The organism is Cupriavidus oxalaticus, from assembly GCF_004768545.1.
GTDB classification, from domain to species: Bacteria; Pseudomonadota; Gammaproteobacteria; order Burkholderiales; family Burkholderiaceae; genus Cupriavidus; species Cupriavidus oxalaticus_A.
Genome location: NZ_CP038634.1, coordinates 2,151,527 through 2,207,536, shown reverse-complemented (window position 1 = coordinate 2,207,536; position 56,010 = coordinate 2,151,527). Strand labels below are relative to the sequence as shown.

At 67.2% G+C, this 56,010-nt stretch carries 55 protein-coding genes (1 of these 55 running past the window's edge); 29 read left to right on the top strand and 26 right to left on the bottom strand.

The features are described 5' to 3' along the window. On the bottom strand, window positions 1-383 hold the start of the coding sequence (locus tag E0W60_RS09925) for an acyl-CoA dehydrogenase family protein (RefSeq protein ID WP_135703813.1). 796 nt of this gene lie to the left of the window's left edge; the window shows 383 of its 1,179 coding nt (coding positions 1-383); it begins with the start codon at window positions 381-383; its stop codon lies off the left edge, out of view. Between the two features lie 147 nt (window positions 384-530). On the opposite strand from E0W60_RS09925, the gene E0W60_RS09920 reads away from it, so the two are divergent. Further along, entirely contained in the window at window positions 531-1,535 is a 1,005-nt protein-coding gene (locus tag E0W60_RS09920) for an AraC family transcriptional regulator (RefSeq protein WP_133095187.1), read from the top strand. A gap of 86 nt (window positions 1,536-1,621) precedes the next feature. Here E0W60_RS09920 and E0W60_RS09915 read toward each other — a convergent pair whose 3' ends face one another. Continuing rightward, entirely contained in the window at window positions 1,622-1,765 is a 144-nt protein-coding gene (locus E0W60_RS09915) for an entericidin A/B family lipoprotein (RefSeq protein WP_010809655.1), read from the bottom strand. Between the two features lie 262 nt (window positions 1,766-2,027). On the opposite strand from E0W60_RS09915, the gene E0W60_RS09910 reads away from it, so the two are divergent. The 4 genes from E0W60_RS09910 to E0W60_RS09895 all read left to right on the top strand — a co-directional run bounded on the left by E0W60_RS09910 (window position 2,028) and on the right by E0W60_RS09895 (window position 5,798). Further along, window positions 2,028-2,318 (top strand): DUF2188 domain-containing protein, encoded by a 291-nt coding sequence (locus E0W60_RS09910; protein WP_135703812.1) that lies wholly within the window; start codon window positions 2,028-2,030, stop codon window positions 2,316-2,318. A 185-nt stretch (window positions 2,319-2,503) separates the two neighbouring features. Next, complete coding sequence (locus E0W60_RS09905; protein ID WP_133095189.1) at window positions 2,504-2,701, top strand: hypothetical protein; 198 nt, start codon at window positions 2,504-2,506, stop codon at window positions 2,699-2,701. A 160-nt stretch (window positions 2,702-2,861) separates the two neighbouring features. Further along, window positions 2,862-3,191, top strand: a complete 330-nt coding sequence (locus E0W60_RS09900; protein ID WP_371704286.1) for a hypothetical protein — start codon at window positions 2,862-2,864, stop codon at window positions 3,189-3,191. Between the two features lie 252 nt (window positions 3,192-3,443). Then, entirely contained in the window at window positions 3,444-5,798 is a 2,355-nt protein-coding gene (locus tag E0W60_RS09895) for a VTT domain-containing protein (protein ID WP_135703811.1), read from the top strand. Window positions 5,799-5,819: 21 nt separating this feature from the next. Here E0W60_RS09895 and E0W60_RS09890 read toward each other — a convergent pair whose 3' ends face one another. Next, window positions 5,820-6,302 carry a DUF1579 domain-containing protein gene (locus E0W60_RS09890; protein ID WP_135703810.1) on the bottom strand — a complete coding sequence of 161 codons (483 nt, stop codon included), beginning with the start codon at window positions 6,300-6,302 and terminating at the stop codon, window positions 5,820-5,822. A 147-nt stretch (window positions 6,303-6,449) separates the two neighbouring features. Then, entirely contained in the window at window positions 6,450-6,824 is a 375-nt protein-coding gene (locus E0W60_RS09885) for a DUF2880 domain-containing protein (RefSeq protein ID WP_135703809.1), read from the bottom strand. Between the two features lie 160 nt (window positions 6,825-6,984). Between E0W60_RS09885 and E0W60_RS09880 the strand changes: the two genes are divergently transcribed. The 3 genes from E0W60_RS09880 to E0W60_RS09870 all read left to right on the top strand — a co-directional run bounded on the left by E0W60_RS09880 (window position 6,985) and on the right by E0W60_RS09870 (window position 8,805). Further along, complete coding sequence (locus E0W60_RS09880; RefSeq protein WP_135703808.1) at window positions 6,985-7,476, top strand: flavodoxin family protein; 492 nt, start codon at window positions 6,985-6,987, stop codon at window positions 7,474-7,476. Between the two features lie 94 nt (window positions 7,477-7,570). Next, the gene (locus E0W60_RS09875; protein ID WP_063240779.1) at window positions 7,571-7,843 is read left to right on the top strand and encodes a hypothetical protein; all 273 of its coding nucleotides are present in this window, start codon (window positions 7,571-7,573) and stop codon (window positions 7,841-7,843) included. A gap of 86 nt (window positions 7,844-7,929) precedes the next feature. Beyond that, window positions 7,930-8,805, top strand: a complete 876-nt coding sequence (locus E0W60_RS09870) for an SDR family NAD(P)-dependent oxidoreductase (protein ID WP_240745771.1) — start codon at window positions 7,930-7,932, stop codon at window positions 8,803-8,805. A 69-nt stretch (window positions 8,806-8,874) separates the two neighbouring features. Here E0W60_RS09870 and E0W60_RS09865 read toward each other — a convergent pair whose 3' ends face one another. Further along, the gene (locus E0W60_RS09865) at window positions 8,875-9,768 is read right to left on the bottom strand and encodes a BON domain-containing protein (protein ID WP_135703807.1); all 894 of its coding nucleotides are present in this window, start codon (window positions 9,766-9,768) and stop codon (window positions 8,875-8,877) included. Window positions 9,769-10,040: 272 nt separating this feature from the next. Then, complete coding sequence (locus E0W60_RS09860; protein ID WP_135703806.1) at window positions 10,041-10,253, bottom strand: hypothetical protein; 213 nt, start codon at window positions 10,251-10,253, stop codon at window positions 10,041-10,043. A gap of 198 nt (window positions 10,254-10,451) precedes the next feature. Between E0W60_RS09860 and flhC the strand changes: the two genes are divergently transcribed. The 3 genes from flhC to E0W60_RS09845 all read left to right on the top strand — a co-directional run bounded on the left by flhC (window position 10,452) and on the right by E0W60_RS09845 (window position 12,790). Next, complete coding sequence (gene flhC, locus E0W60_RS09855) at window positions 10,452-11,018, top strand: flagellar transcriptional regulator FlhC (RefSeq protein WP_133095196.1); 567 nt, start codon at window positions 10,452-10,454, stop codon at window positions 11,016-11,018. Between the two features lie 133 nt (window positions 11,019-11,151). Beyond that, window positions 11,152-11,547: a hypothetical protein gene (locus tag E0W60_RS09850; protein WP_135703805.1), complete on the top strand. Its 396-nt coding sequence runs from the start codon at window positions 11,152-11,154 to the stop codon at window positions 11,545-11,547. A 364-nt stretch (window positions 11,548-11,911) separates the two neighbouring features. Continuing rightward, window positions 11,912-12,790, top strand: coding sequence for a lipid A biosynthesis lauroyl acyltransferase (locus tag E0W60_RS09845; protein ID WP_133095198.1), 879 nt, complete (start codon window positions 11,912-11,914; stop codon window positions 12,788-12,790). Between the two features lie 7 nt (window positions 12,791-12,797). Here E0W60_RS09845 and E0W60_RS09840 read toward each other — a convergent pair whose 3' ends face one another. Then, window positions 12,798-13,646, bottom strand: coding sequence for an IclR family transcriptional regulator (locus tag E0W60_RS09840; protein WP_133095199.1), 849 nt, complete (start codon window positions 13,644-13,646; stop codon window positions 12,798-12,800). 113 nt (window positions 13,647-13,759) lie between these two features. Here E0W60_RS09840 and E0W60_RS09835 point away from each other — a divergent pair, with 113 nt between their 5' ends. The 4 genes from E0W60_RS09835 (at window position 13,760) to E0W60_RS09820 (ending at window position 17,986) form a co-directional block, all read left to right on the top strand. After that, a complete protein-coding gene (locus E0W60_RS09835; RefSeq protein WP_135703804.1) occupies window positions 13,760-14,530 on the top strand; it encodes an enoyl-CoA hydratase/isomerase family protein in 771 nt (256 codons plus the stop codon). A 10-nt stretch (window positions 14,531-14,540) separates the two neighbouring features. After that, entirely contained in the window at window positions 14,541-15,755 is a 1,215-nt protein-coding gene (locus tag E0W60_RS09830; RefSeq protein ID WP_135703803.1) for a CaiB/BaiF CoA transferase family protein, read from the top strand. A gap of 13 nt (window positions 15,756-15,768) precedes the next feature. Next, window positions 15,769-16,935 (top strand): acyl-CoA dehydrogenase family protein, encoded by a 1,167-nt coding sequence (locus E0W60_RS09825; RefSeq protein ID WP_135703802.1) that lies wholly within the window; start codon window positions 15,769-15,771, stop codon window positions 16,933-16,935. 61 nt (window positions 16,936-16,996) lie between these two features. Then, window positions 16,997-17,986, top strand: coding sequence for a Bug family tripartite tricarboxylate transporter substrate binding protein (locus tag E0W60_RS09820; RefSeq protein WP_135703801.1), 990 nt, complete (start codon window positions 16,997-16,999; stop codon window positions 17,984-17,986). 11 nt (window positions 17,987-17,997) lie between these two features. Here the strand turns inward: E0W60_RS09820 and E0W60_RS09815 are convergent, their stop codons facing one another. Then, window positions 17,998-18,882 carry a LysR family transcriptional regulator gene (locus E0W60_RS09815; protein ID WP_135703800.1) on the bottom strand — a complete coding sequence of 295 codons (885 nt, stop codon included), beginning with the start codon at window positions 18,880-18,882 and terminating at the stop codon, window positions 17,998-18,000. 119 nt (window positions 18,883-19,001) lie between these two features. Between E0W60_RS09815 and E0W60_RS09810 the strand changes: the two genes are divergently transcribed. The 9 genes from E0W60_RS09810 (at window position 19,002) to E0W60_RS37480 (ending at window position 27,579) form a co-directional block, all read left to right on the top strand. Further along, on the top strand, window positions 19,002-20,555 hold the full coding sequence (locus tag E0W60_RS09810; protein WP_135703799.1) for an AMP-binding protein: 1,554 nt from the start codon (window positions 19,002-19,004) through the stop codon (window positions 20,553-20,555). A 14-nt stretch (window positions 20,556-20,569) separates the two neighbouring features. Then, a complete protein-coding gene (locus tag E0W60_RS09805; RefSeq protein ID WP_135703798.1) occupies window positions 20,570-21,775 on the top strand; it encodes an acyl-CoA dehydrogenase family protein in 1,206 nt (401 codons plus the stop codon). 63 nt (window positions 21,776-21,838) lie between these two features. Then, window positions 21,839-22,828, top strand: a complete 990-nt coding sequence (locus E0W60_RS09800) for a tripartite tricarboxylate transporter substrate binding protein (protein ID WP_133095207.1) — start codon at window positions 21,839-21,841, stop codon at window positions 22,826-22,828. Between the two features lie 28 nt (window positions 22,829-22,856). Beyond that, window positions 22,857-23,957, top strand: a complete 1,101-nt coding sequence (locus tag E0W60_RS09795) for a CaiB/BaiF CoA transferase family protein (protein WP_135703797.1) — start codon at window positions 22,857-22,859, stop codon at window positions 23,955-23,957. Between the two features lie 122 nt (window positions 23,958-24,079). After that, the gene (locus tag E0W60_RS09790) at window positions 24,080-25,243 is read left to right on the top strand and encodes an AAA family ATPase (protein WP_135703796.1); all 1,164 of its coding nucleotides are present in this window, start codon (window positions 24,080-24,082) and stop codon (window positions 25,241-25,243) included. Between the two features lie 162 nt (window positions 25,244-25,405). Continuing rightward, complete coding sequence (locus E0W60_RS09785; RefSeq protein ID WP_135703795.1) at window positions 25,406-26,098, top strand: aspartate/glutamate racemase family protein; 693 nt, start codon at window positions 25,406-25,408, stop codon at window positions 26,096-26,098. Between the two features lie 457 nt (window positions 26,099-26,555). After that, complete coding sequence (locus E0W60_RS09780) at window positions 26,556-26,741, top strand: hypothetical protein (RefSeq protein ID WP_116319659.1); 186 nt, start codon at window positions 26,556-26,558, stop codon at window positions 26,739-26,741. Window positions 26,742-26,806: 65 nt separating this feature from the next. Continuing rightward, window positions 26,807-27,214, top strand: coding sequence for a DUF1016 N-terminal domain-containing protein (locus tag E0W60_RS37485; protein ID WP_240745770.1), 408 nt, complete (start codon window positions 26,807-26,809; stop codon window positions 27,212-27,214). Window positions 27,215-27,273: 59 nt separating this feature from the next. Continuing rightward, window positions 27,274-27,579, top strand: a complete 306-nt coding sequence (locus E0W60_RS37480; protein WP_240745769.1) for a PDDEXK nuclease domain-containing protein — start codon at window positions 27,274-27,276, stop codon at window positions 27,577-27,579. A 23-nt stretch (window positions 27,580-27,602) separates the two neighbouring features. On the opposite strand, the gene E0W60_RS09770 is transcribed toward E0W60_RS37480, so the two are convergent. The 13 genes from E0W60_RS09770 to E0W60_RS09710 form a co-directional block, all read right to left on the bottom strand. Continuing rightward, a complete protein-coding gene (locus tag E0W60_RS09770) occupies window positions 27,603-29,102 on the bottom strand; it encodes an aldehyde dehydrogenase (RefSeq protein WP_135703794.1) in 1,500 nt (499 codons plus the stop codon). Further along, on the bottom strand, window positions 29,099-30,013 hold the full coding sequence (locus E0W60_RS09765) for a DMT family transporter (protein WP_135703793.1): 915 nt from the start codon (window positions 30,011-30,013) through the stop codon (window positions 29,099-29,101). Before E0W60_RS09765 ends, E0W60_RS09770 begins: the two co-directional genes overlap by 4 nt. Then, window positions 30,010-31,257, bottom strand: a complete 1,248-nt coding sequence (locus E0W60_RS09760) for a Zn-dependent hydrolase (protein ID WP_135703792.1) — start codon at window positions 31,255-31,257, stop codon at window positions 30,010-30,012. Before E0W60_RS09760 ends, E0W60_RS09765 begins: the two co-directional genes overlap by 4 nt. A gap of 38 nt (window positions 31,258-31,295) precedes the next feature. Continuing rightward, window positions 31,296-32,369 carry a histone deacetylase family protein gene (locus tag E0W60_RS09755; RefSeq protein WP_135703791.1) on the bottom strand — a complete coding sequence of 358 codons (1,074 nt, stop codon included), beginning with the start codon at window positions 32,367-32,369 and terminating at the stop codon, window positions 31,296-31,298. Window positions 32,370-32,401: 32 nt separating this feature from the next. Then, window positions 32,402-34,114 (bottom strand): thiamine pyrophosphate-binding protein, encoded by a 1,713-nt coding sequence (locus E0W60_RS09750; RefSeq protein WP_135703790.1) that lies wholly within the window; start codon window positions 34,112-34,114, stop codon window positions 32,402-32,404. Continuing rightward, the gene (locus E0W60_RS09745) at window positions 34,111-34,443 is read right to left on the bottom strand and encodes a cupin domain-containing protein (RefSeq protein WP_135703789.1); all 333 of its coding nucleotides are present in this window, start codon (window positions 34,441-34,443) and stop codon (window positions 34,111-34,113) included. The genes E0W60_RS09750 and E0W60_RS09745 overlap by 4 nt, the downstream gene beginning before the upstream one ends. Continuing rightward, window positions 34,440-35,897, bottom strand: coding sequence for an NADP-dependent succinate-semialdehyde dehydrogenase (gene gabD, locus E0W60_RS09740; RefSeq protein WP_135703788.1), 1,458 nt, complete (start codon window positions 35,895-35,897; stop codon window positions 34,440-34,442). Before gabD ends, E0W60_RS09745 begins: the two co-directional genes overlap by 4 nt. 35 nt (window positions 35,898-35,932) lie before the next feature. Then, entirely contained in the window at window positions 35,933-37,195 is a 1,263-nt protein-coding gene (gene gabT / locus E0W60_RS09735; protein ID WP_135703787.1) for a 4-aminobutyrate--2-oxoglutarate transaminase, read from the bottom strand. A gap of 51 nt (window positions 37,196-37,246) precedes the next feature. After that, window positions 37,247-38,884 carry an ABC transporter ATP-binding protein gene (locus tag E0W60_RS09730; RefSeq protein WP_135703786.1) on the bottom strand — a complete coding sequence of 546 codons (1,638 nt, stop codon included), beginning with the start codon at window positions 38,882-38,884 and terminating at the stop codon, window positions 37,247-37,249. A gap of 32 nt (window positions 38,885-38,916) precedes the next feature. Further along, window positions 38,917-39,756, bottom strand: a complete 840-nt coding sequence (locus E0W60_RS09725) for an ABC transporter permease (RefSeq protein ID WP_116345782.1) — start codon at window positions 39,754-39,756, stop codon at window positions 38,917-38,919. Beyond that, window positions 39,753-40,757 carry an ABC transporter permease gene (locus E0W60_RS09720; protein WP_135703785.1) on the bottom strand — a complete coding sequence of 335 codons (1,005 nt, stop codon included), beginning with the start codon at window positions 40,755-40,757 and terminating at the stop codon, window positions 39,753-39,755. Before E0W60_RS09720 ends, E0W60_RS09725 begins: the two co-directional genes overlap by 4 nt. A gap of 157 nt (window positions 40,758-40,914) precedes the next feature. Continuing rightward, window positions 40,915-42,519 carry an ABC transporter substrate-binding protein gene (locus tag E0W60_RS09715; protein WP_431189859.1) on the bottom strand — a complete coding sequence of 535 codons (1,605 nt, stop codon included), beginning with the start codon at window positions 42,517-42,519 and terminating at the stop codon, window positions 40,915-40,917. A gap of 78 nt (window positions 42,520-42,597) precedes the next feature. Beyond that, complete coding sequence (locus E0W60_RS09710) at window positions 42,598-43,953, bottom strand: ArgE/DapE family deacylase (RefSeq protein WP_135703784.1); 1,356 nt, start codon at window positions 43,951-43,953, stop codon at window positions 42,598-42,600. Window positions 43,954-44,113: 160 nt separating this feature from the next. Here E0W60_RS09710 and E0W60_RS09705 point away from each other — a divergent pair, with 160 nt between their 5' ends. The 4 genes from E0W60_RS09705 to E0W60_RS37330 all read left to right on the top strand — a co-directional run bounded on the left by E0W60_RS09705 (window position 44,114) and on the right by E0W60_RS37330 (window position 49,417). Further along, entirely contained in the window at window positions 44,114-45,709 is a 1,596-nt protein-coding gene (locus E0W60_RS09705; protein ID WP_205751608.1) for a PLP-dependent aminotransferase family protein, read from the top strand. Window positions 45,710-45,869: 160 nt separating this feature from the next. Further along, the gene (locus tag E0W60_RS09700) at window positions 45,870-47,288 is read left to right on the top strand and encodes an FAD-binding oxidoreductase (RefSeq protein WP_135703783.1); all 1,419 of its coding nucleotides are present in this window, start codon (window positions 45,870-45,872) and stop codon (window positions 47,286-47,288) included. A gap of 292 nt (window positions 47,289-47,580) precedes the next feature. Continuing rightward, window positions 47,581-48,816 (top strand): DUF2252 family protein, encoded by a 1,236-nt coding sequence (locus tag E0W60_RS09695; RefSeq protein WP_135704023.1) that lies wholly within the window; start codon window positions 47,581-47,583, stop codon window positions 48,814-48,816. Window positions 48,817-49,039: 223 nt separating this feature from the next. Further along, on the top strand, window positions 49,040-49,417 hold the full coding sequence (locus E0W60_RS37330) for a hypothetical protein (protein WP_205751607.1): 378 nt from the start codon (window positions 49,040-49,042) through the stop codon (window positions 49,415-49,417). A gap of 170 nt (window positions 49,418-49,587) precedes the next feature. Here the strand turns inward: E0W60_RS37330 and E0W60_RS09685 are convergent, their stop codons facing one another. From E0W60_RS09685 to gtdA, 5 genes are all read right to left on the bottom strand, one after another. After that, window positions 49,588-50,931: an MFS transporter gene (locus E0W60_RS09685; protein WP_133095223.1), complete on the bottom strand. Its 1,344-nt coding sequence runs from the start codon at window positions 50,929-50,931 to the stop codon at window positions 49,588-49,590. Window positions 50,932-51,041: 110 nt separating this feature from the next. After that, window positions 51,042-52,268: a 3-hydroxybenzoate 6-monooxygenase gene (locus E0W60_RS09680; RefSeq protein ID WP_135703782.1), complete on the bottom strand. Its 1,227-nt coding sequence runs from the start codon at window positions 52,266-52,268 to the stop codon at window positions 51,042-51,044. A 61-nt stretch (window positions 52,269-52,329) separates the two neighbouring features. Next, the gene (gene maiA, locus E0W60_RS09675; protein WP_135703781.1) at window positions 52,330-52,971 is read right to left on the bottom strand and encodes a maleylacetoacetate isomerase; all 642 of its coding nucleotides are present in this window, start codon (window positions 52,969-52,971) and stop codon (window positions 52,330-52,332) included. Between the two features lie 35 nt (window positions 52,972-53,006). Beyond that, a complete protein-coding gene (locus E0W60_RS09670) occupies window positions 53,007-53,705 on the bottom strand; it encodes a fumarylacetoacetate hydrolase family protein (RefSeq protein WP_133095226.1) in 699 nt (232 codons plus the stop codon). 100 nt (window positions 53,706-53,805) lie between these two features. Further along, on the bottom strand, window positions 53,806-54,852 hold the full coding sequence (gtdA, locus tag E0W60_RS09665) for a gentisate 1,2-dioxygenase (protein WP_135703780.1): 1,047 nt from the start codon (window positions 54,850-54,852) through the stop codon (window positions 53,806-53,808). A gap of 154 nt (window positions 54,853-55,006) precedes the next feature. On the opposite strand from gtdA, the gene E0W60_RS09660 reads away from it, so the two are divergent. Further along, on the top strand, window positions 55,007-55,948 hold the full coding sequence (locus E0W60_RS09660; protein WP_133095228.1) for a LysR family transcriptional regulator: 942 nt from the start codon (window positions 55,007-55,009) through the stop codon (window positions 55,946-55,948). Window positions 55,949-56,010: the final 62 nt, after the last annotated feature.

Genomic DNA, 56,010 nt, shown 5'->3' with positions numbered 1-56,010 from the left:
CCCAGCAGCACCATCTGCTCGCCCGCCACGCGCTTGAGCAGTCCTTCCACCGGCGCCTTCTGGTTGCGCCAGCGCCATGCCGCGGTGGCTACCGGGTGCGTGTGCATGGCAAAAGCCAGCGCGGTCGATCCGCAGTACTTGCCCAGCTCGCGCAGCACGCTGCCCAGCTCCTGGTGCGACAGGCCGGCACCGCCCAGTTCCTGCGGCACGGCGGCGGCAAAGAACCGGTGCGCGCGCAGGTCGTCGTAGTTCGCGCTGACGAACTGCCCGCTCGCGTCGATCTCGGGGGCGCGGGTGTCGAAGGTGCGGCCCAGCGCCGCGGCAAGTGCGAGCCAGTCGGCCTGCGCACCTGCGCTGGCATCGGGGGCGGTAACTGTTTCCATGGTGTTGTCTCCGGCTTGTCTGATCCGTGCCCGGCTGCCGTTGTCCGGCCCGTAGCACGGTGCTAGTATCGGAGCCTGGTCCCCTTGCCCGTATGATCGGGCGTCCGGCTTTCTTGCGCGAAACACCGGATCTGGAGGAAAGTGACCATGGATGCCTTGTCCGACCTGCTGCGCGCCGTGCAACTGAGCGGCGCGGTCTTCCTCAACGGCGAATTCAAGTCGCCGTGGTGCCTGGTGTCTGAAGCGGATGCTGAATTGCGCGCCGCCTTCCTGCCCGGCACCGATCGCGTCGTCTCCTACCACCTGATTACCGAAGGCGTCTGCTGGGCCCGTCTGGTCGGAAGCACGGGGCCGGGCGTGCGCGTCGAGAGCGGCGAACTGCTGGTGGTGCCGCAGGGCGAGCCGCACGTGCTGGGCAGCGACCTGCACCTGCAGCCGGTGCAGTCCGCGCCGCTGGTCGCGGACATGCTGCGCAACAGCCCGGGCGAAGTCATGCGCGTGTCGTACGGCGGCGGTGGCGAGACCACGCGCATGGTGTGCGGCTTCCTCGGATTCGACGACACCATGGGCAACCCGCTGCTGACCTCGCTGCCGCGCCTGTTCAAAGTGGGGCTCGACAACGGCATCGAATCGGCATGGCTTGCCACCGCGCTGGCCTTCGCCACCTCGGAAGCCGCCGAGCCGCGAGCGGGCACCGCCACGGTGCTGGCCAAGCTGTCGGAACTGCTGTTCGTGCAAGCGGTACGGCGCTGCATCGACACGCTACCGGACAACGAAAGCGGCTGGCTCGCCGCGCTGCGCGACCGCTACGTGGGGCGTGCGCTGTCGCGCATGCATGCGCGCCCGGCCTACCCGTGGACAGTGGACGAACTGGCCGGCAACGTCGGCCTGTCTCGCTCGGCGCTGGCGCAGCGCTTTACCGACCTGCTCGGACAGCCGCCGATGCAGTACCTGGCGCACTGGCGCCTGCGCACCGCAGCGGCGGAACTGCGCAGCGGCAACCGCTCGATCGGCGAGATCGCCGGCGCGGTCGGCTATGACTCCGAGGCGGCTTTCAGCCGCGCCTTCAAGCGCGAGTTCGGCCTGCCGCCGGCAAGCTGGCGCCGCAGCCGCACCGACGAAGAACGCGTGGCGGTCACGGCCGCGCACTAGATCCGCGCTCGGAAATTCCCGCGAACGAAAACGGCCCGTGCCTGGAGCACGGGCCGTTGTCCTCTGCGCCTGCGATCGGCAGGCGATTACATTTTCTGCTTGGTGCTTTCCGCCGCGCCTTGCACCTTCTCGCCGCCGCGTTCGATATCCTTGCCTGCACCGGCCATGGTGTTGCAGCCCGTAACCAGCATCACGCCAGCGAGGGCAAACAGTGCGAACAGCTTTCTCATGACGATCTCCTTGCTTCGTGTGGAAGCGGCATGCGCCGCCAGGATGGAATAGCTCGGGATGGCTTGACCGGGCAGCTTCATGCCCAACCGGCAATTGGATCGTAGCAACCGCCAACCGCGCGAAAAGTCGGCTTTCGTCCTACCCCGATGTCAGCCGACGGCGCGACATGTCCACGCGGTGTAGGACAGCGACCGATACCCGCGCGCCGCGGCTTCGCTTAGAAATGTAGGTCCACACCTGTCCACTTCCCGGGAGACCGCCATGACGTCACGCAGCATCCACGTGCTTCCTGCCGCAACCGACAATGACAATGCCGCCCGCGACGGCGAATGGGCCCTGACCATTGAAGGCATGGATGGCATGGATGGCATGGGCGCTGACGAGGAAGCCACGGCGCTGCATTTTCCGACCCAGGAAGCCGCCATCGCCGCGGGCTGGATGCGGGCGCGCCAGGAGGGCGTGTCGCTGTGCATCCATGGGCGCGACGGCCTGGTGCGCGAGCGCAAGATCTACTGCCGCGACCCCAGGGCCATCTCCCGCCTGGGGCATTGAATCCGGTACGGTGGGGCTGGAAACGCCCAGCCCGCTCCCGGCATTCGCTCCCGGCATTTCTCGCCATCGCCGGCAATAGTTCATTGCGCGGTCAACATTGAATTAGATCAACGGCGCAGAAATTGCAGCATGCAATTGACGGGTTCAGTGCCAATACTAAGACCAGGCACTTACAGAGACCCGTCATGTCCCGAATCCTCAGGTTCCGCCCGCTCGACATCTATCCCGACCCGCTCGAGGCCAGGATCGCCGAATTACACGAAATGGCTACCGATGTGCATGCCAGGCAGGCCCGCCGATGGCGCCGCCAGAACGCGGCCGCCGGGGTGGCCGGCGGCGCGGAACACCGGCTTCCATATGGCAATCCGCAAACCCGGCACTGAAGGCCTCCCCATGCTTTGAAAGCCTTCCCTGGACACGCCACAGAATGTGAACAAGTGTCATATCGGGTTGGCAAAGCTATGACCCTTGCGGAAGAATGGATTCCCGCATCCTTATGGCCCCAACGGGTCAGGCGGATGCCCAATCCTCTGACGCAGCGACATGGATCGAACCACCCGGGAATGCGTGCTGGCGCTGATGAACAGCCTGCGTGCCAAGGGGCCCATGCCCCGGCACCGGCTTGCCGCCGCCAGCCGCCTGAGTGCCGCGGAACTGACCCGCGCCCTGAAATCGGCCCGCCAGATGGGCGTCGTCGCTTATGCGGGGGAGCCGGACATGGCCGCGCAGGCCGACAGCTTGCTGGTACTGACCGGCAGGCCGCTGCCGCCGCCGCGCAAGGTCACGCCGGCCGCACGCGACAACTCGCCGCACTTCCAGCCGCTGCTTGACGCCTGGGGCATTGCCCGCCCGGGGCGCCGCCAGGCACCGTAAGAATTGCCTGCGCCCCATGCGCCGGCAGTGCGCTTCTTACAAAAGCAGGTAAAGCGGACACCTGCGGCCAAGCGTTGAACAATCGGCGCACACATGTCGCGGATGCATCGTCCACGCAGCGCGCCCGCCTCACCGTCATTCCCGTAGCGGTGTGCGCCGTTTTCCATCGCGGCAACGCTCCCCGGTCCCCCGGCCCACCCTCCGGTATGGAACTTGCGCGACGCTTGAGGCTTATCCCCCTGAGCGTTCGAAATGTCGCCACCGAATCCGCCTGGCACGGCCACGCAGCCACCGCCGGACACTTCGCATGCATTGCAGGAACCACCCCCGTTCAAGCTGGAACCGGGACGCAACTGCTGGTGCGTCGAACCTTGCCGGCGCTTTGCCATGCTCGTCGACGGGGATGCCTATTTCCGCGCGCTGCGCGAAGCGTTGCCGCGCGCCGAGCACACCATCTTCATCCTCGGCTGGGACATCGACAGCCGCATGGAACTCGTGCCCGAAGGCGCGCAGGACGGCCTGCCCGACGGGCTGCGCGACTTCCTCTGCGCGCTGGCCGACCGCCGTCCCGAACTGCGCATCTACATCCTGAGCTGGGACTACGCCATGGTGATGGCGATGGAGCGCGAATGGCTGCCGTCGGCCAGCGCGCACTGGCAGGCGCACCGGCACCTGTCGTTCCGCCTCGACGGCAACCATCCCCCGGGCGCGTCGCACCACCAGAAGGTAGTGGTGATCGACAGCAAGGTCGCCTTCGTCGGCGGGCTGGACCTGACGCTGCGCCGCTGGGACGACAACAGCCACGCGCCAGGCGCGCCGCTGCGCGTTGCCGAAGGCAAGCCCTATCCGCCCTTCCACGACGTCCATTGCGCGCTCGATGGCCAGGCCGCCGCCGCGCTCGCCATGCTGTGCGCGGCGCGCTGGCTGCGCGCGACGGGCCGCAGGCCGCGCCCGCCGGCGGCAACCTCCTCGGACCCCTGGCCGCCCAGCCTGGCGCCGGAACTGACCGATGTGCGCGTCGGCATCGCCCGCACCATGCCGGTGTGCGAGGACGAGCCAGGCGTGAGCGAGATCCGCATGCTGATGCGCGATGCCATCGCCTCGGCCCGGCACAGCATCTACATGGAGAACCAGTACTTCAGCTCTGGCGAGATCGCCAAGGCGCTGGCCGGACGGCTGGGGCGCGAGGACGGCCCGGATATCGTGCTGGTGTCGCGGCGCAACGAAAGCGGCTGGCTGGAGGCGCACAGCATGGGCGTGCTGCGCGCGCGCCTGTACCGGCGCCTGCGCGCGGCGGACAGCTGGGACCGCTTCCACCTGTACTGCCCGACGATCCCCGGGCTGCTGCCGGAATGCGTCAACATCCACAGCAAGGTCACGGTGATCGACGATGATTTCCTGACCATCGGCTCGTCCAACCTCAGCAACCGTTCGCTGGGACTGGACACCGAGTGCAATGTGGTGGTGACCTCGGGCGGCGACCCGCGCGTGCGCGAGGCCATCGCGGCGATGCGGGCGCGGCTGCTGGGCGAGCACCTGGACGTCACGCCCGAGGCATTCCAGGCCAAGGTGGCCGAAACGCGCAGCCTGCTGGCGGCCATCCGCGCGCTGCAGCAAAAAGATGGCCGCACGCTCGAGGACTATGCGCCGCCGCTGCCGGACGACCTCGATGCCGCGTCGCCGGCCGACCACCTGCTCGACCCGATCGAGCCCATCGACAGCGACCAGGTGCTGGCGGAGTTCGTCAGCCACGAAGCGCGCCCGCGCGTGATGGGCCGGGTCGGCGTGATGGTGGCGCTGGCGCTGGTGCTGGCGGGACTCGCCTTCGCCTGGCGCTATACGCCGCTGCGCGAATGGGCGGATTTCCGCGCGCTGCTGGCCGTGGTCGAGCGCCTGGACGATATGCCCATGGCGCCGCTGGCGATGATGGGGATATACGTCGCCGGTGCCGTGACCATGCTGCCGGTGACGCTGCTGATCCTCGTGACCGTGGTGGTGTTCGGGCCGCTCTACGGCGCCGCGCTGGCGCTGGGCGGCACCATGCTGAGCACCGGCGCGGGCTACCTGGCGGGCCGCCTGCTCGGCCGCAATACCGTGCGGCGCTTCGGCGGCCGGCGGCTGAACCGGGTCAGCCACCAGTTGGGCAGGCATGGCGTGCTGGCGATGGTGGTGCTGCGGCTGGTGCCGATCGCACCGTTCTCGCTGGTCAACCTGGTGGTCGGCGCCTCGCGCATCGGCCTGCGCGACTGCCTGGTGGGCACGGCGCTGGGGATGCTGCCGGGCATCGTGATCTCGGCCTTCCTGGTCGACCGCGTTGCCGCCGCGGCGCGCAACCCGGGGCTGGCGACTTTTGCCCTGCTGGCGCTGGTGCTGTTGCTGCCGGCATCGCTGCTGCTGGTGCTGCGGCGCCGGCGGCGGCGCAATGCCGAACGCAACAAGGCGGAACGGCACCGGCCAGTGAATCAGCAGGACAGCCAACCGGGCAACCAGCAGAACAGCCAGCAGGACGGCGATCAGGACAGCCAGCATGACGACCAGCATCGCGGGCCAGGCGGTCCCGGGCGCCGGATGGCGCGCGTCGCCCACGCCGCGGGTGAGCGCACCTGAGCGTCAGGAGCGGGCGCCGCGCTAGCGCTTGCGACGGTAAGTCGCCTTCATGATCTCGGTCCACTCGCCGTTCTCGCCCTGCATGAACGACGTCAGCGTCCGTTCGTTGTCATCCTTGAAGGCAATTACATCGCGGTACTGGACCGTGCGGCCATTGCCCGAGCAGTCCGGTCCCTCGGCACGCAGCGTCAGTTGCTGGCCGCCCGCATCGAGGTCGCCCTCGTAGACCCAAAGGTGGGTCATCATCGAGCCGATAAAGGTGCCGACGAAATGCTTGCGGGCCGGATCGTAGCCCAGCGTCATCACGGTAGTGGCGGGGCCGCAGCCCGGCATGTCGCCCTGCGCCGTGCCCTGCACCCAAAGCTCGCCGATACCGGTCACGCTCTCGGGGATCTGCCACTTCTGCGCAGGCTGGTCCGGTCCCATCACGGCCTCGCCTTCGGCCATCCATTCGCCCGCCAGCCGTTGCAGCCAGCGGTGTTCCTTCTGTGCTTCGGTCTTCATTCAGGGTCTCCTAGCGTTTGCGGCCACCATCCCCGGCACCGGCATTTGTGGATGCCGTACACATAGACTAGCAAAGGAAATGGACAGCATCCACATTTCTTTGCGGCACACCGCGAAAGGCGGCACTGCCTGGGCTGTCGGCCGGATTTACTGCGGCAGCCGCACCTTGGGCACCACAAACTGGTTGCCCGGCGCGCGCATGACGTCGCACTGGACCTTGGCCTTGCGCACCGCGCCGTCCTGCGCGAGGTACTCGACGTCGCCCACTACGCTGTACGCGTCTTCCGCGACCTTGCGGGTCTTGGCGCCGACCCACTTGAAGCTGCCGGGGTTGGGCAGCGCGGCCTTGACGGCCTTCATGCAGGCGATCGGGGCTTCGGGGGCCTCGTCGCGCCCGCGCGGCTTTGGCGCTTCATCCCCAGCCTGCGCGGCCTGCACGGTTGCCGCGCAGCCAAGCGACAGCAACAGCACGAGCGCGGCGGACAGGGAACGCTGGGAAAGCGACGAGCGCGGCGAAAGCATCTTGGAGACTCCTGGACCGGGGGGCAAAAACTGCACGGGCGCCACATTTTAACGCCGACACCCATGCCGGTCAGTCCGCCGGCGCGTTGTAAAAGTTCCCAGGTCGCCACTGGTGCCCGGCGTGCTACAGTGATCCGCGCACCCCGACCTGCCCGCAAGCATGAAAACGCTGTTGATCGTCTATCACACCATGACCGGCGGCACCCGCCAGATGGCCGAGGCCGCCGCCGCGGCCGCGCGCACGCAGGAAGGCGTCGCCGTGGTGCTCAAGCGTGCGGCCGAAGTCGGCCCGGACGATGTGCTGGCCGCCGACGGCTACCTGTTCGCCACGCCGGAAAACCTCGCCGCCATCGCGGGGATGATGAAGGACTTCTTCGACCGCTGTTATTACCCCGCGCTGGACCGCATCAACGGCCGCCCCTACGCCACCATGATCTGCGCCGGCAGCGATGGCCAGAACGCACTGCGCCAGGTCGAGCGCATTGCCACCGGCTGGCGCCTCAACCCCGTTGCGCCCGGCCTGATCGTCTGCACGCACGCGCAGACGCCGGAGCGCATCCTGGCCCCCAAGCAGATCGAAGCGGACGACCTGGCGCGCTGCGCGGCGCTGGGCGAGGGCCTGGCGGCAGGGGTGGCGCTGGGCGTGTTCTGACCGGCCTGGAGCCTTGGCCAGCGTGACTCCCGTCCGGGAACGGGATTTGCACCGCCATGTCATCCGCCCCCTGGGCGCACCTGCGCGCAGCGCCATGGAAGATCCCGAAGTCACTGCGGCCGAAGCCCGCCGCGATCCCCTGGACAGCACCGCCCGCGGCCCCATGCGCGTGGTCGAGGCGCTGACGCAGACCGCCCTGGTATTGATGGCCGCCACGCTCGCCTGGGTGCTGTGGCGGCGTACCGATGCCTTTGCCTGGTTCGGCTCGCTCGCCCCGGCGGCATGCGCGGCGCTGGCGCTGCTGGCGACGATCGTGGCACTGCTGGGCGTCTGGTTCGGCATACATGCCTGGCGGCGCGTGGGCTGAGGCAACTGCAGGCTGGCGCCACGTGTGGCTAAACCTTACAACGCGGCGGTAAGAATGCCCTCCGCTGCCCGTCCCCGGAGGCCATCGTGGCTGATACTCCCTCTAATTCCCCATCCCCGGCCCGCGCCGGCCTGCTTGCCGTGGTCACCGGTGCCTCGTCAGGCATCGGCTACGAACTGGCGCGCTGCTGCGTGCAGCACGGCTATGACCTCGTCATCGCCGCCGATGAGCCGCAAATCGAAGTGGCCGCCGCGCAACTGCGCGACGAGGGTGCCCAGGTGGAGGCGCTGGTGGCGGACCTCTCCACGCCGGCGGGCGTGGAGCAGCTGTGCGCGGCCGTCGATAACCGCCGGGTCGACGTGCTCTGCGCCAATGCCGGCCGCGGCCTCGGCCACGCGTTCCTGGACCAGGACTTTGCCGACATCCAGCGCGTGCTGGAAACCAATGTGACGGGCACGGTCCACCTGTTGCACCGCATGGGCCAGCGCATGCGCGAGCAGCGCAGCGGACGCATCCTGATCACGGGATCGATCGCCGGCTTCACGCCCGGCACTTACCAGGCGGTGTACAACGCCACCAAGGCGTTCCTGGATTCGTTTTCATACGCGCTGCGGCACGAATTGCAGGGCAGCGGCGTAACCGTGACCTGCCTGATGCCCGGCGCGACCGAGACCGAGTTCTTCGAGCGGGCCGACCTGCTCGACACCAGGATCGCCCAGCAGAAGAAGGCCGACCCGGCCGATGTGGCACGCAGCGGCTTCGATGCGATGATGCGCGGCGAAGGCGAGGTCATCACCGGGTGGCAGAACAAGCTGCGTGCGGCGATTGCCATGGTCACGCCGGCCGACGTGCTGGCCGAGCGGCATCGCCGCATGGCGCAGCCGCGCAGCGAGGCAGACGATCGCTTGCCGCCGGAGGAACCACTTAAAGGAGCAGCAGGAGGAGCGCGCCGCGACGCTTGAGCCAGACGGCAGAGGGGCCGCGCCAGCGGCGCGCCCCTTCTCATCGCCTATCGCAGATAACGTGGCAGATCAGATGCGCGTCGTGCCGCCGGTGCTGTCCCGGCCGGCACCCGGGCCGCCGCTGCCCGCCTCCATGCCGCCGCCATAGCTGCTGGCGCTCGACCCGGTCGCGCTGCCCGAACTGCTGACACCGCTGACATGGCCGCGCCCGCCTGCGGCGGACCCGGTGCGGCGCATATCCCCTGCAGCCTCCCTGACACCCTCTGAAATCCCCGAGACGCCGAACGGCCCGGCCGCGCCCATCCGGATCCCGTTATGGACCTCGCGCACGCCGAATACGTCGTCGGCGATGTCTTCGATGCAGTATTTCTGGTGGCGATCGCGGACATTCCCGCTCAACCGCACCACGCCGCCCTCCACGTCGACCTCGACGTCCTGCACGTCGACATGGCGCGCATGGGCCAGCCGTTCGCAGATTTCTTCGCGAATACGCTCGTCGCTGCGCTGGTAGCCCTTCGGGCCGACGCGGTCGCGCCCACGCAACGGCTGGCCAGATCTGCCTTCGCCCCGGTCATACTCGCTTCGGTGCGAGGCCATGCCGCCCTGGCGCCCGGTCATGGCCTGGCCGCCGCGGCGGCTTTCGCCCCACTCGTCGCGCACGTTTCCGCCCTGGTCCGGGCCGCTGGCGCGCCACGCTTCATCTTCGTCCCACGGCGCGCGCTGGCCGGAACGCTGCCAGTCTTCGCGGCCACCCTGGCGGCTGCCGTAATAGCCCTGCCCACGCACATCGTCGCCATGGCGCTGGCGGCCTTCGTAGCGCCCTTCGCCATAGTCGCGGGCCGGCCCGCCAGACTGCCCGTAGCGGCCTTCGCCATAGCCGCGCGGGTCGTCCGCGCCTTCGCGGTGCGGCGCCTCTTCGTCGCGCCACCAAGAGCTGCTGCCTTGATTCCGGAATGGATGCATGGTTCGTCTCCTGCCGATCGGAACTGCGGAATGGAAACTGCGGCGCCGGCATGCAGCGGCGCCGCACCGCTTGCCTGAGGGCGCAAGTTCCGTTCCACTGCGGCAGGCATGTCGCGCGGCCGCGCGCGGCTTGCAGTTCACGCCGGCGCAAGCCAACGCAAAGGCGGGCGCCCTGTAAAAAGCGCCCGCCTTTGTAAGGCATCCTTGCGATGCCGGAGAAACCCCGGATGTTCCTGCAAGGGACCCGGCCTGGATCCCGATGATGCATCGCCTCAGGCGGCGAGTGACTCCGCAAAGTCCAGCGCGGATCCGCTGCCGTCCTGGTCTTCCTGCATGATCAGCCCGACGCCACGCCGCTTTGCCGCGGCTTTGCCGATATTGACGGCGACGTCCCGATCCTCGCAATGAACCAGGCCCTTGCGTGCACTTTCGACCGTCAGTTCCCAGCCTTGGGGCGTCTGCCTGATGAGGAAGTTCGCAGCCATGGGTCGCTCCCGAGTCGTTTACGTGTTCTTGAAGGGTAGCGCATGGGTGCCACGGCAAAATCGGCGTCCGTCCTATAGCGTGTGGGCACTCCTCCTACACGCCCGGCATGAAAGCGCCTCTTGATTCATATCAGAGTCATAACTAAACGGAGGTCCATAAAATCCATCGCAATTCAGCGAAAACAAACCTGGGAGACGATGGATTTGCGCACTGCCACAACCCCGCCGTCCGCCGCCAGGAGCGTGCTGCATGACGTGGAGCAGACCCAGCTGGCCATCGAACTGATCGGGCTGGGCGCGCGCCTGCAGGTGCTGGAATCGGCGCTGTCGTTGCCGCGCGGGCGGCTGGTCCGGTTGTACAGGGAATTGCGCGGGACATCGCCGCCAAAGGGCATGCTGCCCTTTTCGACCGACTGGTTCGTGACGTGGCGGCCCAATGCGCATGCGTCGATGCTGCTCAATGCCTACCGCTTCATGCGCGACGCCGGCGGGCTGGCGGGTATCCGCGCGCTACTGTCGGGCTACCGCGTCTACCGGGAGCAGCTCTCCGTCACCGGGGAAACCGCGGAACTCAGCTTCACGCGCGCCTGGACGCTGGTGCGCTTCCACGAGAACGGCATGCTGCAGCTGGCACGCTGCCGGCGCTGCGCAGGCGACTACGTGGTCCAGGCGAATGGCCCGCGCCGGCACTACGTTTGCGGCATGTGCATGCCGCCCGCGCGGGCCGGCAAGGGCCGCAAGGCGGCCGCGAGCACGGTGGCCTGAGCGCGCCGGTGGCAGGCATTGTCTCCTGCCGCACTGTCAGCGCCGCCGCGCCCTCCCAAGATTGGCAAGCCAGCCAAACCGGCCAGCCGCGCGCATGCACGCGGTCTTCACGATTGCCTCGGGAGCCCCGCCGATGTTCAGGATCAACCTGCTGTCCCGCATACTCGGCGCCGCTGCGCCCTCCCAGGCCGCCAACGATGCCCACAACCTGGCGCCAGCGCCTGCCGTGCCGCCCGCGCCTGCCGTCACCGCGCCCGCGGCGCCGGCCAACCCGGACCTGCTGGCCACCAACCTCAAGACCCAGGGCGATGCCATGGTGCAGTATGGCGCGCGCCTGCTGGTGATACGGGAACTGCTCGCCGCCCTGGCCGCCGGGCTGCCGCCGGCAGCCCAGGCCGGGGTGGAACGGCGCTTCCGCGTGCGCGTCGACCAGTTGCTGGCGCTGACCGACGACCGGGGCCTGCCGGCGGAATTCCACGACACCCTGCTGGCTGAAATCAACTACTACCTGGGCGAACTGAAGCACTGAGGGCGCAGCGCTTCAGCGGTGCGACAACGCAGCCGCCAAGACTATGCCCCGCCACCGGTGCGTGGCGGACACTTTGTCGACGTTGTAACACCTCGGTACAAGCCAGCTTGGCGCAACGTGCTACAGTGCGCCCTTCGCACCGGGCCAGCGCAACTGTGCGCCTTTGTCCCCGTTCCGACATTTCCGGCGCGCACACCGTGCGCGCCAGGCGTTGCCCAATCGACGTGCCGGGCCGCCAGCCTTCGCTCTTGCCGACCGCGCGCGCCCCGCCCGCCCTCGTCCGCCACCTGCCGTGGCGCCCAATCATCGCTGTGCAGCCGCGCGCCGGAACGCCGCGCTGCCGCCATCGCTCCACAGGATCCTCATGACCCATCGGCTCCGGGCCGCACTTGTCGTCGCTGTCTTCAAATTCTTTGCCGCGCTGCCTTACGGCGTGACCGCGCGCCTGGGAGACGGCATCGGCAAGCTGCTGTACCAGATCCCCAGCCGCCGGCGCCGGATCGTGCTGACCAACCTGGCGCTGTGTTTCCCGGACATGGATGAAGCCGCCCGGCATCGGCTGGCACGGCGTCATTTCGGCCATGTCATGCGCAGCTACCTGGAGCGCGGCGTGCAATGGTTCGGCGATGCGCAGCAGCTGGACAAGCTGATCGAACTGGACAGCCGCATCGACCTGGCCACCTGCACCGGGCAACCGACCATCTTCCTGGGTTTCCACTTCGTCGGCATCGAAGCCGGCTGCATGTTCTATTCGATCCGCCACCCGGTCGCATCGCTGTACACCAGGATGTCGAGCCCGATGCTGGAAGAGATCGCGCGCGCGCAGCGCGGGCGCTTTGGCGCCGAGATGATTCCGCGCAGCGGCAGCGGCAAGCAGGTGGTGCGCACGCTGCGTGCCGGCTGCCCGGTGATGCTGGCGGCTGACATGGACTTCGGCCTGACCGATTCGGTGTTCGTACCGTTCTTTGGCGTGCCGGCCTGCACGCTGACGTCGGCCTCGCGGCTGGCCAGCATGACGGGCGCGCGCGTGGTCCCGTTCACTACCGAAGTGCTGCCCGACTACCGCGGCTATCGCCTGCGCGTGTTCGACCCGCTGGAGGGCTTTCCGTCCGGCTCCGTGGAGGAGGATTCGCGCCGCATGAATGCCTTCCTGGAAAAGCAGATCGCGACCATGCCCGAGCAGTACTACTGGGTCCACCGCCGTTTCAAGAACCGGCCCGCCGGCATGGCGCCGGTGTACTGAGCCGGCGCTAGCCGCCGCCGGCGCGCTGCCACGCGGACTGGATATCGTCCATCAGCCGCGCCAGCTTTGCCGCATAGCGGGCGTTGTCGCGCCTGCGCTCGCTGGCTGAATACGGGAAGCTGATGTTCAGGCCATAGAGCTGCTGGTCGGGGCCGCGGAACGCCGCGCCCACCGCCAGCAAATGCCCCTGCTGGTAGGCGGCGGTGCAAAAGCCGCGTTGCTGCGACTGCCCGATCGCCCGCAGCACGCGCGCCCGCATGGCCGGCCAGGCCTCGCCCTGCCGCGCCGCGATGCCTTCAAGCATGTCCTCGCGCACGCCGTCCGGCTGTGCCCCCAGCCATGCCAGCCCGATCGATGTCAGCTCCATCGGCACGCGCGTGCCCGGCACCACGCGCCGCGTGCGCGAAACGCTGTCCAGGCTATGCCGGATCGAGGCCAGGTACACCATGTCGAGCTTGTCGCCCACCGCCAGTCCCACGTTGACCTTGTCGGCCTCGGCCACCTTGCGCATCAGCGGCAGCGCGATTTCCGCGGCGCGGTTCGCATGGCGGAAGGCATCGGCCAGGCTCAGCACCACCGGCGCGAGCCGGTAGGCGCGTTCGTTGACGTCGTAGCGCAGGAAGCTGGCGTCCACCAGCGAGCGCGTCAGCCGGCTGACGGTCGGCCGCGGCAGGCCGGTGCGCGCCGCCAGTTCCGCATTGGTCAGGCTGGTGGTCCCGACGCGGAAAGCGCGCAGCAGCACCAGCCCCCGTTCCAGTGACTGGCTGCCGGCGGTATCGCGGGTAAAGCGGCCGGTCTGGTGGGTCACGCGGCGCGTCGACACCGCTTCGGGGGCTTCGGGTGCTGTCCGGGCCATCTCCGCATAATTTCAGTAAGCGAAATCCGAGTATAGCGGCGACGCGCCGCAGCGCGAATACTGTGGGCTCCGCCGGCTCTTGCACCGGCCCACAACACAGAGGAGCGCCCCGCATGTCATCCGCCGCCGATATCCAGCTCAGCCGCGACGGCCACGTCGCCCGCATCGTTCTGTCCCGTCCGCCGCACAATTTTGTCGATGCCGACGTGATGCACCGGCTCGCGGACACGCTGCTGGCACTGGACGACGACGCCAGTTGCCGCGCCATCGTGCTGGCCTCCGGCGTCAGCGCCTTCTGCGCGGGCGCCGACTTCAGCGGCGCCGGCCAGGGCGAGATCGCCAACGACCCGGCCGGCTTCTATGTACAAGCGATGAAGCTCTACCGCAACCGCAAGCCCATCGTCGCCGCGGTGGAAGGCGCCGCCGTCGGCGCCGGCCTGGGCCTGGCACTGGTGGCCGACTTCCGCGTAACCTGCGCCGAGGCACGCTTCAGCGCCAATTTCAACCGGCTGGGCTTCCATCCCGGCTTCGGCCTCAGCGTGACGCTGCCGCGGCTGGTCGGCGAGCAGCAGGCCGCGCTGCTGTTCTACACCGGCCGCCGCATCTCCGGCACCGACGCCGTCGCCATCGGCCTGGCCGACGAACTGGTGGCCAAGGCCGAAGTCAACGACCGCGCCATGGCGCTGGCGCAGGAAATCGCCGCCTCGGCGCCGCTGGCGGTGGAAACCACGCGCGCCACGCTGCGCGAGGGCCTGGCCGACCGCATCGCCGAGGTCAACCAGCGCGAACTGGCCGTCCAGCGCGGGCAGTTCCGCAGCGAGGATTTCCGCGAAGGCGTGGCCGCGATGGCCGAGCGCCGCACGCCGGTGTTCCACCGCCGCTAAGGAGCCAACCGTGCCTGGACAACACACCCCTGCCACGCCCGCCGGCCCGCTCGACGGCATCCGCGTGCTGGACCTGACCGCGGTCGTGCTCGGTCCGCTGGCCACGCAGGTGCTGGCCGACTTTGGCGCCGACGTGATCAAGATCGAAGGGCCGGAAGGCGACCTGATGCGCGCCAACGGCGTGTCGCAGCACGCCGGCATGAGTTCGATCTACCTGGCGCTGAACCGCAACAAGCGCTCGGTCGTGCTCGACCTGAAGACCCCCGAGGGCGCCGAAGCGCTGCGCGCGCTCATCGCCGGTGCCGACGTGCTGGTGCACAACATGCGCGTGGCGGCGATCGAGCGGCTGGGCTTTGGCTACGAGGCAGTCGCCCGCATCAACCCGCGCATCGTGTACTGCGTCGCAACCGGCTTCGGCCAGGACGGCCCGCACCGCGACAAGCCCGCCTTCGACGACATCATCCAGGCCGGCTGCGGACTCGTGGCGCTGGGCGCGGGCAATGGCGAGCGTCCGGAATACGTGCCCAGCCTGATCGCCGACAAGACCACCGGGCTGGCGCTGGCCAACGCGGTGCTGGCCGCGCTGCTGCACCGCGAGCGCCATGGCGTGGGCCAGTCGGTCGAAGTGCCGATGCTGGAGACCATGGCCGCCTTCGTGATGACCGAGCACCTGGGCGGCCTGACCTTCGAGCCCGCTCCCGCCGGCGCGGGCTATGCGCGGCTGCTGCAAGGCGGCCGCCGCCCCGCGCCGACGCGCGACGGCTGGATCTGCGCGCTGCCCTATACCGAACGCCACTGGCAAGCCTTCTTCCGTGCGGTCGGCCGCAACGATCTTGCCGACCGCTACGAAGTCGGCGACCGCGCGCAGCGCAATGCCAATATCCGCGCGCTGTACGGCCACCTGGCCGAACTGACGCCCGAGCGCAGCACCGACGAATGGATGGCGCTGTTCGAGTCGCTCGACATCCCCGCCACGCCGATCTACGGGCTCGATGCGCTGGTCGACCATCCGCACCTGCAAGCCGTGGGCCTGTTCCAGGCCACGCAGCACCCAACCGAAGGCGCGTTGCGCGAAGTGCGCCCGGCCGCGCGCTTCTCGGCCACGCCGCTGTCGTTGCGCCGGCATGCGCCGGCACTGGGCGAACACACCGCCGAGGTCTTGCAGGAAGCCGGCATCGCCCTACCCGCCGCGCATGCCGGCACACCCGCCGGCGCTCAGGAATAACAAGGAGACACGCATGAATTTCCAGCTCGACGAAGAACACCGCATGCTCAAGGACCTGGTCGCGCGCTTTGTGCGCGAGCAGCTAATCCCGCTGGAGCCGGCGGTGCTGGCCCGCGAGGCCGGGGGCGGGCAGCACGCTCTGCTGCCGGAAGAACAGGCGCGGCTCGATGGCCTGTCGCGCGAGCTGGGCCTGTGGGGACTGGACGCGCCCGCCGAGATGGGCGGCGCCGACCTGCCCGTGGTAGCGATGGTCGGCGTCAACGAGGAACTCGGCAAGACCATCACGCCCTATGACCTGCCGCCGGATTCGCCCAACCTGCGCATGCTGATGCTGACCGCGAACGACGCCCAGCGCGAGCGCTACCTGGACCCGTATGCGCGCGGCGAAACGGTATCGGCCATCGCCATTTCCGAGCCCGGCGCCGGCGGCGACCCGGCCATGATGACCACACGCGCCGAACGCGACGGCGACCACTGGGTGCTGAACGGCCGCAAGATCTGGATCAGCCGCGCGGCGCGCGCCGACTGGACCATCGTGATGGCCGTGACCGACAAGGCCTCGGGCGCGCGCGGCGGCATTTCGGCCTTCATCGTCGAGCGCGGCACGCCCGGCCTGCGCGTGGAGCGCCGCATCCCGATGATCGGCGGCCATTCCACCTATGAAGTCGTTCTGGAAGACTGCCGCGTCCCCGCCACGCAGCTGCTTGGCACCGAAGGCCAGGGCTTTGCGCCGATGCAGGCACGCCTGTCCACGCGCCGCGTGCAGATGGCCGCATGGTGCATCGGCCGGGCGCAGCGCGCCCTCGACATGATCTGCGAATACGCGCCGCAGCGGCAGACGTTCGGCGCGCCGCTGGCACAGCGCCAGGCGATCCAGTGGTGGGTGGCGGACGCCGCCACGCGCATCCACGCCTGCCGCCTGATGACCTACGAAGCCGCCAGCCGCATCGACGCCGGCGAAGAGGCGCGCACGCAGGTCTCGATGATCAAGGTCTTCGCCACCGAAATGGCGTGGGAAGTGATCGACCAGGCGATGCAGACCTTTGGCGCGATGGGCATGACCAAGGAGCTGCCGCTGCAGCAGATGGCCAACGAGACCCGGCTGATGCGGATCTACGAAGGGCCCAGCGAAGTGCACCGCTGGGTGATCGCGCGCGACCTGCTCGGCCTGCGCCGCTGATCTACTGACCACTTTGCACCGGCGGGAACACGCCGGGCTTTTTCGACCGAAAGGAGACACCATGCAACAGCCTTACCGTTCGCGCCGCCGCTTCCTGGGCCTCGTCGCCGCAGCGCTGGCAGGCATCGCACCGCTGCCGGCGTTTGCTGCCGACGATGCCTTTCCCTCGCGCGCGATGCGCTTTATCGTGCCGTTCCCGGCGGGCAGCGGCACCGACACCACCGCGCGCCTGTTCGCCAGGAAGATCGGCGAGCTGACCGGACAGGGCGTGGTGGTCGAGAACAAGCCCGGCGGCAACGGCTTTATCGGCGTGCAGACCGCGCTGAACGCGCCGGCGGACGGCTACACGGTGTTCATCGGCAGCAATTCCACGCTGTCGACCAATGCCGCCACGTTCCGCAAGCTGCCGTATGACCCGCTGACGGATTTCGCGCCGATCACGCTGCTGTCGCGCGGGCCGTGCGTGGTCATCGTGCCGGCCGGTTCCCCCTACCGCACGCTGGCGGAACTGCTGGAAGACGCGCGCAAGCGGCCCGGCGCGCTCAACTACGGCACGGGCTCGATCTCGTACACGCTGTACAGCGAATGGCTCAACGAGCTGGCCAGGATCAAGACCACGCCGGTGCCGTACAAGGGCGCTGGCGATGCGATCAACGGCGTGATGGCGGCCAACGTGGACTTTGCCGTGGTCGATGCCACCGGCGCGATCGAACTGGTGCGCGGCGGCAAGATCCGGGCGCTGGCCTATACCGCGCCGCAGCGCTCGCCGCTGTTGCCGGACGTGCCGTCGATCGTCGAGGCCGGCCTGCCCGATTTCCTGGCCTACAACTGGGTGGCCGCCGCGATTTCCGCCAAAACCCCGCCGGCGGTGGTGAAGCGCCTGCAGGACCTGTTCACGCAGGCCGGCAACGCGCCCGACGTGCGCGAGTACTACACGCGCCAGTCGACCAGGCTGATCCTGTCTTCGCCGGCGGAAATGCTGCAGTACCAGAAGGACGAGATCGTGCGCTGGAAGCGGCTGGCGGCGGTGGCCAAGATTCCGCTGCAATGACTTCAGGGCGCTCAGCGGCTGTGCTCGCGCAGCAGCGTCGTCAGGCGCTGCGCCAGCGGCGACAGATAGGCGCCGCCTCGCGTCAGCACGCCGATTTGCCGGCGCAGGTCCAGCTCTTCGACTTCCAGCGGCAGCGGGCTCAGGCCGTGCTGCATGGCGTCGCCGCCCTCGTTGGCGATGCTTAGCATCTGCGTGCCCTGCATCAGCGCGAACAGCGAGGGGCTGCCGAAATCGATCTCGACGCGCGGCTGCGGCGCCGGCAGGCCGCGCTGGCGGAAGGCGGCGTCGACCTGCTGCCGCAGCGTGATATGCCCCTCCGGCAGCAGCCATTCCTGGTCGGCCAGGTCCGCCAGCCGCAGCTTGCGCCGGCGCAACAACGCGTGGCCCTGGTCCGCTACCACTACCAGCCGGTCGTCGAACAGCGGCTCCACCGCAAAGTCCGTTGACGCCTGCACCGGCGCCACCGCGAGATCGAGCTCGCCCGCGGCCAGCAGGTCCAGCACGTCCCGCGCCAGCCGGCGCCGCAAGCGCAGCCGCGCGACCGGGCGCTCGCGCATCAGCTGCTGGCACGCGCCCAGGATCACGCCGCCCGGAATCGACGGCGAATAGCCCACCCGCAGCACGCCCTGCTCGCCGGTGCGGATGCCGAGCATTTCCTTGATGCCGTCCTCGTATTCCAGCCGGATGCGCTGCGCCCGCTCCAGGAAACGCGCGCCGGCGTAAGTGGCGGTCATGCCGTTGGCGGTCCGCTCGAACAGTGGCAGCCCGGCCTGCGCCTCCACCCGCTGCACCGCCTTGGTCAGGGCCGGCTGGCTGATCCCGAGGGCCTCCGCCGCCCTGCCGATGCCGCCGTGCGTGGCCACGGCGAGGATGTATTCCAGGTCCCGCGTCTCCATTGCCTCACATTCCTGATGGTTATGGCTTTATATCCAGCGCCGCATTGTGGTGATGGGCGTCATCTTACAGACTTAGGCGCAGAGCCGTAGCACAACACCATTCGCATCACGGAGACAGCATGAGTTTCGCGTACTTCCTGCGCCGCGCCGCGCGCTATTGGGGCGACCAGCCCGCCATCCTCTACCAGGACCAGGTGGTGACCTACCGCCAGCTGGAAGAGCGCTCCAGCCGCCTGGCCAACGCGCTGCTGGCGCTCGGGCTGCAGCGCGGCGACCGCGTCGCGGTGCAGGCGCGCAACCGGCCCGAGCTGGTGGAACTGGAGTGCGCGCTGTACAAAGCCGGCCTGGTCAAGGCGGCGCTGAATCCGCGCTTTACCGCCACGGAAGCCAGTGATGTGGTCGAAAACTGCACGCCGCGCGTGCTGATCGCCGGCCCCGGCTACACCGGCTACTCGCGCGCCACGCCGGGTTTTGGCAGCGTGGAGACGTTTATCGCCATCGGTGAAGCACCAGCAGGCTATGTCGGCTACGAATCACTGCTGGCCAACGCCGGCACCACGCCGCCGGACATCGCGCCCGCTGCCAGCGATCTCGCGGTGCTGCACTTCTCGTCCGGCTCCACCGGCAGAATCAAGGCGGCGATGCAGACCTACGGCAACCGCATGGCGGCGCTACGCAAGATGGTGGCCGGCATGGACCGCCCCGCTCGCCCCGGCGACCGGCTGGCGCTGATCGGCCCGGTCACGCACGCCTCCGGCATGCTGATGCAGCCCTACCTGTACCTGGGCGCGACGCTGGTGCTGTTCGACAAGTTCGAGCCCGCGCACTTCCTGGCAGAAGTGGCGCGGCTGCGCATCACGCACGTGTTCATGGTGCCGGCGATGATCAACATGCTGATGGCCGAGCCCTCGCTGGCGCAGGCCGACCTGTCCAGCCTGAAGACGCTGGCCTACGGCGCCGCGCCCATGGCGCCGGCGCGTATCCGCGAGGCGTGGGAGCGCATTGGCCCGGTCCTGTCGCAAGGCTATGGCGCCAGCGAATCGACCTCCGGCGTCACGCGCCTGTCGACCGCCGACCACGCCGACGCGATCGCGAACCACCCCGAGCGCCTGGCCTCGTGTGGCCGCGCGCTGGGCGAGACCGAAGTACGCGTGGTCGACGAACATGGCCGCGAGGTCGCGGCCGGCGAGATCGGCGAACTGGTGATCCGCGGCGAAGACGTGTTCCAGGGCTACTGGGGCGAGCCCGCGCTGACCGCCGAGACCATCGTCGATGGCTGGCTGCACACCGGCGACATGGCACGCGTGGACGACGCCGGCTACCTGTACCTGGTCGACCGCAAGAAGGACATGATCATCTCCGGCGGCTTCAATGTGTACCCGACCGAGGTCGAAGCCACGCTGTACCAGCACCCCGACGTGCTTGAAGCCTGCGTCATCAGCGTGCCCGACGACACCTGGGGCGAGAGCGTCAAGGCCGTGGTCACGCTGCGCCCGGGCCGCGAGGCCAGCGCGCAGCAGCTGATCGCGCACTGCCGCGAGCGCATCGCCGACTACAAATCGCCGCGTTCGGTCGACTTTGTCGCCGAACTGCCCAAGAACGCCAGCGGCAAGCTGGCCCGCAAGATCGTGCGCGAACGCTACTGGCAAGGCGTGGCGCGCCGCGTCAACTAAGGAGCCCGCCTGTCATGTTCGATCACCTGACCAACCCCGTGCTGGTGGAAACCCGCGCCGGCATCCGCCGCTTTATCGACGAGGAACTGCGCCCGCTGGAGCAGGAGCTGGGGCTCGGCTCCGAAGACCCGTGGCCGCGCGAAGTGCTGCGCAAGGTCTGGCGCCGCTCGTACGAACTGGGTTTCTATGCCGCCTGCCTGCCGGAATCGCTCGGCGGCAAAGGGCTGAATATCCAGGAGCAATGCGCGCTCAAGGCCGATCTTGCCGCCAGCGGCTCGACGCTGGCCGCGCATGTGCTGGGCGACCTGGGCGGCCCGCCGCGCGTGGGCAACATGCTCAAGTACGCCACGCCGGCGCAGCTGAAGCAGTACTTCGAGCCGGTCATCCGCGGAGAGAAGTCGACCTGCTTCGCGCTGACGGAAACGCATTCCGGATCCGACGCGCAAAGCATCAAGACCACCGCGGCCGCCGACGGCGACGAGCTGGTGATCAACGGCGGCAAGCACTACATCAGCGGCGCGCCGTTCGCGGACTTCGCCATCGTCATGTGCGTGACGGATGCCACCACGACGCCGCCGGCGATCAGCGCGGTCCTGGTCGACCTGAACCTGCCGGGCGTGACCGTGACCAACGAGTACGTGCCGATGTCGGGCCAGCATATCGACGGCGATATCCGCTTCGACAACGTGCGCGTGCCGCGCGCCAATATCTTTGGCGGCGAGGGCAACGGCTTCAAGCTCGGCATGTCGCGCATCAACGTGAACCGCTTGCTGCACTGCCCGTCGATGCTGGGGCTGGCCATGCGAGCCTATGAGTCGTCGGTGGAGTACGCCGGCAAGCGGCGCCAGTTCGGCGGCCCGATCGCGCGCTTCCAGGCAATCCAGCACATGCTCGCCGATATGGCCGCGGCGCTGTGGGCCTGCGAAAGCATGATCGCGCACACCGCGGCACTGGCAGACGCCGGCGCCGATCTGCGCATGAAAGCCGCGGCGTGCAAGCTCTTTGTCTCGGAACGCTGTTTCGAAGTGGCCGACAAGGCGGTACAGATCCACGGCAACGTGGGCGTCACGCGCGGGCATCCGGTCGAGCAGACCTTCCGCAAGCTGCGCATGTTCCGCATCTTCACCGGCACGAGCGAGATCCAGCGCAACACCATCGCGCGCGCGATACTGGAGCCGCTGCAGCAGCAGGCGCAGCCGCCGAAACAGCAACAGGCATGACCGTGCCGGCGGCACGGTCGCCGCCGGCATCAGGACACTACAACAAGACCACGGAGACCTAGCATGAACCGCCGAGAATGGCTCGCCACCGCTGGCGCCGCCGCACTGGGAAGCGTCTTTCTGCCCGCCCGCGCCGCGGCCCCTGCCAACTATCCCAACCGGCCGATCCGGCTGATCGTCCCGTTCATCGCCGGCAGCACGCCGGACAATACTGCCCGCACGCTGTCGGCGGAGCTTGGCCAGAAGCTCGGCCAGCCGCTGGTGGTCGAGAACATGCCCGGCGCCGGCGGCATCATCGGCGCCACCGCGCTGCGGCGTGCCGTGCCCGACGGCTACACGCTGGGCATCCTCGCCAACACGCACGTGATCAACGTGCATATGTACCGCAAGATGCCGTACGACCCGGCGCGCGATTTCACGCCGATCACCGCGCTTTCCGGCGGGCCGACCGCGCTCGTCGTGCCCACATCGTCGCCGTACAAGACCGCAGCCGAGCTGGTCGCCGCCATGAAGAAAGCGCCGGGCAAGTTCAACTACGGCTCCGGCGGCAAGGGCAGCATCGCGCATCTGGCGGTGGAAACCATGCTCCACCAAGCCGGCTGCGACGCAGTGCACATCCCGTACAAGGGCGCGCCGGAAATCATCACCGCCATGCTGACCGGGCAGACCCAGTTCGGCATGCCGGTGCTTGGCACGGCGACCCAGTATGTGCGCAACCAGCAGGTGCGCGTGCTGGCCGTCACCGCCGCCGCGCGCTCGCCGTTCTTCCCGGACGTGCCGACCATGGCCGAAGCGCTGCCGCCCGGCTTTGTCATCGACAACTGGAGCGGGCTGTTTGCACCAGCCAACTTCCCGGCCGAGCTAACCCAGAAGCTCCATGCCGCCGTCGCCGCGCTGCAGAATGCCGGCGTGTTCGACGCGCAGCTCAAGGCCAACGCGGGCGAACTGCGCCGCAGCGCAACCCCGGCCCAGTTCGGCACGGTCGTGGCCGCGGACAACTCGCGCTATGGCGAGCTGATGAAGTCGATCGGCATGGTCGGCGACCTGGGCTGAGCGCCCTGCTTTCAAACCGGGATTGCAAATGAAACCAGAATGGTCCTGCCTGAAGGACGTCACCATCATCGACGCCAGCCAGCTGCTGCCCGGCCCGCATGCGTGCAACCTGCTGCGGCAACTCGGCGCCGATGTGATCAAGGTGGAACAGCCCGGCAGCGGCGACTCCATCCGCCAGCTCGGTCCGGCGGCGTATGCGCAGTTCAACCGCGGCAAGAAGTCCATCGCGCTGGACCTGAAGACCGACGCCGGCCGCGAGGCCTTCCTTGAACTGGCGCGCAATGCCGACGCCGTGGTGGAAGGCTTCCGCCCCGGCGTCATGAAGCGGCTGGGACTCGACTATGCGGCATTGGCCGCCGTCAATCCGGCCATCGTGCTGTGCTCGGTGTCGGGCTTCGGCCAGACCGGACCGTACGCCAGCCACGCGGGGCATGACCTCAACTACCTGGCGCTGGCCGGCTACTGGGCGACGCCGGTGCAGGTGCACGACAAGGTCTCGCGCCCGCGCGTGCGCGTGTCGGACTATGCCGCGTCAGGCTATGCCGCGCTGTCGCTGGCCGTGGCCATCATGAGCGCGCGGCAGCACGGACGCGGGCAGCATCTGGACGTATCGATCCACGACGCCATCCTGTCATGGACCGCCCACGGCGCCTGGGCAGCGCGCGGCCATGAGGCGGCGCCGCAGGAATCGCCGACTGTGATGCCGGAGAACGACCTGTTCGAGACGCGCGACGGCAGGCATCTGGCGATGGGGATTCTGGAGAACAAGTTCTGGGTCAACCTGGGCGAGGCGCTTGGGGAGGAATTTCCTGCGCTGCGCGATCCGCGATATGCCACGCGGGCCGGGCGCTATGGGCACAAGCTGGCGGTCAATGACCTGCTTGCGGCGGTGTTCCGGACGCGCGACCTTGACGATTGGGAGGCTTTCTTCGGACCGCTGGATATACCGTTCTCGCCGGTGCTGGGGGCGGGGGAATTGTTTGAGGATGCGCACGTACGGGCGCGAGGGGTGGTGCGGCGCCCAGCAGGAGAAGACGGGATTGCGGTGAACTTCCCGGTCGGGTTCTCCTTAGGGTTGCCAGAGGGGGACGACTTTGTGGCCGGTCTCGGAAAGGGAACGGCGCGCTAAACGGCTCAAAAGAATTCTTTTCGTCACTTTACACCGATACGAAGCGCTGAGCCCTAACGGATTAGCGAGAATTATTGCTCGGCTATAATTATTGGAATCCAATAATTTCCAATAAGTGCGCCATGACAAACATCTATCGTCGCCCGGCCCTTGCAAGCCAGATGTCGAAGCAGTTGCTCCACCCCGGCGTGCTGGACGAAGGGCTGCGGTCAGGCTTATTCCTGTCGGGCTTACGGCGCACCGGAAAAACGACGTTTCTTATCAACGACCTCGTTCCAGCCCTCGAGGCCGACGGTGCGATCGTTATCTACGTTGACCTCTGGAGCGACACTCAACGCAGCCCTGCGTCCCTCATCCTTGCCGCGGTAAAGAAGACGCTTGCCGAACTGGAGCAGCCGGGCTCCGCCGCCCTCAGGCAGCTCAAGCGCGTGTCGGGGGCCGACCTTGGCGCCTTTGGCCTCAAATTCGGGTTCAAGCTTGAAAGCGTTGGCGAGCCCGGCGGTGCCACGCTGGCCCACGCCCTTGCCGAAGTCGTCGACAAGGCCAAGACCAACGTGGTCCTGATCGTGGACGAGGTCCAGCACGCCATCACCTCCGACGAGGGCAATCGTATGCTACTGGCACTCAAGGCAGCCCGCGATGCCGTCAATCCACGCCCCAATACGCCTGGCTACTTCATCTTTGTAGGCACTGGCTCGCACCGGGCGCTGGTTGGCGAACTGACAGCGCGCCGCAACCAGGCCTTTGCAGGGGCTACCTCGGTCTCCTACCCCGTGCTTGGTGAAGACTACATCGCACATCTGCTGGAACGCTTGTCGGCAGAGGGATTCAGCGCGCGTCCATCGCTGGACGTTGCCGTCCAGGCGTTCCGCGCACTGGGCAACCGGCCGGAAGAGATGATCAAAGCCTTGCGGCAACTGCATTTCCACTTGCCCCCAGGCAGCAATCCGGACGAGCACCTGCCGGTCATCGCCAACACGCTCCGCTCGACCGCTGCCGACCTTGAACTGATGAAGCTCGAACAGCTGGGTGGACTGGCTACCGCGATTTTCGATCGCATCGCCTGCGCAGATGGTGACGCCCGCGGCTTGTTCTCGGCCGAGTCCGCCGCGGCATACTCCGCTGCCCTGGGACGTGAAGTCCGAATCGAGGAAGCACAGCCTGTGGTCAACGAGATGATGGCGACGAACCTGATCATGCGCAAAGGGCACGGGATCTATGGCGTGACTGACCCGTTCGTGCAGGAGATCTGGCTGGAGCGCAAGTCGCTTGAAGGCAAGCTGTAGCGGGAAGCAAGATAGCCGTCGCCTTTCACAGCTCGCCTTCATCGCAATTCGTGCCGGCACTGGCCGGGTGGAAACCAGCAGAATTGTCCCTGTCCGCTACTGCCCTTCCTTGCTACTTTTCTCAAAGTCAAAGGGGCCGATTGTGCCAAGGGGAGTCAGAGCATGAAGACCATCGGACTGATCGGCGGCATGAGCTGGGAGTCGTCCGCCGAGTACTACCGGCTGATCAACCAGGACATGAAAACGCGGCTGGGCGGGCACAACAATGCCCGCAGCCTCATGGCCACCGTCTGCTTCGAAGAAATCAAGGCACTGCAGCACGCGGAGCAATGGGATGAGCTTGGCCGGCTCATGCAGCAGGCCGCGCGGCAGGTCGAGGCCGGTGGCGCGGACTTCGTGCTGTTGTGTACCAACACCATGCATCGCGTGGCGCCGGCAATCGAGTCAGTGCTAAACGTGCCCTTCATCCATATCGTCGACCCGACGGCGCACGCGTTGCGTCAGGCCGGCATCCGGCGCGTCGGCTTGCTCGGAACCCGCTTCACGATGGAGCAGGATTTCTACCGCGGGCGGATGCGCGAGCTGCATGGCATCGACGTCTTGGTGCCGGAGCAGGCCGATCGCGAACGCGTGCACGATGTCATCTATGAAGAGTTATGCCACGGCATCGTGCGAGATGAGTCAAGGGCCGAATACCAACGCATCGTCGCCGCGCTCGCGGCGCAGGGCGCCGAAGGCGTGATCCTCGGCTGCACGGAAATCACGCTGCTGCTCAGGCAGGATGACGTGGCGTTGCCGGTGTTTGATACCACGGCGCTGCATGCGCAGGCTGCGGTGACGCTGGCGCTCGGCTAAGCGGCCCTGCCCTATCTTGAGCGATTTCTGAGGTGCTGGCCGGCGTGATCCCAGCACGCCTGCTGCGCCAAGTATCGCCTTTCTGCCCTTCTCCATCGCCTGCACCGGTTTCAGGACTCAGCGATTTCCTAGCGAGCCGCGTTCCTGCAAGCTTCGCTTTCCCAATGGGAATGCGACATCTCTTATCGCCTTCGTGGCGCATCCACGAAATACTGGTTGCGTCATCGGATTGCCGGTGACCGGGCGTGGAAACCCGAGCAATTGACGCGAACAGACGTTGCCGCACCAATGGGCAACGTCTGTGTACTCGCACGGACCGATTGGTTCCATGGCGGGTCGAGCGGGGCAGCCGCAAGGCTGGGCCGGTTTTTCGCGTTCTTCCGGTATTTCCACCCTCGCTTTTGACCCGCCGCCCTCACTGACTTGGGTGGCGCAACCACTTAGTGAGGTGTCATCCATGACGATCGAACCAGTCGAAACCAGTGTTTCCCTGCATCAAATCCGCGCCGGCATTGAAGGCGTGCTCGCGCTTTTGGAACAGCTGAGCGTACGTTCCGAAGAGTGCTTCAGCGCGCTATGCCTGCTGGGGATGGTGCAGGCTAAGCTGGCCGAGTTGATGGACGCGGACCCGCTCACAGCGTAGCGGCGCATGCGTTGGCGGCGCTTCGGCATCCGCCAGCGCATAACCTCAAGCTTGACGACAACAACATGACCACGACCAGTGCACTCCCCGACAGCCAGGCATACGCGCTCATCCAGCGAGAAGTCGTGGCATTGCTGGAATCCGCGCGAGGTGCAGCCGCAAGAAGCGTGAACGCCCTCATGACCGCTACATACTGGGAAATCGGCCGACGCATCACCGAGTTCGAACAGGCAGGACAAGAACGCGCCGGGTATGGCGACGCATTGCTCGGACGTCTGGCATCCGACCTTTCCTCCCGGTTCGGCCGAGGCTTCAGTAGGCAAAACCTGCAGCAGATGCGCACCTTCTACCAATTTTGGCCGGCAGAGAAGATTTGCCAGACACTGTCTGGCAAATGTGTGCACGAAAAGCCACTTCACCTTACCGTCCTGCGCAGGCCTTCCGTCTGCCCTGGTCCGCCTATGTGCGCCTGATCTCAGTCAAGAGCCACTACGCGGGACTTCTACGAAACCGAGGCATTACGCTGTGGCTTGTGGATCTCAAGGTTGGTAAGTTCAGCTATGCCGACGCAGGCCAAATGCACCTTTACCTGAACTATGCGCGCGAGAATTGGATGAAGCCGGGGGAGAATCCCCCGGTTGGTCTGATTCTGTGCACGGAACTGGGTGCCTCGGAAGCGCGCTACTCACTCGAAGGTCTGTCCAACACAGTGTTGGCCGCCGAGTATCGGACTGTACTACCCGATGAACGATTACTTGCCGAGAAGCTGGATCAGACGAGACGCGAGCTGGAAGCCCAGCATAGCGTCAGCAGGATAGAGAAGACCGCAGCCTCCTGACCATGGGACCCCTCCGTCCGTAGCTACTCCAGGCTTATCCACGTAGTCTTCAAATCGGTGTACTTGTCCAGCGCATGCAGCGACTTGTCCCGACCCGACCCCGATTGCTTGACCCCGCCGAACGGCACCGTGATATCCCCATCCATATAGCAGTTGACCCACACCAGTCCAGCCCGCAGCCGCCGCGAGACCCGGTGCGCACGCGACAGGTTGGCGGTCCACAACCCAGAGCCCAGCCCATAAGGCGAATCGTTGGCCATGCGCACGACTTCGTCCTCCGTGTCGAACACAGTCACGGCCAGCACCGGACCGAAGATTTCTTCGCGCACGATGCTGAGCGACTGGCTCGGGCATTCGAAGATGGTGGGCTGCAGGAAGTAGCCGCCGGTGTCCGTGCGGACGCGTTCGCCGCCCAGGCGCAGCCGCGCGCCTTCGCGTTGGCCGCCGTCCACGTAGGACATCACGCGGTCGAGTTGGCGCGCATCGACGATGGCACCCATGGAGGATGCCGGGTCGAGTGGATCGCCTGGCTGCATTGCTCGGGCATACGCCTCCAGCTTCTCCATGAACGGCTCATAGATGGCGCGCTGGACATAGAGCCGCGAGCCGGCAATGCAGATTTCACCCTGGTTGTTGAAGATGCCGATGGCGGCCGCCTGCGCGGCACGGTCGAGGTCGGGGCAGTCGTCAAACACAATGTGCGGCGACTTGCCGCCGCATTCGAGCCAGACACGCTTCAGGTTGGACTGGCCGGAATATTCCATGAAGCGCTTGCCGGTGGCCGTGGAGCCGGTGAAGGCGATGCAATCCACGTCCGGATGCAGGCCGAGCGCCTGCCCGGCCTGTGCGCCCAGTCCGGGCACGACGTTGAAGACACCGGGGGGAATGCCAGCTTCCGCGGCCAGCTCGGCGAGCCGCAGCGCGGTAAGTGGCGACTGTTCGGCAGGCTTGAGGATGACGCTGTTACCCGCAGCCAGCGCAGGCGCGACCTTCCAGCTCCCCATCAGCAACGGATAGTTCCACGGCACCACGGCCGCCACCACGCCGAGCGGCTCGCGCGTGATGGTGGCGAGCACGTTGCCGCCGGTGGGGGCGATCTCATCGTAAATCTTGTCGATGGCTTCGGCGTACCACGCGAAGGTGCGCGCCGCTTCCGGAATGTCGTAGGCCAGCGTATCGCCGATGGGCTTGCCCATGTCCAGCGTTTCCAGCAGGGCCAGTTCCTCGTGGTGGGTTTCGATCAGCGCGGCCAGCCGCAGCAGCACGGCCTTGCGCTCGCGCGGTGACAGTCCGGACCAGACGCCTTGTTCGAAGGCCTGGCGCGCCGCCGCGACGGCACGGTCGACGTCGGCCGCGCCGCATGCCGCCACCTTGGCCAGCACCGCGCCGGTGGCGGGGTTGATGGTGTCGAAGGTGGCACCGTCGGCGGCATCGGTCCATGCGCCGCCGATGCAGGCACGGCTTTGCGGGCGCAGTGCGGCTGCCCGGGCCTGCCAGTAAGACAGGTCGCGTGTTTCGCTCATGGGGTTCCTCGTTTGGTTGACAGGGCCGCGGGCGACGGCAGCGTCTGCGTCAGGCCAGCGACCACGATCAGGGCGATGCCGGCCAGCGCCAGCGCGTCGGGCCAACGGCCGAACCACAGCGCGCTGTAGACCAGCGCCAGCAGCAGGTGGAAATAGTTCAGCGGCGCCAGCCGCGATGCCGGGGCGCGCTGCAGCGCCAGGATCAGCAGCACCTGCGCCGCCGCGCTCATCAGGCCCATGGCCAGGATCGCCAGCCAATCGGCCAGGTCGGGCCAAACCGGGGGCGGGAAGAACGGTGCCGGCACGCCGGTGGCGACCATGCAGATCAGCGCGGCAAAACCGTATTGCACGCGCGCATCGACCTGCCCCGCCATGCGCCGGGTCAGCAGTTGCAGCATGGCGTAGGCCAGCGTGGCGGCCAGCATCAGCACGGTACCAAGCCACGACACCGCGCCGCCGGGGCGTACGATCAGCAGCATCCCGCAGAAGCCTGCGCCTACCGCCAGCCACTGGCGCGAGCCGACCTTCTCGCCCAGCATCCACGACGACAGGCCCACCACCATCAGCGGCGCCATGAAATAGATGGCGGTGGCTTCGGCCAGCGGCATCCACAGCAGCGCGGTCATGAAGCAGGTGCCGACCACCGCGAGCATCAACCCGCGCAGCAACAGCAGGCCGCGGTGCGGGGTGCGCCAGAAGCGGATCTGTCCGCGCAGTTGGCCGGACATAGCGAGCATGGCCACTGCTACCGCCAGCGTGGCGCCGTAGCGCACCGCGTTGAGAAACGGCGCGGGATAGCGGCCGACCAGGTGCTTGGCGGTTGCGTCCACGGTAGCGAACAGCGTCACCACGCACAGGAACAGCAGCCCGCCACGCCACCAGTCGGGCGCGCCGTGCGCCGCGGCGGTCATGCGCCCGCCTGCGCGACCATCGCGCCGAGCAGCACGTTGGCGCCGGCTTCCAGGTGCTCGGGCCGGGCATCTTCCACTTCGTTGTGGCTGATGCCGTCCTTGCAGGGCACGAAGATCATCGCGGTCGGGGTGACGCTGGCCATGTACACCGCGTCATGACCAGCACCGGTGACGATGTTCTGCTGGCTGTAGCCGCGCGCCACGGCCTCGCGGCGCACATGGTCGACCAGTTCCGGCGCGAACGGCGTCGGCGGGAAGTACTGCACGTCTTCGACCTTCACGTCGAACGTGGCACCAGTGGTCTGGCCCTGCGCCAGCGCCTCGCATGCGGCGCGGAAGCGGGCGTCCATCTCGGCCAGCTTGCCGGCGTCTTCATGGCGCAGGTCGACCGTGAATTTGACCGCGCCGGGGATCACGTTGCGCGAGCCGGGGTGGAGATCGACCACGCCCACCGTACCGCGGCCGTGCGGCGCGAAGTCATGCGCGATGCGAACCACTTCCTGCATCACGTGGGTGGCGCCATAGAGCGCGTCGCGGCGCAGCGGCATCGGCGTGGGGCCGGCGTGCGCTTCCATGCCGGTTACGGTCACGTCGTACCAGCGCAGCCCCAGCGATCCCGTGACCACGCCGATTACGTTGTCCGCCGCTTCCAGCACCGGGCCCTGTTCGATATGCGCCTCGAAATACGCCCCCACCGGCCGCCCGCCCACCTCGTCAGGACCGGCGTAGCCGATCGCCTGCAGTTCGTCGGCCACGCGCTTGCCTTCGGTATCGGTGGCGTCCAGCGCGGTCTGCAGCGGGAAAATCCCGGCGAACACGCCCGAGCCCATCATCACCGGCACGAAGCGCGTGCCTTCCTCATTGGTCCAGATGGCCAGTTCGAGCGGCGCTTCGGTGGTCACGCCATAGTCATTGAGCGTGCGCATGACTTCCAGCCCGGCCAGCACGCCGAAGCAGCCGTCGAACTTGCCGCCGGTCGGCTGCGTATCGATATGGCTGCCGGTCATCACCGGCGGCAGCGCATCGTTGCGCCCGGCGCGGCGGCCAAAGATATTGCCGACGCGGTCCACCGTCACGGTCAGGCCCGCGTCGCGCATCCAGCCGCACACCAGGTCGCGGCCCTGGCCGTCGAGCGCGGTCAGCGCCAGGCGCGCGTTGCCGCCCTTCGGCGTGGCGCCGATCTGCGACAGGTCCATCAGCGATTGCCACAGGCGCTGGCCGTTGATGGCGATCTTGCTAGTCATTGCAGTTCTCCTGGTATTGGTGATTGCACCATTCAGCCTTATGCGGTCGCAGGTGCGAAACCCGCCAGGAATGCATCCAGCCCGCGGCCGATCGCCTCGACCTCGTAGCCGCCCTCCTGCACCACCACCGTCGGCAGGCCCAGCGCATGGATGCGCTCGCCGATGCCGCGGTAGCCATCCATGCTGACCTTCAGGACGCTGATGGGATCGTTCTCGTAGGTATCGAAGCCCAGCGCCAGCACCACCGCCTGCGGGCGATAGTCGCGCAGCGCGTCCAGTGCGCCGTCCAGTGCCGACAGGAACTCGGCGTCGCCGCTGCCGTGCGGCAGCGGGAAGTTGAGGTTGTAGCCATAGCCCGCGCCATAGCCGCGCTCGTTCGCATAGCCGGTGTAGAACGGGTAGTAATCGGCCGGATCGGCATGCAGCGAAATCGTCATCACATCTGAGCGGTGATAGAAAATCTGCTGGGTGCCGTCACCGTGATGCGCATCGACGTCGAGCACCGCCACCTTGCCGAAGCGGGCCAGCAGCGTTTGCGCCGCGATGGCCGAGTTGTTGACATAGCAGAAGCCGGCCGCGCGGTCGCTGTGGGCGTGGTGGCCGGAGGGGCGGCACAGCGCATAGGCCATGCCGGCGCCGTCCTGCCGCTCGCACACATGGCGGGCCGCCGCGACCGCGCTGTGCGCGCCGCGCAGGATCGCGCGCCAGCTGTCCGGCCCGAGCGGGCAGCTGAGGTCGCCCAGGTAGTAGCCGGCCTGGGCGATCACCGAATCGTTGGGACACACGGGACGGCGCGGCTCGCCGACCTTGCCGTTGTGATACGGCGATAGATTGGGCAGGACTTCGATGCCGGGCTCGAAGCCGGGTCGCGCCAGTTCCTGCCAGCGCGCCCAGGCGCTGGCGAGGAAGTCGAGATAGGCCGGACTGTGCACCGCTTCCAGCGGCGCGCGCCCGCAATCGGGTGGCGCCGCCAGTTCGATGCCGCGCGCGGCGAGCGCGCGCTGCAGTGCCGCCGCGCGGGCCGGCACGTCGGTCGGCGCGCACAACCGCCCCGCGCGCATGAACTGGCGGGGTTCGTGCAGCAACTGATCATCCGAGAAGAAGGCACGCATGGTGTAGGTAGGTTGTAAAAGGAAGCGCCGGCTCAGCCTGCCGCCTGGCGCGCCAGTGCCGCCGCGCGGATGCCGGACAGGGTCATGCCGGGCGCGATGCCGTCGGGGTCGTAACGCAGCTCCAGCAGCGCCGGCATGCTGTGCGTACTGGCAAAGTCGAGCGCGCGATCCAGCGCGGGGCCGAATTCGGCGTCGCTCGACACCACCTCACCGTAGCCGCGGTAGGCGCGCGCCAGTTCGGCGAACTCCGGGTTCTCGAAGCCCAGCGCGATGGTCCGGCCGGGGAATTCGCGTTCCTGGTGGGCGCGGATCGTGCCCCAGATGCCGTTGTTGAACACCAGCACCACGATGCCGAGGCGGTACTGCATGGCCACGCCCAGCTCCTGCAGGTTCATCTGGAAGCAGCCGTCGCCCGCATAGCAGACCACGGTGCGTTCCGGATGCTCCAGCTTGGCCGAGATCGCCGCCGGCAGGCCATAGCCCATCGAGCCGACAGTCGGCGCCAGGCTGGTGCCGACGCCCTTGTAGCGGTAATAGGTGTGCGGAAAGACCGCGTAGTTGCCGGCGCCGACGGTAATGCAGGCATCCTCGGGCAGGCGCTCGCGCACAAGACAGGCGGCCTGGTTCAGATTCAGCGGACCTGGCGCGGGCAGCGCCTTCTGGCTGTCGAGGTAGTCGCGCCGCGCGCGCTCCACCAATGCCGCGCGGTTGTGTTCGCGCGCCGGGCGCAGGCCGTCCACCGCGGCCGCGAACGAGACGACGTCAGCAACGACAGGCACCTCCGCGCGGAACACGCGGCCCAGCTCCTCCGGATCGGGATACACATGCACCAGCCGCTGGCGCGGCAGCGGGCTTTCCACCACGGTATAGCCCTCGGTGGTGGCCTCGCCCATGCGGGTGCCGACGGCGATCAGCAGGTCCGACCCGCGGATGCGCGCGCGCAGTGCCTCGCCCATGCCCCAGCCGACATGGCCGGCATAGTTGGGATGGTGGTTGTCGAAGCACTCCAGCCGGCGCCACGCCAGCCCCACCGGCAGGCCGAAGCGTTCGGCAAAGCCTTCCATCTGCCGCATCGCCTCGGGGGTCCAGCCGGAGCCGCCGATCATCAGGAAGGGGCGCTCGGCCTGTTCCAGCATCGCGGCCAGCGACGCCAGCGCGTGCGGCGCCGGAGCCGAGTGGCTGCGCACGTAGCGCGGCATGTCGGCCACGGTGGCCTTGCCCCACAGCGTGTCCTCCGGCAGCGCCAGCACCACCGGGCCGGGCCGGCCGCTGGTCGCTACCGCGAAGGCACGTGCGATGAACTCGGGAATGCGGTCGGTGCGGTCGATCTGCGCGACCCACTTGGACATCTGGCCGAACATGCGGCGGTAGTCGATTTCCTGGAAGGCTTCGCGCTCGTAGAAGTCGTTGCCCACCTGCCCCACGAACAGGATCATCGGCGTGGAGTCCTGGAACGCGGTATGCACGGCGATGCTGGCATTGGTGGCGCCGGGGCCGCGCGTGACGAAGCAAACGCCGGGCTCTCCCGTCAGCTTGCCGTGGGCTTCGGCCATGTAACCGGCACCGCTTTCCTGGCGGCAGACGATCGGCGTGATCGCGTCCTGGTGGTCGTACAGCGCATCGATGCACGGCAGGTAGCTTTCGCCCGGCACCAGGAACACGCGCCGCACGCCCTGGATGCGCAACTGCTCGACAAGGATCTGCCCGCCATTGCGCTCGCGCAGGGTGGGGTTGGCTTGGCTCATTGGCAACCTCCTCCGCCCGCGGCGCCGGCCGCCGGCTTGATCTCGATTTCCACGAACACGCATTCGCCTTCGTGGGCATTGATGACGTTGTGCTCGACCCCGGCTGGGCGGTAATAGGCCTGGCCGGCAACGAGCTGGCTGGTGGCCTCGCCAGCCGGCGTCTGCAGGCGCAGCGCCCCGGTGGTCATCGGCACCACCACGTAGTCGTAGCCATGGCGATGCTGCCCGGTCTCGGCGCCGGGCGCGAAGCGCCACTCCGTCACGATCACGCGTTCGTTGTCGACCTGCACGGTGCCGACGGCCTTGGGCCGGTCTTGCGGCGCGCTCACCGGTCCACCCCGCCCATGCACAGGTACTTAGTCTCCAGGTATTCGTCGAGGCCGTACTTCGAGCCCTCGCGGCCCAGGCCCGACTGCTTGACGCCGCCGAACGGCGCCACCTCGTTGGAGATCAGGCCGGTGTTGATGCCGACCATGCCGTACTCCAGCGCCTCGGCCACGCGCCAGACGCGGCCGATATCGCGGCTGAAGAAATAGGAGGCCAGGCCGAATTCGGTATCGTTGGCCATCGCGATCGCTTCCTCGTCGGTGGAGAAGCGGAACAGCGGCGCCAGCGGGCCAAAAGTTTCCTCCTTGGCCACGCGCATGGCGGGGGTCACGTCGGCCAGTACCGTCGGTTCGAAGAACGTGCCGCCCAGCGCATGGCGCTTGCCGCCGGTCAGCAGGCGCGCGCCCTTGCCGAGCGCGTCGGCGATATGCGACTCAACCTTGGCCACTGCGTCCTCGTTGATCAGCGGGCCTTGCAGCACGCCCGGCTCAACCCCGTGACCGACCTTCAGCTTTGCCACCGCAGCCACCAACTTCTCAGCGAACTCGTCATAGACCTTGTCGTGCACATAGAGCCGGTTGGCGCAGACGCAGGTCTGGCCGGCGTTGCGGTACTTGGAGGCAATGGCGCCCTCCACCGCCGCATCGAGGTCGGCGTCGTCGAACACGATGAACGGTGCGTTGCCGCCGAGTTCCAGTGAGAGCTTCTTGATGGTGTCGGCGGACTGCCGCATCAGGATGCGGCCCACCTCGGTCGAGCCGGTAAAGCTGAGCTTGCGCACCACGGGGTTGGCAGTGAGCTCGGCGCCGATTGCGATGGCGTCGCCCGTGATTACGCTGAACAGGCCCGCCGGCAGCCCCGCGCGCTCGGCCAGCACGGCCAGCGCCAGCGCCGACAACGGCGTGTCTTCGGCCGGCTTCAGCACCATGGCGCAGCCCGCGGCCAGCGCCGGGCCGGCCTTGCGCGTAATCATCGCGAGCGGGAAATTCCACGGCGTGATCGCCGCGCACACGCCAACCGGCTCCTTGACCACGACCAGCCGCTTGTCGTTGGCGGGCGTGGCCAGCACGTCGCCGCTGACGCGCTTGGCTTCCTCTGCGAACCATTCGAGGAAGGAAGCGGCATAGATGACTTCGCCCTTCGCTTCCGCCAGCGGCTTGCCTTGCTCGGTGGTCATCAGCAGCGCGAGATCGTCGGCATTGGCCAGCATCAACTCGTACCAGGCGCGCAGCACCGCGGCACGCTCGCGCGCGGTCTTGCGGCGCCAGTTGGTCTGTGCCGCCTGCGCGGCGTCGATGGCGCGGCGGGTTTCGGCCGCGCCCATGCTGGGCACGGTGCCGATCAGGGCGCCGCTGGCGGGATCGGTGACGGTGAAGGTCGCGCCGCTGTCGGCGTCCTGCCAGTTGCCGGCGATATAGGCCTGCGTGCGCAGCAGGCCGGTGTCCTTGAGTTGCATGGGTAATCTCTGTGGAATCAATGAAAGGGGACAGGTCAGCGCGTCAGTGCCTCGGCCAGGATGTCCAGGCCTTCGTTCATCACTGCGTCCTGGATCGTCAGCGGGAACAGGAAGCGGATCACGTTGCCGTACACACCGCACGACAGCAGCAGCAGGCCCTTTTCCAGCGCGCGGTTCTGCACCGTGCGCGTAAAGTCGGGATCGGGGCTGCCGTCGGCCTGGCGGAATTCCACCGCCACCATTGCGCCGACGCCGCGCACTTCGGCGATCTGCGGCACGCGCGGGCGCAGGCTTTCCAGGCGCGTCATCAAACGCTGGCCCAGCTCGGCACCGCGTTCGATCAGCTTCTCGCCTTCGAGCACGTCCAGTACAGCCAGCGCAGAAGCCACCGCAAGCGGGTTCCCGGCATACGTGCCGCCCAGCCCGCCGGGCGCCGGCGCGTCCATCACTTCGGCGCGGCCGCACACCGCCGACAGCGGCATGCCGCCGGCCAGGCTCTTGGCCATCGTGGTCAGGTCCGGCGCCACGTCGTAGTGTTCCATCGCGAACAGCTTGCCGGTGCGGCCGAAGCCGGTCTGCACTTCATCGGCGATCAGCAGGATGCCGTGCTCGTCGCAGACCGCGCGCAGCGCCTGCACGAAGTCGGTCGGCGCGACGTTGAAGCCGCCCTCGCCCTGCACGGGTTCGAAGATGATGGCCGCCACGCGCTTGGGATCGATGTCCGCCTTGAACAGGTGCTGCAGCGCCTTGAGCGAGTCGTCGGTGGTGACGCCGTGCAGCGCGCACGGATACGGCGCGTGGTAGACCTCGCCCGGGAACGGCCCGAAGCCGATCTTGTACGGCGCGACCTTGCCGGTCAGCGCCATGCCCATCATGGTGCGGCCGTGGAAGCCGCCGGAGAACGCGATCACGCCGGGCCGGCCGGTGGCGGCGCGGGCGATCTTGATGGCGTTCTCCACCGCCTCGGCGCCGGTGGTGAAGAAGGCGGTCTTCTTGGCCGAGCGGCCCGGCGCACGGCGATTGATCTTCTCGGCCAGCTCGATATAGCTGGCGTAGGGCACGATCTGGTAGGCTGTATGAGTGAAGCGCCCCAGCTGCTGCTCGACGGCTTCGACCAGGCGCGGATGGCGGTGGCCCGTGTTGAGCACGGCGATACCTGCGGCGAAGTCGATATAGCGCTTGCCCTCGACATCCCAGATCTCCGAATTCAGCGCGCGCTCGGCGTAGAAGTTGCACATCACGCCCACGCCGCGCGGGGTGGCGGCGTCCTTGCGGCGAACCAGTTCGGCGTTCTTCATACTTCTCTCCAGTTATCTTTGTAGTTGCGACGTGGTTGGTGCCCGTGCCGCTCAGGCGGCGGCGCGGATCAGTGTCGGGTCCCATGCCTTGCCGGGAATCGCGCCGATCAGGCGCTGGGTATAGGCGTGCTGCGGGGCGTCGAAGATCTGCCCCGGCGGGCCGGACTCGACCACGCGGCCCTTGTGCATCACGATCACGTGGTGGCAGATCTGCGCGGCCACGCGCAGGTCATGGGTAATGAAGATCAGGCCGATGTTCAGGCGCTTCTGCAGGTCGGCCAGCAGCTCCAGCACCTGCGCCTGCACCGAGACATCGAGCGCGGAGACCGATTCGTCGGCCACCAGCAGCTTGGGTTCCAGCGCCAGTGCCCGCGCGATGCCGATGCGCTGGCGCTGGCCGCCGGAGAACTGGTTGGGATAGCGGTCGAACGCGGAGGCCTCCAGCCCCACCAACTGCAGCAGTTCGCGCGCGCGCGCCTGCGCGGCGGCCAGCGGCACGCCGTTGGCGACCGGACCATCGGTGATGATGCGACCGACGGTATGACGCGGATTGAGCGAGGCAAACGGATCCTGGAAAATCATCTGCACGTCGCGGCGCAGCGGACGGAACTGGCGCTCGGAAAGGCGGGCGATGTCCTGCCCATCGAACATCAGCGCGCCGCCATCGATATCCATCAGGCGCAGCAGGCATTTGCCGATGGTCGACTTGCCCGAGCCCGACTCGCCGACGATTCCCAGCGTCTCGCCGCGGCGTACCGTGAAGCTGACGCCATCCACCGCATGCACCACGCGCTTCCTGGTGAAGAGACCACCGCCGGTCACGTAGGTCTTGCGCAGGTCCCGCACTTCCAGCACGGTCTCGCTCTCGTTGCGCCCGCGCTCTCCGGCACGGCCATGCGGCACCGCGCCGATCAGGCGCTTGGTATAGGCATGTTGCGGGCGGTTCAACACCTGGTCGGCGCTGCCCATCTCCACCAGCACGCCCTTCTCCATCACCGCCACGCGATCCGCGATCTCGGCCACTACGCCGAAGTCATGGGTGACGAACATCACGCCCATGCCCTTCTCGGCCTGGATGCGGCGGATCAGGTCCAGGATCTGCGCCTGCGTGGTGACATCGAGCGCGGTGGTCGGCTCGTCGGCGATCAGCAGCGCCGGTTCGAGCGCCAGCGCCATCGCAATCACCACACGCTGGCGCTGGCCGCCAGACAGGCGGAACGGATAGGCATGCATCAGCGTGGCCGGATCGGGCAGGCCGACGAACTCCAGCAGTTCGAGCACGCGGCGCGCACGCGCCTCGCCCGGGTAGGCGTTGTGCACGCGCATGACCTCGCCGATCTGGTCGCCCACGGTCATCACGGGGTTCAGCGCAGACAGCGGCTCCTGGAACACCATGGCCATGTCCTTGCCACGCATGCCGAGCAGCGTGGCTTCGTCCTGAGTCAGCAGGTCGCGGCCCTTGAACAGGATCCGGCCCTGCTCCGGCTTCAGGTAAGCAGGTAGCAGGCCCATGATGGCGTTGGCGCTCATCGACTTGCCCGAGCCCGATTCGCCGACGATGCAGAGGATCTCGCCGGCATGCAGGTCATAGGAAATATCGCGCACCGCGTAGGGCCGGTCGCCGCCCGCGGGCAGCGCGATCGAAAGATCGCGGATCGACAGCAGGGGCGCTTGGTCGCTGGTCTTCATCACTTTGGTCCTTTGCTAGTCCAGGCGGGCGCTCATTCGCCGCGGCGGCGCAGCTGCGGGTTCATGGCGTCGTTCAGGCCCTCGCCGATCAGGTTGATCGACAGCACCGTCAGCAGGATCGCCACGCCGGGCCATACGCTCATCCACCACGCTTCGCGGATCATGGTTCGGGCCGCGCCGATCATGAAGCCCCAGCTCATCATGTTGCGGTCGCCCAGCCCCAGGAAGGCCAGCGCCGATTCGGTCAGGATCGCGGTGGCAACCATGAACGAGGCCGACACGATGATCGGCGACATGGCATTGGGCAGGATCTGCGTGGCGATGATGCGCACCGGCTTCTGCCCGATCACCACCGCGGCCTGCACGAACTCGCGCTGCTTGAGCGACAGGAACTCGCCGCGCACCAGGCGCGCCACCGGCGGCCACGACACCACCGAGATGGCGGCAACGATGGAATAGATCGACGGATTGAAGATGGCGACGATCACGACAGCCATCGCCAGCTGCGGAATGGTCTGGAAGAACTCGGTGATGCGCATCAGCGCATCGTCGACACGGCCGCCGCAATAGCCCGCGACCGCGCCCACGGCGATGCCGACGGCGAGCGCCACCGCGGTGGAGATCACGCCGACCAGCAGCGAGACCCGCGCGCCGTACAGCATGCCGGCGGTGATGTCGCGGCCCAGCATGTCGGTGCCGAACGGCAGCGCCGGGTCGGTGAACGGCTGCACCAGCGGCTCGGCCACCATCAGCCACGGCGACTCTTCGTAGAACACGGGCGCGAGCAGTGCCAGCGCCAGCACTGACAGCAGCACCAGCAGGCCGATCACCGCGCCATAGTTGCGGCAATAACGTTGCAGGAAGGCTTTCATGCGGTGGCTCCCTTGCCGCCCGCGGCGATGCGCGGGTCGATAAAGCGGTAGATCACGTCGGTCACCAGGTTGAAGAACACCACCATCGCCGAGGTCACGAAGAAAATGCCGAGCAGCAGCTGGTAGTCGCGCTGCAGCAGCGCATCGAACATCAGCCGGCCGATGCCCGGCCACGAGAACACGGTTTCGGTCAGCACCGCGCCGCCGGCCATCTGGCCCAGCTGGATGCCTGCAAACGTGATCACCGGCAGCAGCGCGTTGCGCAGCACATGCACGCGGATCACGCGGCCGGCCGGGACGCCCTTGGCGCGCGCGGTCTTCACATAGTCCATGCCCATCACCTCCAGCATGGAAGCGCGCGTCAGGCGCACGTACACGGCCATGAAAAAGCAGCCCAGCGACACCGTCGGCAGGATCATGTGCAGCGCCACGTCCTTGACGCGGGCCAGGCCGGTGTAGCCGGCGCCGATGGTCTCCATGCCGAAAGCCGGCAGCCAGCCCAGCACCACCGAGAACAGGATGATGGCCATCAGCGACAGCCAGAACAGCGGCGTCGCGTACAGCAGCAGCGCGCCTGACATCACCGCGCTGTCGATCCAGCGGCGGCGGTTTTCGTAGCGGGTGCGCGCCGCGATCACGCCGAGCAGCACGCCCAGCACGATGGAAAAGAGAAACGCCCCGCTCATCAGCAGGAAGGTCGCGGGCAGTCGGTCGAGGATCAGGTCCAGCACCGGCAGGTGGTTGCGGTAGGAGTAGCCCAGGTCGAGCTGCGCCACGCCCTTCAGATAGATGCCGAGCTGGGTCAGCACGGGCTTGTCCAGCCCGAACTGCTCGCGCAGCTGGTTGACGAAGGCGGCGTCGCCGGCGCCGGCTTCGCCCGCCATCACGGTGGCCGGGTCGCCCGGCGCCATCCGGATCAGGAAGAAGTTGATGACGACCACGCCAAGGACGACCACGACGGCCTTTCCGAGACGGGCGCCAAGAAAGGATAGAAAGTTCACGGCTTGCTCCACGCTGGCGGCCGGGCTGGCCACCGCGGCACTGGGATGCAGCTGGCCCTCGCCGTTCCCATGCGGGGCGCGGCGATGGCAACGGATTTCAGGCTTCAGGTCTGGCTGCCCGCGCCGCCTCAGGCGCGGGCAGTGGCTCCGGTCTCGCTCAGTTTTTCTCGATCGAGACGTTGTCGAAGGACTCGTTCAGGCCGATGGCGGTGGTCACGAGGTTCTTGACGTGCTTGCGGTACAGCGTGGGGAACTCCACCTCGAACAGGTTGGCGTTGGCCACGTCGGTCACCAGGATCTTCTGCAGCTCGCTGTACAGCTTCTGGCGCTCCGCGATGTCCATGGTCGAGCCGGCCCTGGCCCACAATTCGTCAGCCTTCGGATTGCTGTAGCCCTGCACGTTGGCGAACGGCGTGCCCTTGACAATATTGCGCGTCACGTAGAGCCGCTCCACGCCCAGCGCGGGGTCGCCGTACTGGTAGGTGTAGGTGGTGGTCAGGTCGAACTCCCAGTTGCTGACGCGCGCCGACCAGGTGCCGGCATCGGCCGACTCGATGCTGACCTTGAAGCCGAGCTGCTCGAGCATCTGCTTGACGTACTCGTCCAGGCGGTCCCAGTTGGCGCCATACGAGGTCGACAGGATCTTGACCGGGTACTTGCCCACGTCCACGCCCGATGCCTTGACCAGCTCGCGCGCCTTCTTCAGGTTGAAGTCGTACTCGGGCATGTTCTTGTCGAAGAACAGCGTGGTCGACGAGAACGGGCTGACCGCCGGCTTGCCCATGCCGAAGAAGATGTTGTTGACGATCATCTTGCGGTTGAGCACGTGCATCACCGCCTGGCGCACCTTCACGTTGTCGAACGGCGGCTTGCGCTCGTTGAGCAGCATGCTGGCCATCGGCGAGAACATTTCCCAGCCCTTGGTGGTGTACTCCACGTTGGGCAGTGCGCGCAGGCGCTTGACGTCGACGTTGTCGATATCGCCGCCGCGCAGCACCTGCACGTCGCCCTTCTCGAAGGCCACGGCGCGCGAGGCGGAATCCGGGATCACGTAGAACACCAGCTCATCCAGGTAAGGCTTGCCCGCCTTCCAGTAGTTGGGGTTCTTCGCCAACTTGATATAGGCGCCTTTCTTCCACTCCTTGAACATGAAGGGGCCGGTGCCGACCGGCTTCTGGTTGGCCGGGTTGTTGCGGTAGTCGGTGCCTTCGTAGATGTGCCTGGGCATCATCGGCATGGTGCCGGTCTCGAACATCGAGATAAACGGCGGGAACGGCTCCTTGAGCTTGATCTCGACGGTGCTGTCGTTCACCGCGCGGATCGAGGCCATGTACTTGTTGATGACCGCGCGCGTGCGCACGTGCACGTCGCGCAGCATCTTGTCGATCGAGAACACCACGTCGGCCGAGGTGAAGGGCTTGCCGTCATGCCACTTCACGCCCTTCTGCAGCTCGAAGGTGTAGGTCAGGCCGTCCGGCGAGATGGTCCACGACTTCGCCAGTTCCGGCTGCGGCTTCAGGTCGGGGCTGTAGGTCAGCAGGCCCTGGTAGATCTTGCCGGCGACGTACTGGGTCGGCGCCTGCGAGTTCATCGCGCTCACCAGGATCGGCGGCTCGGGCTGGACGATACCGGACAGCGTGCCGCCCTTGGTCTGGGCGATGGCATGGCCCGCAGGCAATGCCAGCGGCAGCAGCGAGAGGCCGGCGGCGGCAAAGGCCATCGACAGCACGCTCTTGGTCAGTCGCATCGTGAATCGGTTCATCGGGCAGTTCCTCAGTTTGGCTCGTTTTTGGTGATGGCTTCGGGATGGCAGCGCCGGTTGTGCTTGCGCGCGGCTTCTTCAGGCCGCGTCGCCGGCCGGTTCCACGCCGCACCAGTCCACCAGGAACTGGGCCAGCGTCGTGGTCACTCGCACCATGCTGTCCAGCGACACCGATTCGTCGATGCCGTGGATATTGCGGGCCTCGGGCCCGTAGCAGGTCACCGGCGTTTCCAGGCCGATGCGGAAATGCCGGGCATCGGTGGTCGCCGTGGTCGCCTCGCGGCGGATCGGCGTGCCGTTGACCTTGCGGTGCGCTTCGCCCAGCGCCTGCATGCTGGGCACGTCAAGATCGAATTCGCAGCCGGGGGCGTGGAAGCCTTCATAGCGGATGCGCAGCTCGAGATTGCTGGCCAGGCGTTCCACCGTGGCGCGGATGCGCGCTGCCACCGTGGCCTTGGCCTCGTCGATATTCATATTCGGGAAGAAGCCGATGCGCACGCCCAGCGTGCAGGTGCACGGCACCGAAGAGTTCCACTCGCCGCCCTGGATCTGGCCGAGATTGAAGTTGATCGGGTGGGCGTGGTCGCGATATGCGGCCGGCCGGTGTTCCGGGCGGTTCCACTCCGCCTCCAGCTGGCGCAGGTCTTCCATCACCGCGATGCCGGCCTCTACCGGGTTCACGCCGCTGGTCATATAGGCCGCGTGCGCCGGCTTGCCGGTCAGCTCGATGAACATCCAGAACACGCCGACCTGCGCGCTCATCAGGCTTTCGCCCAGCGGCTCGGGAATGATCACGGTGTCGAAGGACGCCAGCTTGCCGGCACCGACCGCGCTGCGCAGCGCCGCCACCGTGGCCAGCGCGCCGTTGCCGGTGTTCTCTTCTTCCAGCACGGCATTGAAGCCGACCGCGCCGGCCGGCTGCAGGCCCAGCCTGGCAAGCGCCTTGAACGCGGCCAGCGCGCACACGATGCCGCCCTTCATGTCGCCGGCGCCGCGGCCGTAGAGCCAGCCGTCCTTCACCACCGGCGCGAACGGCGACTGGCTCCACATCGATTCCGGACCGGTCGGCACCACGTCGAGATGGCCGTTGAACAGCACCGAGCGCCCACCCCTGCGGCTGGGCCGGTGCGTCGCCAGCAGGTTGTAGCGGCCGCCATCCGGGCAGCAAGCGGGCGAATACATCGGCAGGTGGCAGATGTCCTCGGTGCGCAGCGCAATGCGCTCGGAAGCCAGGCCCAGTTCGGCCAGCGCGCCTTCGATGAAGTCCGCCGCGGGCTGCTCTTCGCCAGACGGGCTTTTGGCCGCCACAAAGCCGGACAGCGTCTCGACCATATAGGGCAGGAGTTCGCGCACGGCCTGCGAGAGTTCAGCGGTGGTGGGTACCGCGGCCGGTACGGAGGCCGGACTGACCGTGAGGGAATCGGGACCTGACATGAAAACTCTCCTGGCGAGGGGAACGCATGAAGGGAACGCAATGCCAACGCATCGGGCGCCACTGACAAAAACTTCGCGATGACGCCGACCACGGATGGAAAATTAAACGATCGTTGGTACCATAGGTAGGTCCATATTCACGATATTTGCTGGAGCCACTTTGAAGGAAACGATTCTGTCCGAGTTGTTGCTGCAGCGGCTGGAACGTCCGGCGGGGACGCAGGCGGAGCGCAACGGGACGCATATGAACCGCCAGCTGTATGAGCTGATTCGTCAGGAAATCCTTGCTGGCTCTATCTCCGCGGGCAGCAAGCTGCCCGCGTCGCGGCTGCTGGCGACGGAGATAGGTGTTTCCCGCAATACCGTTTTGTACGCGTATGAGCAGTTGCTGGCGGAAGGCTATGTCACCGCATCGACCGGACGTGGCACCTTTGTCTCGCAGACTTTTCCCGACCATAGTGCATTGCACAAGGCCGGTGCCGGGATTGGCACCACGACTGTGCCTGCAGTGCAGCAAAACTCGAACCGCTTCGATCTGTCGCGGCGCGGGATGCATCTCGTGTCCAATGCCGGTGCGTCGGACCGGCAATGGGGCGCATTCATGGCGGGCGTGCCCGATGTTTCGCTATTTCCGCATGCGACCTGGGCCCGGCTGCTGAACAAGCACTGGCGCAATCCGCGTCCGGAATTGCTGACTTACGCCCACCACGGCGGCTATATGCCGCTGCGGCGCGTGCTGGCCGAGCACCTGCGGCTGGCGCGCGCGGTGCGCTGCGAGCCCGAGCAGATCATCCTGACCACCGGCATCCACCAGGCCATCGACCTGATCGCGCGCCTGCTGGCGGATCCGGGCGACAAGGCGTGGATGGAGGACCCGGGCTACTGGGGCACGCGCAGCCTGCTGACCAACGCGGGCGTCGACGTGATTCCCGTGCCGGTGGATGACGAGGGCATCGCGCCCGACGCCGCCACGCTGCAGGATCCGCCGCGCTTTATCTTTGCGACGCCCTCGCACCAGTACCCGCTCGGCACCGTGATGAGCCTGACCCGGCGGCGCATGCTGCTGGAATACGCGCGGCAGCGCGGCGCGTGGATCGTCGAAGACGACTATGACAGCGAGTTCCGCTTCGAGGGGCGGCCGCTGGCTTCGCTGCAGGGCCTGGACGAACACGACCGGGTGATCTACATGGGCACCTTCTCCAAGACACTCTTTCCCGGGCTGCGCATGGGCTTCATGGTGCTGCCCAAGCCGCTGGCGCCGCACTTCGCCACCGGCCTGTCGGAACTGTTCCGCGAGGGGCAGCTGATGCAGCAGGCGGTGCTCGCCGACTTTATCGAGGAAGGCCATTACGCCACGCACCTGCGCCGCATGCGCCAGCGCTATGCGCAGCGCCAGGGCCTGCTGCGCGAGGCCATCGCCAAGCGCTTCGGCCAGGACTGGCCTACTTCCACGCACGAGGCCGGGCTGCACCTGGTGATGCACCTGCCGCCGGGCGCCGACGATCTCGGCATCAGCATGGCGGCGCGCACGCAGGGCCTGTCGGCACGTCCGCTGTCGCGCTACTACAGCGACGAGCAGCGGGCACGGCAGGGGCTGCTGCTGGGCTACGCCTGCGTGCCGGAGGACGACATCGGCCCCGCCTTCCACAAGCTTGCCGAAGTCATCGAGCCTGCCCTGGAGCACCTGGCCCGCACGCGCCAGCCGCCGCGCGAGTTCAGCGCGCGCATCAACAACGAAGCATGGAGCGGTGCATAAGATAAGCACGTGAAGCCGGGGCGCGAGGCGTGGTGCCACCGTGCCGGCGCCGATTGGCTCTTATCATCGTGCGCGGCCTTGCCCTAGCATTCTCCGCTGCCCCTGAGCCCTCTTCCCCGCTCTCGCAACTCTACCGACTCCCTTAACCGGAAAGACCCCGATGGCACCCGTGCAAGACCCCTCCGCCCTGCTGGCCGAACTGGCCGGCGTCCTCGATCCCGCCGGCCTGCAAATTGGCGATGCCATCGAAACCCGCTTCCGCAAGGACTGGTACGCGCCGCTGGACCCGCAGCCGCCGCTCGCGGTGGCGCGGCCGCGCAGCACGGCCGAGGTGTCGGCGGTGCTGGCCATCTGCAACCGCCACCGGCAGCCGGTGGTGCCGCAAGGTGGGCTGACCGGCCTGGCGGGCGCCGCCACGCCTGCCGGCGGCGAACTGGTGCTGTCGCTCGAGCGCATGCGCGGCGTGGAAGAGATCGATGCGCAGGCCGGCACCATGACCGTGCTGGCCGGCACCACGCTGCAGGCCGCGCAGGATGCCGCGCGCGCGGCGGACTGGCTCTTTCCGGTGGAACTGGGCGCGCGCGGCAGCTGCCAGATCGGCGGCAATATCGCCACCAATGCGGGCGGCAACCGCGTGATCCGCTACGGCATGATGCGCGAGCAGGTGCTCGGGCTGGAGGCGGTGCTGGCCGACGGCACCGTGGTCAGCTCGCTCAACAAGATGCAGAAGAACAACGCCGGCTACGACCTGCGCCAGCTATTTGTCGGCAGCGAAGGCACGCTTGGCGTGATTACGCGCGCCGTGCTGCGCCTGGCACCACTACCGAACTGCACGCAGACCGCCGTGTGCGCGCTGCGCAGCTACGAAGACGTGGTGGCGCTGCTGCGCCATGCGCAACGCCGCCTGTCCGGCCGCGTCTCGGCATTCGAGGCGATGTGGGCCGATTTCTATGAACTGGTGACGACACGCGTGCCCGGCGTGCGCGCGCCGCTGCCGGCAGGCTCGCCGTTCTATGTGCTCGTGGACCTGCAGGGCAACGATGCCGAACAGGATGGCGCGGCCTTCGAATCCATGCTGGAAACGGCGATGGAAGCCGGCCTGATCAGCGACGCCGCGGTGGCCTCCAGCGAGAAGGAGGCCGAGAGCTTCTGGAAGCTGCGCGACGCGGTCGCCGAGTTCCCGGTGATGTGGGCGCCCAATGCCGCCTACGACGTGAGCCTGCCGATCGGCCAGATCGGCCGCTTCGCCGAGAGCCTGCGCGGGGCTGTGCTGGCGCGCTGGCCGCACGCCGAACTGGTCAACTTCGGCCATGTGGGCGACAGCAACCTGCATGTCAGCGTTTATCTTCCCGGCGCGACGGCCGAGGACTTTCCCGAGCATGAGATCAGCGAGGTGCTCTACCCCACGGTGCGCGAGTTCGACGGCAGCATTTCCGCCGAGCATGGCATCGGCACGCACAAGAAGCCATTCCTCGGGCATTCGCGCACACCTGAGGCGCTCGGGTTGATGCGGCTGCTCAAGCGGTCGCTGGATCCGAACCTGATCCTGTGCCCGGGGCGGGTGATTGACGTGGGCTGATAACGAATCAAGCTTGCCACGCACCAGCGTTTCCTGCCGCCATGGCAGGGTGTTCCGGGGAGCTGGGCAGGCGAGACGCGTGGCGCCTTTTCGCTGAGCGAGGCGCCGACGCGAAGGTGAGAGGTTGTCCGACAGACAGATCACCCACGCTCGCCTAGAACACATTTAGGCATCAGGAGATGCCACCATTCATAGCCAGCGTTGTCCGGTGGTCTGCCAGTTGGCGACGATGGTCTCAGAGGACGAAAGCAACGAAGGCAAATTGGGGCCGCGACCGACCGCTCATATATTCATGGGGGCTAAATTGCCAACTTTCGTCCCGCCCAAGACGGCTCGGAGAAGGACAGCCCTTCTCACTTCGAGGCGTCACCGTAAGATGGCCGCCTCAGCGCACGCCTATGTCCGTGGCAGCACCGCACGCTTCTATGAATGGGTGAATGAAACCGCTGCCTCCAACCTGCCCGAGGGCCCTTCTGTCTGGATTTGCGGAGATTGCCACACCGGAAATCTCGGCCCAGTGGCCGCTGCTGACGGCAAAGTGGAGATCCAGATCCGCGATCTCGACCAGACTGTCATTGGCAATCCCATCCATGACGTGCTGAGACTGGCTTTGTCTCTCGCCACGGCGGCGCGCGGCTCCGATCTGCCGGGCATCACCATACTGCAGATGATGGAGGCGCTGGCCGAGGGCTATGAGAGTGCCTTCGGCCCTGGTGCGCAGCGCCAGGACATTAGCGAAATGCCCCCTTCGCTCAAGGTTACGGTAAGAAAAGCCTTGCACCGGACATCGCAGCAACTTGCCCGGGAGCGAATCCGGGATACCACTCCGGAAATACCGCTAGGCAGGCGATTCTGGCCCCTTGGCAGTGCGGAGCGCAAGGCACTGAAGGCGTTGTTTGAGCAAAGCAAGCTGGCCGCGCTGGCCACGTGCCTGAAAAGTCGTCTCAATGGATGCGACGTGTCTGTCCTGGACGCCGCCTACTGGGTGAAAGGCTGCAGTTCCCTTGGACGGCTGCGATATGCCGTATTGCTGGACGTCGACGGTGAGATGCTTGATGGGGACGATCTGTGCCTTATAGATATAAAGGAAGGCGTTTCAGCCGCCGCGCCTCGGGTCAGAAATGCAGAGATGCCTCGCGACAACGCTGAACGTGTTGTTGCCGGCGCCGTTCATCTTTCGCCATTCCTTGGTACACGCATGTGCCCGGCACGGCTCCTGGAACGTTCGGTCGTTGTACGGGAGCTATTGCCTCAGGACCTGAAGCTCGACATGGAGCAGCTCGCACGCCGGGAGGCCATGGAAATCTCGCGTTATCTGGGCGCGGTCGTTGGAAAGGCCCACGCACGCCAGCTAGGGGCAGACGACAGGCGTGCGTGGCGAAAAGCGATGCATTCCGCCCGGTCGCGATCCACGAATATTCCGAACTGGCTGTGGAAGAGTGTGATTGAGCTGCTGGCAATTCATCAGATCGCCTATCTGGAACATTGCCGCCGGCATGCGAAAAGTTGTCTGCGGTCTTGGCGTTGAGTTCCGCTACTGTTGCTGCGGATCGCTATTTCGGCTGGGTCGCTGCGATCCCGGCCAGGATCGAAGATTGAGGACGAGGGGAAAAATGAACGCTTGGCTGTTGGCCGTGAGTCTGATTTGCCTCGCTGCATGTGACCACCGGCCCGCTGATCCAGCGCGATCCAGCGCAACAGGCTCCGCAGCATCAGCGGCGGCAGCGTCAGCCGAGGCACGTTCCCCTGCTGTGCTTGACTGGAATAAGTTCAAAGCCAAGGCTGGATTTGAAAAGGCCACTCCCGAAGAGCAAGTTCTTATCTGGGAAACTTACCGAGACCAGTTCTTGCCAGCCATTGCGGCCGACCAAGGCGTGGCCGTCGCTGAAATGAAACGCCGGTTCGACACTCACGTGCCCCGCCCGACGCAGGCCGAAGCCGGCGGTGAAAGTTTCTCAGGTTCCCGCTGCGCGCAGGACTGCTCTGGGCATGAAGCCGGCTACTACTGGGCGGCGGACAACGATATCTCAGATCCCAACGACTGCACCGGCGACTCCCAAACCTTTGTTGAGGGCTGCCAGGAGTATGTGGAGGAGCGCCGGGAGTCCAGCAGCAAGTCCGGGAATTGAATGCGCGTCTGCCAGCATCTGCTGGCGCGGCTGGAACCCCTGCCGTCATTGGCATCGGCACGAACTAACCATGCACAAGCACGCTTCCTTTCGCCGGCGACGAGGTCTGCAATGCCACAGTCCGTCCCGCCAGACATGCCCCGGCACTATATTTAAGGACAGCAGCCAGGTCAGACCGCCAGCTTCCTCTCCGCCGCCCTTTCCCGCCTGACCACCCCCAGCGAGAACATCGACATCCCTGCCACCAGCGCCGGCACCCCGACCAGCACGAACAGCGCCGGCATCCCCAGCCCCATAGACAACATCGTCGCGCCGCCCACGGAACCCACCACGGAGCCAATGCGCCCGACCCCGTTGGCCCAGCTCACACCGGTCGCGCGGCAATCCGTCGGATAGAAACTGGCCGACAGCGCATTGGCACCCACCTGCGACCCGGAGATGCAGAACCCCGCCAGGAACACCGCAATGCCCGCGGCAACCGGCTCGGACGCAAAGCTGCCCACCGCCGCGATGCACACCGCTGCCAGCGAATAGCTGGAAGCGAGCACATAGTGCGGATTGATCCGGTCCATCAGCCAGCCCAGCGCGATCGCGCCCACGGTGCCGCCGACCTGGAACATGGTAGTGACCAGTGCCGCGGTGCGCAGCGAATGCCCGGTGCCGCGCAGCAGCGTCGGCAGCCAGCTCGACAGCAGGTAGATCACCAGCAGGCTCATGAAGAACGTCAGCCAGAACAGCAGCGTGCCGCGCAGCAGCTCGGGGCGGAACAGGTGCCGCACCGGCGAGGTGGTGGCGCGCTGCTCGCTGATTGCGAAGGTGGCGCTGCGCAGGTCTTCAAGCGGGGCGATCTTCTGCAGCGTGGCGACGATGCGCTCGCGCGACTTGCCGGTCATCACCAGGTAGCGCACCGATTCCGGCAGCATCCAGACCAGCGCCACCGCCAGCAGCAGCGGCAGCACGCCGCCGGCGACCAGCACCGAGCGCCAGCCGAAGGCGTCGATCAGCCCGGCCGAGGCCAGGCCGCCCAAGGCGGAGCCCAGCGTGAAGCCGCAGAACATGGTGGTGACCAGGAAGGAGCGGCGTTTGTCCGGGCAGAACTCGGAGGTCAGCGTGATCGCGTTGGGCATGGCGCCACCGAGGCCAAGCCCGGTCAGGAAACGCAGCAGCACCAGCGTCCACAGGTCTTGCGACCACGCCGAAGCCAGGCTGGCCGCGCCGAAGAACAGCACCGACAGCACCAGCACGCCCTTGCGGCCGAACCGATCGGCGAGCGGACCGAACAGGAAAGCGCCGGCCATCAGGCCGCCCAGCCCGGCGCCGAACAGCGGCGCGAGCTGTGCCGGCGTCAGCTGCCATTCCGCGCGGATGGCGGGCGCGATAAAGCCGATCGCGGCGGTATCGAAGCCGTCGACGGCAACGATCAGGAAGCACAGTACGACGATGGTCACCTGGAACGCCGACAGCGGCTGGCGGTCGATGAACGCGGTGACGTTGAGCGGTTGGCTGGCAGGCATGGTGTCTCCTCCTTGTTGCCAGATTCAGGGCGAGAGAGGGCCGGCGGCTTCGTCGGCGGCCAGCTCGCTATCAGGGTTTTCAGCGCGGAAAGAAGGCCGCGTTCAGTGCTTTACAGCCAGGGTGTGGGGCTCAGGCATTTGTCGGCGCGCCAGCCGTGCAGCCATTGCAGCGCGTCGTAGAACTGCGCCTGCGTACGGCCCGTCCACAGGCTGTTGCGCACCAGGCGGTCGACGCCCTTGGCGTGGTAGACGCGGCCCATGTCGCGCGCGGCATAGAGCACGCGCGCGGTGCGCGGGATGCGGGCCTGCTCGTATAACTTGAAGGCCCCGGCGTAATCGCCATCCGCGGCTTTCACCGCGGCGCCCAGCGTCACGGCATCTTCCAGCGCCTGGCAGGCGCCCTGCGCCACGTACTGCGTCATCGGATGCGCGGCATCGCCAAGGATGGTGGCGCGGCCGAAGCTCCAGCGCTCGACCGGGTCGCGGTCGGCGGTGGCCCAGCGCTTCCATGAAGTCGGGCGGTCCAGCATCTGGTGCGGCAGCGGGTGGATGCCCTCGAAGTACGACAGCACTTCTTCCTTGCTGCCGTCGCGCACGCCCCAGCTTTCCTGTTCGCGGCTGTGGAAGGTCACCACCAGGTTGTATTGCTGGCCGCCGCGCAGCGGGTAGTGCACCAGGTGGCAGTGCGGGCCGGCCCACACCACCGGGGCGTTGACCTGCAGGTCCTGCGGCATGTTGGCCACGTCGACCACCGCGCGGTAGACCACGTGCCCGGTCACGCGCGCCTCGTCGCCGATCAGTGCCTGGCGGATCGCGGACTTGACGCCGTCGCAGCCGATCACCGCGTCGCCGCGGTGGTGCTCGCCATGCTGGTCGATCACGGTGACGCCGTGATCGTCCTGCAGCAGTTGCTCGACCCGCGTGCTGGTGCGGAAGGTGATCAGCGGGTGGTCCTGCACCGCTTCCAGGATCGACAGGTGGATGTCGGCGCGATGGATCACCGCATACGGGTTGCCGAAGCGCTCGCGGTACGCCTGTCCGACATCGACCTGCGCGATGACGCTGGTGTCGATGGCGTCGCGCAGGCTGAGGTAGTCGGTAAAGACCGCGCGGCCGCGCGCGGCCTCGCCCACGCCGAGCGCATCGAGCGCGGCGAAGGCGTTGGCGGCCAGCTGGATGCCGGCGCCGATCTCGCCGATCTGCTCGGCCTGCTCCAGCAGTTCGATGCGGATGCCCTGGCGTGCCAGCGCCAGCGCCGCGGCCAGGCCGCCGATGCCGCCGCCGATGATGAGGACCTTGCCGGTCGCGTTATTGGTCGCGTTGAGGGTGCTGCTCATGTCTGTCTCCTGGCCTGCGCCGCTGGCGTTAGGCGGTGCTTAGGCGGTGCTTAGGCGGTGCTTAGGCGGTGTAATCGGGCTGGCGCGCGGGCGCGGCCTGGGCAAAGGCGGGATGGACGCTGGCATGGGCGTAGACGGCCATCGCGCGCTCGTAGCGGCCGAGGTCGCAGCCCATGCGCAGCGCGTTGGCCACCTGCGGCACCAGCGAGACGTCGGCCAGTGTGGGCGCATCGCCGAAACACCAGCTGCCGTGGCCGTGGCGTGCCAGCAGCCGCTCGACGCCGGCCATGCCTTCGTCGATCCAGTGGCGGTACCAGGCGTCCTTCTGCCCGGGCGTGACCTTCAGCGTGTCCTGCAGGTAGCGCAGCACGCGCAGGTTGTTGACCGGGTGGATATCGCAGCCGATCAGCATCGACAGCTCCAGCACGCGTGCGCGTTGCCCAGGATCCTGAGGCAGCAGGCGCGGCTCGGGATGGCGCGCGTCCAGGTAGTCGATGATCGCGAACGACTGGCCCAGCGTGAATTCGCCATCGACCAACGCGGGCACGGAAGCGGACGGGTTGATACCATCGACATACTCCGCCTCACAGTGCTGGCCGGCGCGGATATTGACGCCGAGGTAGTCGTACGGCAGGCCCTTGAGGGCCAGCGCGATGCGTACGCGATAGGACGTCGAGCTGTTGAAGAAACTGTAGAGCTGCATGATCGGATTGCCTGTGTGCTGTGCGTGGCGTGAAGTCAGACCACGCGCACGGTCAATTCGCCCAGCCCGTCGACGCCGGTGACCATGGTGTCGCCGGCCTTGACCGCGCCCACGCCTTCGGGCGTGCCGGTGAAGATGACGTCGCCCGGTTCCAGGCGGAAGAATTGCGACAGGTAGGCCACGGTCTCGGCCACCGACCAGATCAGGTGGGCGACGGTGCTGCGCTGTTTGGTCTCGCCGTTGACCGTCAGCCACAGGCCGGCCTGCTGCGGGTGGCCGATGTCGCTGGCGCGGTGGATCGGGCCGACCGGCGCCGAGGCGTCGAAGGCCTTGCCGATTTCCCACGGGCGGCCCATCTCGCGCATCTTCATCTGCAGGTCGCGGCGGGTCATGTCGAGGCCGACGGCGTAGCCCCACACGTGATCGAGCGCCTGCTCGACCGGGATATCCGAGCCGCCCTTGCCGATCACGGCCACCAGCTCGGCCTCGTAGTGATAGTTCTGCGTCTGCGCGGGGTACGGCAGGTCGAGCGTGGTGCCGGCCTGCACCGGGACAATGGCGTCGGCCGGCTTGCAGAAGAAGAACGGCGGCTCGCGGTCGGGATCGAAGCCCATTTCGCGGGCGTGGGCGGCATAGTTGCGGCCCACGCAGTAGACGCGGCGCACGGCGAACTGGTCATCGCTGCCGGCAACGGGGATGGCAACGGTGGCGGGGGGCGTGAAGACGTAGGACATGTTCAAGGCTTCCAGGGATCTGTCGGGTGAGCACCGGCACGGCGGTGCCGGCCGGCACCGCGCGCGGCGGCATTGGTCAGGGTAGTCGGGGTGGTCGGGTTCAGGTGCGCGATTCGCGCAGCAGGTTCAGCGCGGACAGCACCGGCCGGTCGGAATAGCTGAACAGCACGGCGTCTTCCAGCGCGCCGAGCTGCACCGGCGCCCACGACGGCGCCACGAACACGTCGCGCGGCTCGAACTGGAACTGCGCATCGCCGATGCGCACCGTGCCGCGCCCTTCCACCACGCTGTACACGGTGGCGTCGGTGCTGCGGTAGGTCTTGCCCTGGAAGCCCGCGGGCAGGTATTGCATGAAGGTGGCGATGGTCGGCATCGGCCAGCCGCCGGTGGCCGGGTTGACATAGCGCAGCTTGACGCCGTCCCAGGGATCGAGTTCGCCGTTGCGGTAGAGCTGGTCCAGCGCTTCGCGCGAACGGGCATACGGGTAGCTGAAGACAGGCGAAGTGGGATCGGTCACGCGGTGCCGCACCGGCACCATGTTGTGGCCGAAGCGGGCAAAGCTGTCGCCTTCGGCGCGGGTCACGGGCTGCTGCGACTCGGGGTAGTTCTCGGCAAAGCCGGCGTCGAACTGCTGCACCAGCGGAATGTCCAGGCCATCGAGCCACACTACCGGCTCGCCGCCGTCTTCCACGCTGGGGTTGCCATGGTCATGCCAGGTCCACGACGGCGTGATGATGAAATCGCCGGGATGCATGGTGGTGCGCTCGCCGTTGACGGCGGTCCAGGCGCCCTTGCCTTCGACGATAAAGCGAAGCGCCGACTGCGTATGGCGGTGGCTGGGGGCAATCTCGCCCGGCAGGATCAGCTGCAGGCCCGCGTAGAGCGTGGAGGTGATGCCGGACTTGCCGGGGATGCCAGGGTTCTCCAGCACCAGCACGCGGCGCACCGCTTCCTCGGCGCTGATGACGCCGCCGGCCTGCATTACCAGCGGGCGGATCTGCGCGTACTTCCAGATGGCGGGGACGATCTGCGGGCGCGGCTGCGGCGGCACCAGGGCGTGCAGCGACTCCCACAGCGGGGTCATGTGGCTGCGGCCGATTTCTTCGTAGTAGGCCACGCGGGCCGGGTCTGGGGTGTGCTCGGACATGCTGTCTCCGTAACTTGTGCTCGGGTATGTTCGGGAGCGCTTTTGGGTGCCTGTTTGAGTGCGCACCGTCTTGTTGTCGTTATACGCCCGGCCCTATAAGATTTGAAATGAAGTTTTAATCTTATCGATACGATTTTACGTATAGGTCACACCGATGGATTGGACCCAGAGACTGCGCCTGCGCAACCTGCAGATGCTGCTGAGCCTGGCCGAGACCGGCAATATGAGCCAGTCCGCCGCCATGCTGAACACCACCCAGCCCGGGCTTTCCAAGTGGCTGAAAGACCTGGAGGACGATATCGGCCTGCCGCTGTTCGAGCGCCAGGCGCGCGGGCTGCGGCCCACGCCATATGGCGAGTCGCTGATCGAGCACGCGCGCCGGATCGAGGCCCAGCTCGACACCGCCCGCGACGACCTGCAGGCCATGCGCGACGGCGGCAGCGGGCTGGTGGTGGTGGGCACGTCCGGGGCCTCGGCGGCAGACACGGTGCCGCTGGCCGCGCTGCAATTGCTGCAGCAGATGCCGCGCGCCAGCGTGCGGCTGCTGGAAACCACCATGGACCGGCTGATGGGGCAACTCGCGCGCAGCGAGCTGGATATCGTCGTGGGCCGTTCGGCGCCGGAGTTGCAGGATGCGCAGATGCGGACCGAATCGCTCTACATGGAGCCCATCCACTTCGTCGCCCGGCCACGGCACCCCCTGCTGCAGGGCGGCAAGGTGGCGTGGGAAGACCTGTACCGCCACCGCTGGGTGGTCTGGCCGCGCGGCACGCCGATCCGCAATGCGCTGGAAGGCGCGCTCGCCAGCGCCGGGCGCGCGCTGCCGGCGGACTGCGTCGAGAGCAATTCCACCGTGCTGAACCTGACCCTGTTCAACAACAGCGACATGGTCGGGCTGGCTTCGCACCGCACCGCGCGCCGGCTGGAAGAACTGGGCGCGCTGCGCATCGTGCCGCTACGGCTGGCGGGGTTCGGCTCGGTGTCGATGTACTGGCGCGCGGATGGCGAGTCGCGCGCGGCGGTGGCGGCGATGCTGGACTGCCTGCGGCGGGCGGCGGGGGCACAGCAGGTGCCGGCGGAGGCGCCGCTGGCGTAGGGGCGATAACCCATGGATAACCCATAGGAATGTCGCCCGTGCCCGCGGCGCTCAAGGTTGGG

Coding starts and splice junctions, on each gene's coding strand:
- maiA (WP_135703781.1), bottom strand. CDS start 52,971: ATGCAGCTCTACAGTTTCTTCAACAGCTCGACGTCCTATCGCGTACGC.
- E0W60_RS09900 (WP_371704286.1), top strand. CDS start 2,862: ATGGATCGAACCACCCGGGAATGCGTGCTGGCGCTGATGAACAGCCTG.
- E0W60_RS09905 (WP_133095189.1), top strand. CDS start 2,504: ATGTCCCGAATCCTCAGGTTCCGCCCGCTCGACATCTATCCCGACCCG.
- gtdA (WP_135703780.1), bottom strand. CDS start 54,852: ATGTCCGAGCACACCCCAGACCCGGCCCGCGTGGCCTACTACGAAGAA.
- E0W60_RS09885 (WP_135703809.1), bottom strand. CDS start 6,824: ATGCTTTCGCCGCGCTCGTCGCTTTCCCAGCGTTCCCTGTCCGCCGCG.
- E0W60_RS09770 (WP_135703794.1), bottom strand. CDS start 29,102: ATGAGCGAAACACGCGACCTGTCTTACTGGCAGGCCCGGGCAGCCGCA.
- E0W60_RS09860 (WP_135703806.1), bottom strand. CDS start 10,253: ATGGCTGCGAACTTCCTCATCAGGCAGACGCCCCAAGGCTGGGAACTG.
- flhC (WP_133095196.1), top strand. CDS start 10,452: ATGGATTTGCGCACTGCCACAACCCCGCCGTCCGCCGCCAGGAGCGTG.
- E0W60_RS09825 (WP_135703802.1), top strand. CDS start 15,769: ATGAATTTCCAGCTCGACGAAGAACACCGCATGCTCAAGGACCTGGTC.
- E0W60_RS09820 (WP_135703801.1), top strand. CDS start 16,997: ATGCAACAGCCTTACCGTTCGCGCCGCCGCTTCCTGGGCCTCGTCGCC.
- E0W60_RS09880 (WP_135703808.1), top strand. CDS start 6,985: ATGAAAACGCTGTTGATCGTCTATCACACCATGACCGGCGGCACCCGC.
- E0W60_RS09835 (WP_135703804.1), top strand. CDS start 13,760: ATGTCATCCGCCGCCGATATCCAGCTCAGCCGCGACGGCCACGTCGCC.
- E0W60_RS09680 (WP_135703782.1), bottom strand. CDS start 52,268: ATGAGCAGCACCCTCAACGCGACCAATAACGCGACCGGCAAGGTCCTC.
- E0W60_RS09715 (WP_431189859.1), bottom strand. CDS start 42,519: ATGAACCGATTCACGATGCGACTGACCAAGAGCGTGCTGTCGATGGCC.
- E0W60_RS37485 (WP_240745770.1), top strand. CDS start 26,807: ATGACCACGACCAGTGCACTCCCCGACAGCCAGGCATACGCGCTCATC.
- gabT (WP_135703787.1), bottom strand. CDS start 37,195: ATGAAGAACGCCGAACTGGTTCGCCGCAAGGACGCCGCCACCCCGCGC.
- E0W60_RS09695 (WP_135704023.1), top strand. CDS start 47,581: ATGGGGGCTAAATTGCCAACTTTCGTCCCGCCCAAGACGGCTCGGAGA.
- E0W60_RS09750 (WP_135703790.1), bottom strand. CDS start 34,114: ATGAGCCAAGCCAACCCCACCCTGCGCGAGCGCAATGGCGGGCAGATC.
- E0W60_RS09890 (WP_135703810.1), bottom strand. CDS start 6,302: ATGAAGACCGAAGCACAGAAGGAACACCGCTGGCTGCAACGGCTGGCG.
- E0W60_RS09685 (WP_133095223.1), bottom strand. CDS start 50,931: ATGCCTGCCAGCCAACCGCTCAACGTCACCGCGTTCATCGACCGCCAG.
- E0W60_RS09920 (WP_133095187.1), top strand. CDS start 531: ATGGATGCCTTGTCCGACCTGCTGCGCGCCGTGCAACTGAGCGGCGCG.
- E0W60_RS09730 (WP_135703786.1), bottom strand. CDS start 38,884: ATGAAGACCAGCGACCAAGCGCCCCTGCTGTCGATCCGCGATCTTTCG.
- E0W60_RS09815 (WP_135703800.1), bottom strand. CDS start 18,882: ATGGAGACGCGGGACCTGGAATACATCCTCGCCGTGGCCACGCACGGC.
- E0W60_RS09840 (WP_133095199.1), bottom strand. CDS start 13,646: ATGGCCCGGACAGCACCCGAAGCCCCCGAAGCGGTGTCGACGCGCCGC.
- E0W60_RS09865 (WP_135703807.1), bottom strand. CDS start 9,768: ATGCATCCATTCCGGAATCAAGGCAGCAGCTCTTGGTGGCGCGACGAA.
- E0W60_RS09795 (WP_135703797.1), top strand. CDS start 22,857: ATGAAACCAGAATGGTCCTGCCTGAAGGACGTCACCATCATCGACGCC.
- E0W60_RS09800 (WP_133095207.1), top strand. CDS start 21,839: ATGAACCGCCGAGAATGGCTCGCCACCGCTGGCGCCGCCGCACTGGGA.
- E0W60_RS09670 (WP_133095226.1), bottom strand. CDS start 53,705: ATGTCCTACGTCTTCACGCCCCCCGCCACCGTTGCCATCCCCGTTGCC.
- E0W60_RS09755 (WP_135703791.1), bottom strand. CDS start 32,369: ATGCGTGCCTTCTTCTCGGATGATCAGTTGCTGCACGAACCCCGCCAG.
- E0W60_RS09700 (WP_135703783.1), top strand. CDS start 45,870: ATGGCACCCGTGCAAGACCCCTCCGCCCTGCTGGCCGAACTGGCCGGC.
- E0W60_RS09910 (WP_135703812.1), top strand. CDS start 2,028: ATGACGTCACGCAGCATCCACGTGCTTCCTGCCGCAACCGACAATGAC.
- E0W60_RS09760 (WP_135703792.1), bottom strand. CDS start 31,257: ATGACTAGCAAGATCGCCATCAACGGCCAGCGCCTGTGGCAATCGCTG.
- E0W60_RS09660 (WP_133095228.1), top strand. CDS start 55,007: ATGGATTGGACCCAGAGACTGCGCCTGCGCAACCTGCAGATGCTGCTG.
- E0W60_RS09780 (WP_116319659.1), top strand. CDS start 26,556: ATGACGATCGAACCAGTCGAAACCAGTGTTTCCCTGCATCAAATCCGC.
- E0W60_RS09875 (WP_063240779.1), top strand. CDS start 7,571: ATGGAAGATCCCGAAGTCACTGCGGCCGAAGCCCGCCGCGATCCCCTG.
- E0W60_RS09790 (WP_135703796.1), top strand. CDS start 24,080: ATGACAAACATCTATCGTCGCCCGGCCCTTGCAAGCCAGATGTCGAAG.
- E0W60_RS09785 (WP_135703795.1), top strand. CDS start 25,406: ATGAAGACCATCGGACTGATCGGCGGCATGAGCTGGGAGTCGTCCGCC.
- E0W60_RS09810 (WP_135703799.1), top strand. CDS start 19,002: ATGAGTTTCGCGTACTTCCTGCGCCGCGCCGCGCGCTATTGGGGCGAC.
- E0W60_RS09765 (WP_135703793.1), bottom strand. CDS start 30,013: ATGACCGCCGCGGCGCACGGCGCGCCCGACTGGTGGCGTGGCGGGCTG.
- gabD (WP_135703788.1), bottom strand. CDS start 35,897: ATGCAACTCAAGGACACCGGCCTGCTGCGCACGCAGGCCTATATCGCC.
- E0W60_RS09845 (WP_133095198.1), top strand. CDS start 11,912: ATGACCCATCGGCTCCGGGCCGCACTTGTCGTCGCTGTCTTCAAATTC.
- E0W60_RS09850 (WP_135703805.1), top strand. CDS start 11,152: ATGTTCAGGATCAACCTGCTGTCCCGCATACTCGGCGCCGCTGCGCCC.
- E0W60_RS09725 (WP_116345782.1), bottom strand. CDS start 39,756: ATGAAAGCCTTCCTGCAACGTTATTGCCGCAACTATGGCGCGGTGATC.
- E0W60_RS09895 (WP_135703811.1), top strand. CDS start 3,444: ATGTCGCCACCGAATCCGCCTGGCACGGCCACGCAGCCACCGCCGGAC.
- E0W60_RS09805 (WP_135703798.1), top strand. CDS start 20,570: ATGTTCGATCACCTGACCAACCCCGTGCTGGTGGAAACCCGCGCCGGC.
- E0W60_RS09710 (WP_135703784.1), bottom strand. CDS start 43,953: ATGTCAGGTCCCGATTCCCTCACGGTCAGTCCGGCCTCCGTACCGGCC.
- E0W60_RS09915 (WP_010809655.1), bottom strand. CDS start 1,765: ATGAGAAAGCTGTTCGCACTGTTTGCCCTCGCTGGCGTGATGCTGGTT.